Here is a 56790-nt window from a genome sequence, read left to right on the forward strand (position 1 = left end):
GGGCCGGGGTCGACGGCGGCCTTCAGGATCTGCTCGGCGGCCTCGTCGCCGGCCCTGTCGGCGTCGTGGAGGACCACGATGCGGTCGTCACCGAAGAGCGACGGGGAGAGCACCCCGAGCAGCTCGGCGGCGGTGACGTCCCCGGCGCGCATGTCGGTGACCGTGATCCCCTCGCGCCCGCCGCGGATCTGCCCGATGATCGCCTCCCGCGCGCGTTCGGCCAGGAACGTCTCCGGTCCCAGGATCAGGTGCACCTGCTCGTCCATGGCCACCATCGTGCCACACCCCCTCCGCGGCGCCGGGTCAGGAGTACGAAGACGACCCACCCGTAGCAGACGACCACCCACAGGGGGCCTGCGGCAACGGTGGCCAGGGGCAGCTCGGCCAGCGCCACGGCGACGCGGTGGATCCACCAGGTGCACGGCTCGAGCAGGACAAGCGGGACGGCCTCGAGGCCGCCGGGCAGGACGGCGAGCCCGGCGGCGATAAGCCCGAGGACGGTCACCGGGGCCACGGCGGGGGCGACGAGCACGTTGGCGACCACGGAGACCAGCGAGACGCGCCCGGCCATCCCGGCGATCAGCGGCATGGTCACCACGTCGGCGGCCAGCGCCACGCACGCCGCGCGGGTCAGGGCGTCGGGCAGCCAGGGGCGGGCCAGCGCGCGGTAGAGGGCGGGGAAGACGGCGACGATGCCGGCGGTGGCGGCCACCGAGAGCGCGAAGCCCCACTGCGCGGCCAGCCCCGGGTCGACGAGCAGCAGGACGAGGACGGCCAGGCAGAGCCCGTGGGCGGGCTCCAGGCGCGCGGAGCCGATGACGGCGAGGAGGCCGACCGAGCCGGTGACCGCGGCACGCAGGACGGACGGTTCGGTGCCGACGAGGGCCACGAAGACGACGAGCGCGGCCAAGGCGGCGCCGACCTGCACACGCGGGCCCAGGCCGACAAGGCGCACGACGAGGAAGGCCGCGGCGGTGACGACGGTGACGTTGGCCCCGGAGACGGCGGTCAGGTGGGTCAGGCCGGTGTCGATGTAAGCCTGCTCCTCGGCCGGGGTCATCAGCGAGGTGTCGCCTAAGACCATGCCGGGCACCAGCCCGCGGGAGGACTCGCCCACGTGGGCATCGGAGGCGGCGCGCAGCGCCGCGCGGACCCCGGCGACCCAGCCGGCGTGGCCGGTGGGCTCGCCGGTCTCGAGGGAGCCTGCGGTGCCGGTGTAGCCGGCCAGGCCGGGCGACTCGTCGGCCCGCCAGCGCACGTCCGCGGTGACCGGGGTGCCGGCGGGCAGGTGGGAAAGCTCCTCGTCGCGCAGGAAGACCGGTAGCGGGGCGGGGCGGTCGGGCACCCGGATGCGCAGCAGCCAGAGCCCGGCGTCAATCTGGCGGGCCGGGGCGGCCAGCGTGCCGGTGACCTCGGCGGGCGGGCGCACCGCGGCGCGCGCGGCGCTCACGGCGGTGACCACGGTCTGCGCGGCACCGGCGGCGGCCACGAGTATCGCCTGGCCCGGCGCGCGCAGGTACCAGGCGGCACCGGCGGTCAGGGCGGTGATGAGGAGGGCGGGCCACCAGGTGGCCGTGAGGATGGCGAGGGCGACCGCCCAGGCCAGGAGGGCCGCCGGGGCCAGGCGCAGCTCGCTCACAGCGTGACCTGGTCGCGCAGCGCCTCGAGCTTGGCCGGGCCGATGCCGCGGACCTCGGTGAGCTGGTCGATGGAGGTGAACCCGCCGATGGACTCGCGGTGCTCGACGATGGCGGCGGCGGTGACCTCGCCGACGCCCTGGAGGGTGGTCAGCTCGGCGGCGTCCGCGGAGTTGAGCGAGACGGCACCTCCGCCGCCCGAGCCGCCACCCGACCCACCGGAGGGACCGGGCGCCGGCGCCGGCTCCGGGACCGGCTCGCCCGGGGCGGGGACGACGAGCTGCTCGCCGTCGGTCAGGCGCTGGGCGAGGTTGACCGCCCGGGGATCCACGCCCTCGAGCGCGCCGGCGGCCTCGAGCGCGTCGGCGGCACGTGCCCCGGGCGGCAGGGTGACGAGACCCGGGCGGGGCACGTGGCCGACCACGGAGACCACCAGTTCGCCGCTGCTCCCGGCTTCGCCGGGGGCAGCCGTGGCGGAGAGGGGTGGGACGGGCACACCGGAGGCGGGCGCGGCGTCGGAAATCTCTTTCTCGGGGCCGGAGGAGACGATCAACCAGACGACGACGGCTACGGCGAGGACGGCGGCGACGAGCGCGCCCTGGCGGGCGGTGACGCGTAGGCGCGGGGCCGGGTAGGCGACGCGCATCAGGTCTTCCTCGCCGGTGGGCCGGGCCAGCTCGCCGAGGCGGTCTGCGACGGACTTCATGGCCGTGACGCTAGGCGGCCGGACGGTCCCGCGGCGTGCGGGCGGAGCGCGGCTGTGGATGGTGCGGGTCCATCCACAAGCTCACAGGCCGAGGTCGAGATCCTTCAGGTGGTTGGAGTAGACGACGCTGACGCCCAGCGAGCCGGGGCCGGCGTGGACGGCGAGGACGTCGCTGAGCTCGACCATCATCACCGTGGAACCCTCGGGGAGGACCTCCTCGAGCATCTCGGAGAGGCGACGGCCGGACTCGCGGGCCTCGTTCTCCTGGATGGCGACGAAGACGGGCTCGCCCTCGGCGCCCTCGAGGATGAGCTCGACGAGCCTGCTGAAGGCCTTGGTCTGGGTGCGCGTCTTGGCTGCCAGCTCGATCTTGCCGTCCTCGATGCGCATGATCGGCTTGCTGGCCAGCGCCGTGGAGAGCACCGCCGTGGCCGTCGAGATGCGGCCCGAACGGCGCAGCTCGTCGAGGCGGTGCAGGTAGACCCACGTCGCCGAACGGTCGAGGATGTCGACGGCCAGCGCGTAGCACTCGTCGAGGCCCGCGCCGTCCTGGGCGAGGCGGGCGGCGGCCATCGCCGCGGCGCCGACGGCCATGCCGACCGCGCCGGTGTCGACCACGCGCACCGCGTCGTCGAAGATGGCCGCGGCGGCCACCGCCGAGGACCACGTGGAGCTGAGCTCCTTGGACAGGTGCAGAGCCACCACGCCGTCGTCGCCGCCGCGCTCGAGCTGGCGGGCGTAGGCCGCGCACAGCTCCAGCGAGGACAGGCCCGCGGTGGAGGCGCCCTCGTCGGTGCTCATCACGTGCAGGTCGATGACGGTGATGCCGAGCTCCTCGGCCACGCCCGGGGGCAGTCCGGCCGAGGAGTCGGTGACGATGCGCACGCTCACCGGGCGCTCCCCTCCCCCATGTCGACGTTGCCCTCGACCGCGCCGGTGGAACCGAGGTTCCAGCCGTCGAGGTACCACTGGGCGTCCCCGACGGTCTCCGGGGTGAATGCGGCGCCGGCGGCGGGTTCCTCCGGGCGGTAGCGCGGGCGGGCGGTCAGCTGCACCCAGCAGCCGTTGCCCAGGCCCGAAAGCAGCGGGTACTGGTCCACCGCGAAGCCGAGCAGGTCCGAGGTCAGCGCGGAGATCGCCCCGCCGTGCGCGACGACGAGCAGCGCGGAATCCTCCCACTCCGGCCAGGCGGCCATCTCCTCGTCGATGACGGGGCGGGCGCGGCGGGCGACGTCCAGGCGCGACTCGCCGCCGGGCGGGGCCCAGGAGGCGTCGTGGCGCCAGTGGGCGCGCGCGCCGGGCAGCTCGGCGTCGACCTCGGCGCCGGTGCGGCCCTGCCACTCGCCCAGGTGGGTCTCGCGCAGGCGGGCGTCGCGGCGCACCTCGAGGCCGAGCACCTCGCCGATCGCCTCGGCCGTGGTGGCCGCGCGCTCCAGGTCGGAGGAGAGGATCCGCCTGATGCCCGCGCCGCGTAGCAGCTCGGCGGCCCGGCGCGCCTGCCCGCGGCCGGTCTCGGAGAGCTCGGTGTCGATATGGCCCTGCATCCGCCGGGTCGCGTTGTAGGTGGTCTGCCCGTGGCGGACCATGATCAGTCGCCTGCCCATGGAAGGCTTCCGGCTAGAAGCCCACGCCGGGGGCCTCGGCGGCCAGCGGCAGGTCCTCGACGGACTCGGCGTCCTTCGGGTCGACCTCGTCGGCCCAGCGGCCGGGGCGCTCGGGCGGCTCGAGGCCCTCGACCTCGATGAGCGGGCAGTCGCGGTAGAGGCGGTCCAGGCCGTAGAACTCGCGCTCCGCGGTGCGCTGGACGTGCACGACGACTCCGCCGTAGTCGAGGAGGACCCAGAGGTACTCGCGGTTTCCCTCGCGGCGCAGCGGCTCGGCGCCGGCCTCGGACATCGCGTCCTCGACGGCCTCGACGATCGCGCGCACCTGGGGCTCATTGCCGGCGGAGGCGATCACGAAGGCGTCGCTGATGGCCAGGACGTCGGAGACGTCGATGACGGCGGTGTTCTCGGCCTGCTTGTCGTCGGCGGCCAGTGCCGCCACGGACGCGAGCCGACGGGATTCCTCGGAGACAGTCACTCAGTTCCTCTTGTCTAGGGATAGGGTTGTTCACCCCGATCTTTGCACGTCGTCACTGGCGCCGCGAATGCGGGCTGGTCAGACGGTCCTCGCCGGCGGTCGAATAGAGCCGGCGCTTGGCGATGTACTGCACCACCCCGTCGGGCACCAGGTACCAGACCGGGGCACCCGCGGCGGCGCGCTCGCGGCAGTCGGTCGAGGAGATCGCCAGGGCCGGCACGTCGACCAGGGAGACGTGCTCGCGGTGCACCTCGGGCACGACGGCCTCGTCGAGCTCGTAGCCGGGGCGGGTGACTCCGATGAAGTGGGCGAGGTCGAGCATGGACTCCCAGTCGTGCCAGGTGACGATCGAGCGCATGGCGTCCGCGCCGGTGATGAAGAACAGCTCGGCGTCCGGGAACTGAGCGCGCAGGTCCGTCAGGGTGTCCACGGTGTAGGTGGGCCCGCCGCGGTCGATGTCGACGCGGCTGACGGAGAACCGCGGGTTCGAGGCGGTGGCGATGACCGTCATCAGGTAGCGGTCCTCGGCGTCGGAGACCTGACGGTCCGCCTTCTGCCACGGATTGCCCGTGGGCACGAAGATGACCTTGTCCAGCGCGAAGCGGTGGGCGACCTCGCTGGCGGCGACGAGGTGGCCGTGGTGGATCGGGTCGAAGGTGCCGCCCATGATGCCGACACGCTGGCGCGCTGCGCCGTTCGGGCTAGTCATGGAACGGAACTATACGTTTCCGTCGACCATGCGTGCCAGGGCGTCGGCGACCTCCGCCTCGCGCGGGGCGTGCTCCGGGCGGCCGGTGAAGTAGGTGTCGTGCGGGCCGCCGCCGTCGCCCAGGGCGAGCGCGGCGGCCTCCGCGGAGAAGTCGCAGCTGAAGTCCTTGGGCAGGCAGTACTCCACGCGCTCGACCTCGCCGGCGGGCACGCGCGGGGTGCCCATGAGCTCCGGCAGCCCGCGCAGGGCTCCGCGGGGCGCGTGCGGGTCGCCGAGGTAGATCACCCCGCGCAACCGGCCCTGCGCGTGCAGGCGGGCCTCCAGGCCGGTGAGCACCGTCGCGCCCTGCGAGTAGCCGAGCAGCACGTAGTCGGGCCGGCAGCCGGTCTCGGCCTCGCGGCGCTCGAGGTGGCCGGGCAGCGCCTCGATCGTCGCGCGCGGGTCGGTGGCGTGGACCTGGCCGAGCTCCGGGATCACCTCGAGGGCGCGCCGTGCCGTGTCTGCGGGGCTGAGCTGCTCGCCCTCCTCGGCCAGCTGCGGCAGGCCCAGGGTGGCCGGGTAGACCTCGCGGTCGAGCGCAATGAGCTCGGCACGCGAGGAGAGTCCCGGGTGGCGGGCTTCGGCGAGGTCGAGCAGCCCGCGCAGGGTCTCCCCCTCGTCGCCGAAGTCGGGGTCGGTCTGGTCCGTGCCGCGGGCGGCGACGACCGCGACGTCGCGGCAGGTCTCGGGCGCGGGCGCAGCAGGCGTGGGCGCGGCGGCGTCGGCCACGGGAGCGACGGTCCCGGCGAGGACCAGCGCGCTGGCGGCGGCGAGGGCAGCTCTTCTGGCGGTGGCGGCGAGGTTCATCAGATCAGGGCCGGGTCTGGCCGTCCCCCTCGAGGATCCACTTGGTGCTGGTCAGCTCCGGCAGGGCCATGGGGCCGCGGGCGTGCAGCTTCTGGGTGGAGATGCCGATCTCGGCGCCCATGTCGTACTGCTCGCCGTCGGTGAAGGCCGTCGAGGCGTTGACCATGACGGCCGCGGCGTCGACCTCAGCGGTGAAGCGCTCGCAGACCCGGCGCGACTCGGCGCAGACGGCCTCGGTGTGCCCCGTGGTCCAGCGCGCGATGTGCGCGATGGCCCCGTCCACGCCGTCGACGACGGCGCAGGCGATGTCCATCGACAGGTACTCCTCGCCCCAGTCGTGCTCGTCGGCGGCGACGAGGTCGCGGGCGCCGAAGGCGGCGAGCTGGTCGACGTCGCCGTGCACGGTGACCCCCGCCTCCTGGAGGGCGCGCACCACGGCGAGCTGCGCGGCGTCATCAAGCGAGGAGTCGAGCAGGACGGTCTCGGTGGCGTTGCACACCGACGGCCGGCGCGTCTTGCCGTTGAGCACGATGGCGATGGCCTGCTCGAGGTCGGCGGAGGCGTCGACGTAGACGTGGCAGTTGCCGGTGCCGGTCTCGATGGCGGGCACCGTGGCACCCAGCACGACGGTCTCGATGAGCTTCGCGCCGCCGCGCGGGATGACGACGTCGACGAGCCCGCGGGCGGTGACCAGGTCGCGCACGGAGCCGTGGGACTCGCACGGCAGCAGGTGGACGGCCTCGCGGGGCAGGCCGGAGGCCTCGAGGGCGTCGCGCAGCACGGCGACCAGGGCCTCGTTGGAGCGCCGGGCCGAGCGCGAGCCGCGCAGGAGCGCGACGTTGCCGGCCTTGAGGGCGAGCCCGAAGGCGTCGACGGTGACGTTGGGGCGGGCCTCGTAGACCATGCCCATCACGCCAAGGGGCACGCGCACGCGGCGCATGCGGATGCCGTTGCCCATCACGTGCCCGCCGAGGACCTCGCCGACGGGATCGGTGAGCGCGGCGACCTGGCGGAGGCCGACGGCCATGCCGGAGACCCGGGCGGCGTCGAGGCTGAGGCGGTCGATCAGCGACTCGTTCATCCCGGCGGCACGGCCGGCCTCGACGTCGGCGGCGTTGGCGGCGAGGACCTCGTCGGTGCGCACCTCGAGGGCGTCGGCGGCGGCGTGCAGCGCGGCGTTCTTCTCGTCGCTGCTCAGCCGGGCGATCGCGGGGGCGACGGCGCGCGCGGCGCGGGCGGCGGCGAGCACCTCCTCGCGTTCGCGGCGGCGCTCGGGGGTCTCGTCGTGGGTCTGGTCGGCGGTCATGGCCCACGAGTGTAGTGCGGCGCGGCGCCGGGCGGGCTCAGTACTGGGCGGCGACGTCGACCTCGGTGGGCATGCGCTCGCCGGCCTCGAAGGCGGCGATGTTCTCCAGGGTGCGCGGGCCGGTGACCCGGTGCATGTTGGGCAGCGTGTTCGCGGTGTGCGGGGTGATCAGCACGTTGTCCATCGCCCACAGCGGATGGTCCTCGGGCAGCGGCTCCGGGTCGGTGACGTCCAGGCCCGCCCCACCCAGGTGACCGGAGGCGAGCGCGGCGACCAGGGCGTCGGTGTCGACGGTGCCGCCGCGGCCGGTGTTGACCACGATGCAGCCGGCCTTGAGGGCGGCCAGCAGGTCGGCGTCGACGACGCCGCGGGTGGCGTCCGTGAGCGGCAGCAGGTTGACCAGCACGTCGGTGCGGCCCCACACGGCGTCGCCGGCCTCAGAGAGCGCCACCGTCTCGTGGGCGTCGGGGACCTCGCGCCCGGAGGTGTTGACGGCGATGACGTGGGTGTGGAACGGCTCGAGCATCTCGATGAGGCGCTCGCCGATGCCGCCGGCGCCGAGGACGGTCACGGTCATCTCGTGGAAGAGGAAGCGGGAGCGGGCCTGGATGCGCGGCACGACGTCGAAGGAGCCGGCCTGGGTGGCCAGCTTGTGCTCGTGCAGCACGCCGAGGAGCAGGCCGAGGGTCGACTCGGCCACGCTGTCGGCGTACCAGCCGGCCGCGTTGGCCCAGCGCACCTTCGGGTCGAGCTGGCCGTTTCTCACCAGCGCGTCGAGGCCGGCGAAGGCGGTCTGGACGAACCTGATGTTGGCGGGCAGCTCCGGGAAGGCGTCCCAGTAGCCGGTGTAGAGCAGGAAGTCCGCCTGGTCGAGGTCCTCTACGCGCTCGTGACCGGCGGCGGCGAGGTCCGCCTCGGTCTCCTCCCAGGGCTCGGGCAGCATGACGTATTTCATGGCTCTCAGTATCCCGCCTCGACGTCGACCTCGGTAGGCATGGTCTCCCCGGCGGCGAAGGCGGCGGCGTTGGCCACGATCTGCGGGCCGATCAGGTGGCGCGCCACCCGGTCGGTGGCGGCGATGTGCGGGGAGATGGTGCAGTTGGGCAGCGCCCACAGCGGGTGGCCGTCCGGCAGCGGCTCCGGGTCGGTGACGTCGAGCCCGGCGCCGGCGATCTCGCCGTCGCGCAGGGCCGCGGCCAGGGCGTCGGTGTCCACGAGCGGGCCGCGGCCGACGTTGACCAGCACCGCGGAGTCCTTCATGCAGCGCAGCACGGCGGCGTCGACGAGGCCGCGGGTCGACCCGGTCAGGGGCGCGGAGAGCACGACGGCGTCGGCGCGCGACCAGAACTCTCCGTCGGTGTAGGCCTCGGCGGCCGCCAGCGTCTCGTCGGCGCCGGGCACCTCGCGCCCGGAGTTGTTGACGGCGATGATGCGGCAGCCGAAGGGCTCGAGTAGCTCCATCAGCGCCCGGGCGATGCCGCCGGCGCCGACGAGGGCGACGGTGGGCCCGCGGAAGAGCCAGCCCTGGGCGGCGTCGAGGTCCCAGCGCGCGTCGAAGGAGGCCGCGAGTGCGGCGGCCTTGTGCTGGTGCAGCTGGGAGAGCAGCAGCGCCAGGGCGGTCTCGGCGACGGGGCGGGCGTAGACGCCGCCGGCGTTGGCCCAGCGCACCGAGCCGTCGATCACACCGGCGCCGATGAGGTGCTCCACGCCGGCGAAGACGTACTGGACGAAGCCGACCGACTCGGGCAGGCGCGGGAAGCCGTTTGCGCCGCCGGACCAGACGAGGAACTCGGCCTCGTCGAGGTCGCGGGCGTATTCGTGGCCGGCCGCCTCGAGTTCGGCGACGGGTTCGGGCCAGACGGCGGGCAGCATGGTGAACTTCATGCCGCCCAGACTAACTAGAGCCGGGAGGCGAAGTTGGACAGGTAGTCGGCGTGCACGACGGGCCGGCGGCGGGCGGGCGGCAGCTCGCCGCCGTGCAGGCCGAGCATGCCGCGCAGCACGGGGGCGTCGTAGTTGACCTCGCCGCGGCCGACGACCTGGCCGTCGGGGCCGAGGATGTCGACGATGTCGCCGCGGGAGAACTCGCCCTCGGCGGCCGTGATGCCCACCGGCAAGAGCGAGGTGCCGCCGGCGGTGACGGCGTCGACGGCGCCGCGATCGAGCACGAGGGTGCCCTCGGCGTCGGCCGCGTAGAGGGCCCAGAACTTCCAGGCGGACAGCGCGCGCTCGGGGCGCGGGTGGAAGACGGTACCCACGCCCGCGGCGCCCAGGGCGTCCGCGATGTTTCCCGCCGAGGTCAGCAGCACCGGCACGCCGCCGCGGGTGGCCAGGCGCGCGGCGGAGACCTTGGAGGCCATCCCGCCGGTGCCCACCGCTCCCCCGGCGCCGGCGACGACGCCGTTGAGGTCGTGGCCGGTGCGCACCTCGGGCACGAAGCGCGCGCCCGGGTCGGCGGGGTTGCGGTCGTAGAGGCCGTCGACGTCGCTGAGCAGGATCAGCGCGTCGGCCTTGGTGAGATTGGCGACGATCGCGGCCAGCCGGTCGTTGTCGCCGAAGCGGAACTCGCTGGTGGCCACCGTGTCATTTTCATTGATGACGGGCACCGTGCCGAGCCGGCGCAGCCGGCCCAGCGTGCGCTGGGCGTTGCGGGCGCGGTCGCGCCGCCCCGCGTCGCCGGAGGTGAGCAGCACCTGCGCGGCGGTGCCCCCGTAGCGGGCGAAGCTGGCGGACCAGGCATTGACCAGGTGGACCTGGCCGACGGCGGCGACGGCCTGCTTGGTCGCCAGGTCGGCCGGCCGGGTGTCGAGGCCCAGCGGGCCCATGCCGGCGGCCACGGCACCCGAGGAGACGACGGTGACGTCGCCGCCGCGGGCCATGCGGTCGTGCAGGGCGTCGACGAAGCGGTCGATGCGGGCGGTGTCGACCAGGTGGTCGGGCCCGGTGAGCGAGGAGGAGCCGAACTTGACCACCACGTGGCGCGCCGCGGCGATGCGGGCGCGCACATCCGACGTTTCACTCATGGGTGAACATGCTAGTTAGCCCTGCCAGCGCTCGCGGTCGGCGGTCTCGTTCTCGTCGTACTGGTACTCGTCGATCAGGCCGCGGCGGGCCTGGGAGGCGCGCTTGCGCTCGGCGGCCGAGCGGCGCGTGGTGCGGCTCAGGCGGGCGTCGGTGCCGCGCGCGGAGTCCGTCGGGTCCACCCCGGCGCCGGTCAGCGGCTCCCAGTCGAAGCTGATGCCGCCGATGGTCACCGTCGCGCCCTCGACGGCGCCGGCCTCGCGCAGCGCGTCCTCCACGCCGGCGCGCGCCAGACGGTCGGCCAGGTAGCCGACGGCCTCGTCGTTCTCGAAGTCGGTCTGCATGATCCAGCGCTCCGGGCGGTCGCCGAGCACGAGGAAGGCACCCGGCTCCTCCGGGTCGGGCACGACCTCGTACTCGCCGCGGCCCTTCTTGTCGACGGCGCGCGGGCGCAGCACCTGCGCCTCCACGTGCGGGCGCGCGCTCTCGCGCGCCGCGCGCTCGGCGCGGGCGGCGTCGACAATTTCCAGCAGCTTGTACTTCAGCGGCTCCAGGCCGCGGTGCGCCACGGCCGAGATGATGAAGACGGGCCAGCCGAAGCGCTCCTGAAGCTCCGGCAGGACGAACTCGGCGAGCTCCTCGGCCTCGGGGGCGTCGGCCTTGTTGAGTACGATCACGCGCGGGCGCTCGGCCAGGTCGCCCAGGCCGGAGTCGGCGGCCAGCGCCGAGTGGTAGTTGGCCAGCTCGTTCTCGAGGGCCTCGATGTCGCTGACCGGGTCGCGGCCGGGCTCGAGGGTGGCGGTGTCGACGACGTGGACGAGCACGGCGGTGCGCTCGATGTGGCGCAGGAAGTCCAGGCCGAGGCCCTTGCCCTCGCTCGCACCCGGGATCAGGCCGGGCACGTCGGCGACGGTGAAGGTGTCGTGGTCGACGTTGACCACGCCGAGGTTCGGCTGCAGCGTGGTGAAGGGGTAGTCGCCGATCTTGGGCCGGGCCGCGGAGAGCACGGAGATCAGCGAGGACTTGCCCGAGGAGGGGAAGCCGATCAGGCCGACGTCGGCGACGGACTTCAGCTCCAGGACGAGGTCGCGCTGCTCGCCGGGCTCGCCCTTGAGCGCGAAGCCGGGGGCCTTGCGCTTGGCGGAGGCCAGCGCCGCGTTGCCCAGGCCGCCGTAGCCGCCCTCGGCGGCCATGAAGCGGGTGCCCGGCTCGGTCAGGTCCGCCAGCTGCTCGCCGTCCTCGGTGGTCACGACGGTGCCCACCGGCACCAGGAGGACGAGGTCCTCGCCGCGGGCACCGTTGCGGTGGTCGCCAGCGCCGTTGGCGCCGCGCTCGGCCTTGATGTGCGGGCGGAAGTGGAAGTCGAGCAGCGTGTGCACGCGCTCGGAGACCTCCAGCAGGATGTCGCCGCCGTGGCCGCCGTTGCCGCCGTCGGGGCCGCCGAGCGGCTTGAACTTCTCGCGGTGGGTCGACGCCGCCCCGTGGCCGCCGTCGCCGGCGGTCAGGTGCAGCACGACGCGGTCGACGAAACGGGCCATGGTGGGACTCTCCTGGTTCTCTCGGGCGACTCGCCTGCAGGTGACGCACGCGAGCCTACAGAAGAGCGCGGGCCCGCCCGGTGAAGGCGGACCCGCGCTCTGCGGTGTAGGTGGACCGGGTGTTACGCGGTCGCGGCCTCAGTGGCCTCGGCCTCCGGGGCGGCCTCGAGGGACACCTCGTCGACGTTGACCACGCGACGGTTGCGCTTGGTGGAGAAGCGCACCTCGCCGGCCTTCAGGGCGAAGAGCGTGTCGTCGCCGCCGCGGCCGACGTTCTCACCGGGGTGGAACTTGGTGCCGCGCTGGCGGACGAGGATCTCGCCGGTGTTGACGAGCTGGCCGCCGAAACGCTTGACGCCGAGGCGCTTGGCGTTGGAGTCACGGCCGTTGCTGGAGCTGGAAGCACCCTTCTTGTGTGCCATGTGGAATTCCCTCCTTCGCGGGAAAGTTTGCGCGCTCTGGGCGTCTTACTTGATGGAGTTGATCTTGAGGACGGTCAGCTTCTGGCGGTGACCGACGCGGCGCTTGTAACCGGTCTTGTTCTTGTACTTCATGGTCTTGACCTTCGGGCCCTTGGTCTGCTCGACGATCTCGGCGTCAACGCTGACACCCTCGAGCTCGGAGGCCTTGGCCTTGACGTCGGCGCCGTCGACGAGCAGAACCGGGGAGAGAGCCACGGCCGCGCCCGGCTCACCCTCGATCTTCTCGACCTTGACGAGGTCACCTTCAGCGACCTTGTACTGCTTGCCGCCGGTCTTGACGATCGCGTACATAGGCGGGCTACCCCTTTAAAAATCTCGAATCTCGGTTCAGGATCCCGTCGACGGGCCTGACTGGTACATGATGTGGTTCTGGTGCGCCGGACCCTCCCGTGCGAAGGGCGCGGAAAACCCGCGCGGGGCCGAAAAGCCCGTCCGGAGCAGCGACTGTCAAAGGCTACCCCAGGCACACGCGAAAAGACAAACCACGTTCCGCCCGGGATACGCCCCGGCTAGCCGCGTCGACGCGTCGCGCGCCGGCGCCCGCGGCGCCGTCCGTGCTGCGCGCCGGAGTCCCGGCGGGCCTCCCCGCGGGCCGGTTCGGCCTTCCGCTTCGGCTCGGTCTTGTGCTCCGGCTCGCGCCCGGTGCGGCGCGTGGTGCGGCGCACGGCCCGGCGACTGCGGCGGCCACGACGCCCGCGGACGACCGTCGTCTCCGTGGACTTCGCGGTCTCCGCGGCGGAGTCCCCGGCGTCGGAGTCGGCATCCGAGTCGCGCCCGGCGTCGTACTCGGGCTCGCGGTGCTCCGGCTCGGTCTTCTTCTCGAAGTCCTCCCGGCGCGGCCGGTGGTCCGAACGCGAGTTGCCGCGGGTGCGGCGCTTGCGGCGCGGGGACTTCTCGAACTCCTCGAGGGCGGATTCGTAGTCCGCGCCCGAGGGCTCGTCCGGGTCCTCGGCGTCGGCCTGGCTCAGGGCGTGGTCGACGATGCGGGTGATCTCCTCGACGCCCGCGTCACCGCGCTCCTCGTTCCGGTCCTCGCCGGAACGCTCGCGGCCCCGGCCCCGGCCCCGACCGCGCCCACGGCGGCCGCGCCGGCCGCGACGGGCCCGCGAACCGCGGCCCTCGCGCTCCTCGTGCGAATCCCGCGAGTCCTCCTCGGGGGCCTCGTCGCCGCCGGCCACGACGCTGGCGGCCAGCTTCTCGAGCTCCTCGTCGGAGGCACGCCCCGCGCCGCGCCCACGGCGCCGGCGCGACGGTCGTCCCTCGTGCGCGGCGTCGTCAATCTCCTTGGAGTCCTTCTCCTTGGAGTCCTTACGGTGCGAGTCGCCGGAGCCCTGGCCCTTGTCGCGGTCGTGGCGGCGGCGACGGTCGCGCTCCTCGTGGCGGCGCGCCTTCTCGTCCTCCTCGACCGGGTCCTCGTGCAGGATGATGCCGCGGCCGTCGCAGCACTCGCAGCGCGTGGAGAAGGTCTCCAGCAGGCCGGTGCCCAGGCGCTTGCGGGTCAGCTGGACCAGGCCCAGCGAGGTGACCTCGGAGACCTGGTGGCGCGTGCGGTCGCGGCCGAGCGCCTCGGTCAGGCGGCGCAGCACCAGGTCGCGGTTCTCCGGCAGCACCATGTCGATGAAGTCGACGACGATCATGCCGCCGATGTCGCGCAGGCGCAGCTGGCGGACGATCTCCTCGGCGGCCTCGAGGTTGTTGCGGGTGACCGTCTCCTCGAGGTTGCCGCCGGAGCCGGTGAAGCGGCCGGTGTTGACGTCGATGACGGTCATCGCCTCGGTGCGGTCGATGACCAGCGAGCCGCCGGAGGGCAGGAAGACCACGCGGCCGAGCGCCTTCTGCAGCTGCTCGTCGATGCGGTGCACCTCGAAGGCGTCGCGGTTGCCGTGCTCGCGGCGGTCGAAGCGCTCGAGGCGGTCCTCGAGGTCCGGGGCCACCGAGTGCACGTAGTTCTGCACGGTGTTCCAGGAGCGCTCGCCGTCGACGATCAGACGGGTGAAGTCCTCGTTGAAGAGGTCGCGGACCACCTTGACCAGCATGTCCGGCTCCTCGTAGAGGGTCACCGGGCGTGAGCCCTTCGAATTCTTCTCCCGCTTGGCGGCCTCCTGGATGTCCTCCCACTGACGGTGCAGGCGGCGCACGTCGGCGGCGATGGCCTCCTCGGGCACGTTCTCCGCGGCGGTGCGGATGATCGCGCCGCCGTGCTCGGGCATGACGTGGCGCAGAATCTGCTTGAGGCGCTTGCGCTCGGGCACGGGCAGCTTGCGGGAGATGCCCGCGCTGCGCCCGCCCGGCACGTAGACCAGGAAGCGGCCGGCCAGCGAGATCTGGGTGGTCAGGCGCGCGCCCTTGTGGCCGACCGGGTCCTTGGTGACCTGGACGACGATCTGGTCGCCGGACTTCAGCGCCTGCTCGATGCGGCGCGAACGCCCGCCGAGGCCCGCGGAGCGCCAGTCGACCTCGCTGGCGTAGAGCACGCCGTTGCGGCCCTGTCCGATGTCGATGAAGGCGGCCTCCATGCTCGGCAGCACGTTCTGCACACGGCCCAGGTAGAGGTTGCCGATGATCGTCGACTGCGTCTCCGAGGTCACGAAGTGCTCGACGAGCATCTCGTCCTCGAGCACGCCGACCTGCACCACGGTGCCCGGGTGGTCGCTGCGGGTGCGCTCGCGCACGACCATCTCGCGCTTGACGGACTCGCGCCGGGCCAGGAACTCCTCCTCGGTGAGCACGTGGCGGCGCTGGCGGGCCTCCTCGCGGCGCTCGCTGCGGCGGCGGCGCTTCGCCTCCAGCCGGGTGGATCCCTTCAGCGCCACCGGCTCGTCGGGCAGCTCGCCCTCGGACTCGTCGAGCGCGTGCTCGACGGCGCTCTCCGCGTGCGGGGCGTGGGCGTCCGCGTCCGTGACGGCGTCGTCGTGGCCGTCGTCGCTTGCCGACGTCGCACGGCGCCCGCGACCGCGGCCGGTGCCGCGGCGGCCGCGGCGACGGCGCGAGGAGCGGCGGGAACGCGGGGCGTCGTCGTCCTGGCCGGCGTTGTCCTCGGTGTTGTCCTCGGAGTCCGAGTCGGGGTCGTTGTCGGCGGAGTTGTTGTCCGAGTCGTCGGAGATGTCCGCCTCCTCGCCCGGGGAGAGGAAGACCGGCGAGTCCGCGTCGCGGGCGGTGGCCTTGTCCTTGAGCTCGTCGTCGACCTTGCGCTCGATCTGGTTGATCTCGTTGGCGACGTTGTTCTCCACCTGGACGCGGATGTTCGCCAGCTCGGCGTCGTCCCGGCCGTCGGTGCTCTCGGCGTCGGAGGCGGCGGAAGTGTCTGCGGCATCGGCGGCGGCCTCGGTCTTCCCGGAGTCGGCAGCCTGGTCCTCGGCCTTCTCCTCGGCGGCCTCAGGCTTGCCGGCCTTCCTGGTCCGCTTGGTCCTCCGGGTCCGCTTGGCCTTCTTGGGCTCCTCGGTCTTTTCAGCCTTTTCAGCCTTCTCGTCCTTCGCGGACTCCTCGGCTGCGGGCGCAGCGGCGGCGACCGCGTCGAGGACGCGGTCGGCCTCCTCGCGGAAGAGCGAGGACTGGGCGACCTTCTTCAGACCCAGCTCGGCCAGGGCGGCGACGAGCTCACGCGAGGAGAGCCCGATCATCTTGGCCAGGGCGTGGACGCGGGTCTTTTCCCCCAGCTGCGAGCGGTCCAGGCGCGCGGCCAGCGTCGCGTTGGCCTCCGGGACCGACACGGTCTCGGCGGCCTTCTTCGACGACTTCCTCGCGCCCTTCTTCGGGACGTCCTTCCCGGCCTTCGACTTCGAGGCCTTCTTCGTGGTCGTGCGGGTGGCCTTGCGTCGGGTCTTCTTCGCCGGCTTCTCGGCCTCCGCGGTTCCCGCGGCCTCCTCGGTGGTGGGCGCGGACTCGGCGGCGGTCGTCTCGGCGGCCTCGCCGGCGGGGCGCTTCACGGAGCGCTTGCGGGTGCGCTTGGTCGCACCGCGACGGGTGCCGGCCGACTTCTTCTCCCCGGTCTGCTCCGGGGCCTGGTTTTCCGCGGTGTCCACGGCTTCTTCAGTTTTCTTCTTCGGGCTCTTGGCCACGGGAATGTCTCCTTGTGCTCTGACGGTCGCTCGGCGCGCGGGTCCGCGGGGCCCCGCCCCGGGCGCAGACGGTCCACCTGGACCGCCGCCGCCGCTCGGGACGCGGGACCCCGGCCCGGGCGTCTCCTCTGCAGGGGAGGGCCGACCGTGGGCGGGTTGTTTATGAGTCTGTGTGGCGGGGCCGTGCCCCGCGTGCGGCGGGGCACACCCGCCTCGCCCACCATTCTGACACACGCCCCGGCGTTTGGCCGCGGGGCGCGGCCCGGTGCGCGCCGTGATCCCCGGCGCTACCCTGGCGACGATGAACAACGAGCCCGCCCACCGCACACCCGGCACTCCCCCGGCCCTGCCGCAGGCGCTCGCCCCCTCGGCTGCGGTGACCTCGATCTTCGCCGTCGGCGCCGGGGTGTCCACGGCCGCGATGCACCTCGGGGCCTCGGTGGTGGCGTTCAGCGTGCTCGCCGTGATGCTCATCGCCGTCTACCTGACCGAGCCGAAGGCCCTCGCCGACGGCGAGGGCTACGACGTCAAGACGCTGGCCCCCACCGACTTCAACGGCAAGGCGTTCCTGCTGCCCGCCGCGGTCACCCTGCTCGGCCCCGCCGTCGGCCAGCTGGTGCCCGTCGGCGCGCTCGACCTGCCGCTGTGGGTACCCGCCGCGGGCCTGGGCGTGGCCTCCGGGGCGGCCGCCGCCCTCGCGCTGCGCACCGGCTACCGCCGCAAGAGCCGGGCGGGGAAGCGCCGGCTGCAGGCCATCGTCGCCGCCAGCGACATCGCCGACGTCACCGACGCCCGCCTGCGCGCGGCCGAGGCGCACCTCGACGTGCTCGGCACCCTGGTGCGCCTCGGCGCGGTCGACGGCATCCGCGTGCGCACCTGGCTGCTCGGCCGGGCCCTCGGGATCGCCGAGGAGGACTCCGCGGAGGCGCTGGCCCCCGCCCTGCGGGCGCTGCGCGGCGAGGGGCTCGTCGCGACGTCGGACATCGACGCCGGCGACCGGCGCGCCGAGGTGTTCGTCGAGCTGACGCGCACCGGCGCGCACACGCTGCACGCGCTGCACGAGGGGCGCTGACGCGCCGACGTCGACCACCGGGGCGTCGGAAATTGTGGGCGAAAGCACACATGGACCTGTTTGCGCCCCATAGGCTCGGGGCATGGCAGACGAATCGTTCTTCGTGCGCACCGGCGCGCGCACCTTCGAGCCGACCGCGCACGCCGGTGGCGCCTGGTCCGACGAGGACCACCACTTCGCCCCGCTGGCCGGGCTGCTCGTCCACGAGATGGAGAACGCGCGGCGCGACGGCGCGCCGGACCAGCTCGCGCGGGTGAGCTTCGACATCCTCGGGCGCCTGCCGTTCACCGGCTTCGGGGTCGACGTCGAGGTTCTCCGCCCCGGGCGCACCATCGAGCTGGTGCAGGCGACGATGACCAGCGGGGGCCGGCCGGTGCTCACCGCACGGGCCTGGTACCTGGCGGCCTTCGACTCGAGCACGGGCGCCGGGGTCGAGGAGGCGGCGATCGAGCCGCCGCACGTGGGAGAGGAACGCGACATGACGGCGACCTGGCCGGGCGGGTTCATCGCCCAGATCGTCTCCCGGCAGGTCTCCACGCCGCGCCCCGGGGCCTCGACGACGTGGATCACCTCCCCGAACACGCTGGTTGCCGGGGAGAAAAGCCACGACGTCGCCGAGTTCATCGCCCGCGTCGACGCGGCCAACGGTGTCGCGCCGCGCGGTGAGCCCGGCGAGTGGGCCTTCCCGAACGTGGACCTGACCGTGCACCTCTTCCGCCGCCCGGACCCGGAGTGGACGGGGCTGGACACGACGGTCTCCTGGGCCCAGACGGGGTGGGGCTGACCAGCTCGGTGCTGCACGACGTCCACGGCCCGGTCGGCCGGGCCAACCAGTGCCTGACGGTGCGCAGGGCGTGACGGCGCAGCAGACATGACGGCGTGCAGGGCATGAAAAACGCCCCCGCGTCAGGCGGGGGCGGTTCAGGTGCGGATCAGAGGTTCGGGAACCAGATGCCGATCTCGCGCTCGGCGGACTCCGGGGAGTCCGAGCCGTGGACGACGTTCTCGGCCACGGACAGGCCGAAGTCGCCGCGGATGGTGCCCGGGGCGGCCTTGGAGACCGGGTCGGTGCCGCCGGCCAGCTGACGCCACGCCTCGATGGCGCGCTCGCCCTCGACCACGCCGGCGATCAGCGGCGCGGAGGTGATGAAGTCGACCAGCTCGCCGAAGAACGGCTTGTCCTTGTGCTCCTCGTAGTGCTTCTCGGCCGTCTCGCGGTCGGTCACGCGCAGGTCGAGGGCGGCCAGCTTGAGGCCCTTGGCCTCGATACGGGAGATGATCTCGCCGACGAGGCCGCGCTGGACGCCGTCGGGCTTGATGAGGATGAGGGTGCGTTCAGTCATGGCCGACACCCTACCGGAGCACCCCCTGACCCGCCGCACCCGGAGGCGCGCCCGGACCCGTGCGGTCCCCCGGATTGGTGGGAACCTCACAGGTGCCTCACAAGAATTCGTCGGGGCTTAACCCTGCGGTAACCCCGGCGTGATCTCCTGCTGAACATGACTCTCATTTCTTCCCCGAAGCGCCACGCGACCGCCGGCGTCACCGCCCTCGCCCTCGCCCTCGGCCTCGCCGTCGTCCCCGCCGACGCCCAGGAGCGCGCCGGCGGGATCACCCACCGCGCCGCGGACCTGATGATCACCCCCGGCCCCGACGAGACCAGCCTGAACCTGTCCTGGCGCAGCTCCGCCACGGGCACCGAGTACGTCCAGATCGCCCCGGCCGGCGAGGACCTCGAGTCCGCCGAGCAGGTCCCCGCCGAGCAGAAGCTGAACTCGCGCGTGGGCCAGTCGCGCACGGCCACCGTCACCGGCCTGAAGCCCGACACCGCCTACACCTACCGCGTCGGCAGCGAGGCCTCCGGCTGGAGCGAGCCGGCCGAATACACAACCGAGTCCTTCGACGGCGCCTGGAACTTCCTCTACGTCGGCGACCCGCAGATCGGCGCGAGCGGCGACGCCGCCGCCGACGGCGAGCAGTGGCGCACCACCGTGGACACGATGACCTCCGCGCACCCGGACGCCTCCTGGCTGCTCTCCGGCGGCGACCAGGTCAACGTGTTCAGCTTCGACGAGTACGACGAGTTCCACAGCCCGGAGCAGCTGCGCAGCCTGCCGTCCGCGACGATCATGGGCAACCACGAGGTCTTCGCCCCGCAGCTCTTCGACGAGCAGTTCAACATGCCCAACCGGGCCCCGGGCTCGGCGCGCAACTACTACTTCGAGCACAACAACGCGCTCGTCGTCGCCCTCGATTCGAACGTGACGGGCGCCCAGCAGATCCAGAACAACGTCAACTACCTGCGCGAGACCGTCACCGAGCACGGCGCCGACAAGGACTGGGTCATCGTGACCTACCACCACGCGCCGTTCAGCCAGGCCTACCACTACTTCGACTCGGACGTCACCGCCCAGCGCGAGGCCTACGCGCCGGTGCTCTCCGAGCTCGGGGTGGACCTGGTGCTCAGCGGGCACGACCACATCCACACCCGCACCCACCTGATGGAGGGTTTGGAGCCGGTCGTCCCGGAGGAGGCCGCCGGCCCTGGTGACAGGCTGCACCCCGAGGAGGGCCAGACGCTCTACCTGACCGGCAGCTCCTCGAGCGGCTCGAAGTTCTACGACCTGGCCGGCCCGACCCGCTCCGACCGCCACAAGGGCATCACCCGCGAGGAGGCCGCCGAGCAGGGCCTGCCGCACGAGTCGACCGCCTGGTGGGACCAGGACTACACCCCCGACTACACCAACATCGAGGTCGACGACGACACGCTGAAGGTGACCACCCGCAACGTCGAGGACAGCTCGCTCGTCGACGAGTTCACCCTCGACCACTCGGACGAGCCCGAGGAGCCGGGTGAGCCCGGCGACAACGGCGACGGGGGCGACGGGGGCGACCAGGGTGGCGACGACAAGCCGGGCAAGCCCGGTGAGCCGGGCGCCGACGGCTCCTCCGGTTCCTCGGGTTCCTCCGAGGGCGGCATCATCGCCGCCGGCGTGCTCGGCGGGATCACCCTGTTCGGCCTGATCGGCGCGATCGCCGCCGTGCTCGGCCACCCCGGCACCCTGGCCGACATCGACGCGCGCACCCGCGAGTTCCTCGCCCGCCTGGGCCTGGTCTAGCGCGCCCTCCGGCCGGGCAGGTGGTCAGCGCCCGCCCTGCTCGCCGGAGTAGGTGCCGTCGGAGTAGAACTCGGTGCCGTCCTCGAAGCCGATGTGCACCGTGGAGTCCAGCGGCTCGCGCGCCAGAAAACGCTGCTCGAGTTCGTCGATCTCCTCACGCTTCTCCCCCACCTTCTCCCGGACCTCCTCGAGGCTCGACCCCTCGATGTCCCAGAAGTACCTGGCGCTGTGTTTGTCCGTGAGCAGGTAGTAGAACGCCCGGTTGTAGGTCTCGTCGACGGTCTGCCCGTCGGGGCGTAGAGCCACAGCTCCCCGGAGGCCGCCAGCGCCCGGTAGTGCTCCCACTTGTCGTCGAGGTACTGCAGCTCCGCGTCGTACTCGGGCAGGTCCTGCGCGTGGAGCGTCGTGGTCGGTGCCGTGGTCTCGGTCGTGCGCTCCGGCGAGAACGTCGCCGTCGCCGAGGTCGACGTCGTCGAAGACAGCGCCGAAGACGGCGAGACCCAGATCAGCGGCGAGCTGGTGGGCGCCGTGGTCTCGGGGGCGCCGACGTTGAAGCGGCTCCAGCTGACCCAGCCGAGGACCCCGACGATCGCGAGCACCGCGACGACGCCGACCGCCAGCACGGCGATGACGCCGGCGCCGGGCCCGCCGGGCTGCCCCTCAGTGGCCGGGGCCCCGCCGTCGGGTCCGCGGAATTCGTTCTCGGCCGACATGGTCCCGCCGTCCTCTCGCCGTGGTCTCTGATGCGGGCGGCTGACGGAGGAGACTGTCGCCCGGCAAAAGAATAACTCCCGGTTGGTGACCGGGGGTACAGTTCCGCGTGCGGGACCTCGGCGCGGGTGCCGCGTCTACATGTGCTGGGTGGTCAACAGCCCCCGCCGCATGCGCTCGATGAGGTTGGAGCGCAGGTAGAGGATGTAGGCCCACACGGCGATGAACAGCAGCGCGACGATGCCCATCGACGGGTGGATGAGGAAGCCCGCCAGGGCGACGACCTGCAGCACCACGACCGCCGTCGTCGCCCAGCTGTAGCGCTGCAGGAAGGCCAGCACCAGGAAGGCCAGCGAGAGCACCGTCACCGAGACCCAGTTGACGGTGGTCCAGTAGGCGCCCCCGTCGACGCGCAGGATGACGGTGAGCACCAGCGCGAAGCTGATCGCCTCCATGACCAGGGTGCCGGCCATCACGCCGCGCAGGCCCTTGAGCGGGTCCTTCTCCGGGGCGTGTCCGGGCCCCAGCGGGCCGTACTCGACCCCGGCGGTCTCGTTCGCGGGCCTGTCGCTCACGCGGGTTCCTTTCCGAAGAGGGTGCGGGCCTCACCGGCGGTGACCACCGAGCCGGTGACGATGACGCCGGAGCCGGACTGCATGTCGGCGTCCTCGGCCAGTTCGAAGGCCAACTCTACCGCCCCGGGAAGGGCGGCGGCGACGTGCACGCGCTCCTCGCCGAAGATCTCGCGGGCGATCTCCGCCAGCGACTCGGCGTTCAGCGCGCGCGGCGAGGTGTTGGCCGTGCACACGATCTCGCTGAGGTGCGGCTCGAGCTCGGTGAGGATCCCGCGGACGTCCTTGTCCGCCAGGATGCCGACCACGCCGATGAGGCGACGGAAGTCGAAGTCGCGCTCGAGCGCCGCGCCCAGGGCACGCGCACCGTGCGGGTTGTGGGCGGCGTCGATGAAGGTCGTCGGCGTCGAGCGCACCCGCTCGAGGCGGCCCGGCGAGGTGACCGGGGCGAAGCCGCGACGCACCGTGTCCTGGTCGAGCTGGCGGCCGGCCCCGGCGCCGAAGAACGCCTCGACGGCGGCCAGGGCGACCGCGGCGTTGCGGGTCTGGTGCTCGCCCGAGAGCGGCAGGAAGATGTCGGTGTACTCGCCGGCCAGGCCCCGGATGGTCAGGGTCTGCCCGCCGACGGCCACGCCGGCGGACTCCACGCCGAACTCCACGCCCGCGCGGGCCACGGCGGCGTCGACCTCCACGGTGCGGCGCAGCAGCACCTCCATCGCCTCGGGCTCCTGCTCGGCGAGGATCGCGATGTTGTCCGGCGGGGTCAGCAGGTCGTCGGTGTCCCAGCGGGACTTGATGATCCCAGCCTTCTCCCCGGCGATCTCGCCGACGGTGTCGCCGAGGTACTCGGTGTGGTCCAGGCCGACGGGCATGACGACGGCGACCTGGGCGGAGACGACGTTGGTGGCGTCCCAGCGCCCGCCCATGCCGACCTCGACGACGCCGACGTCCACCGGCGCGTCCGCGAAGGCGGCGTAGGCCATGGCGGTGAGCACCTCGAACTTGCTCATCGGCACGCCGAAGCGCTCGTCGACCATCTCGACGTAGGGCCGGATCTCCCGCCAGGTCTCGACGTAGCGGCGCGGGTGCACGGGCACACCGTCGATGGCGATGCGCTCGGTGACCTGCTGCAGGTGCGGGCTGGTGGTGCGCCCGGTGCGCCGGTGGAAGGCGCGCAGCAGCGACTCGACCATGCGCACCACGGAGGTCTTGCCGTTGGTGCCGGCGACGAGGATGACCGGGTAGGCGTTCTGGGGCGAGCCCAGCAGATCCATCAGGGCCTCGACGCGCTCGAGGGTCGGGTCGATCTTGGTCTCGGGCCAGCGCTGGTTCAGCTCGGCCTCGACCTCGGCCAGGGCGGCGAGGTCCTCCTCGGTGACGGGTTCCTCGATGGCGACGTCCTCGGCGGGACCGGCCTCCTCGGCCATGTCGATCGGCAGGCTCAGGCCCGTCTCGTCGAGGTGCACGCCGGCCGAGGCGTCGGCCCCGGCGCCGAGGTTCTCCTCGGCCTTCTCCAGGCGGTGCAGCTCCTCGGCGGTCAGCGCCTCGCCGGCGAGCATCGCCTCGGCGAGCTCGGCGTCGCTGCGCTCACGGGCGCCCGCGGCGCCGGGCGTCGAGCCCGACGCGGCGTCGTCAATCGAACCGTCGTCTGCCATCAGTTCATCGCCTCCAGACGCTGACGGATGCGGGCGACCTCCTCCTCGGCGATCACGCGGCGCTCGCGGATGCCGTTGACCACCTTCTCGGGGGCCTTGTCCACGAAGTTGGGGTTGTTGAGCTTCTTGGCCGTGGTCTCGAGCTCCTTCTCGGCCTTGGCCAGCTCCTTCTCCAGGCGCTTGCGCTCGGCGGCCTTGTCGACGGTGCCGGAGGTGTCCAGCGCAACCTCGACGGTGGCCTGGTTGAGGCGCACCTCAACCGAGGCGGAGGCGTCGAAGTCCTCGCCCGGGGCCTCGACGCGGGCCAGGGAGCGGATCAGGTCCTCCTGGTCGACCAGGTCGGCCGCCGCGAAGTCGAGGCGGGCGGGCACCTTCTGGGAGGGCTTGACACCTTGGTCGGAGCGGAAGCGGCGGATCTCGGTGATCAGGGTCTGCGCGTCGGCGATGCGGCGGGCGGCGACCTCGTCGGTGGTCGCACCGCCGTTGGTGTCGGCCACGCCCGGCCAGGAGGCCTTCATCAGCGACTCCTCGCCGGTCAGCGCGGTCCAGAGCACCTCGGTGACGAACGGCATGGCCGGGTGCAGCAGGCGCAGCAGCACGTCGAGGACGCGGCCCAGGACGATCTTGGTGTTCTCGCCGACGACGTTGGCGCCGTCGCGCGGGATCTGGGTCTTGGCGATCTCGAGGTACCAGTCGCAGAACTCGTCCCAGGCGAAGTGGTAGAGCTCCTCGTTGGCCTTGGCGAACTGGTAGTCGTCGAAGTAGGCGTCGACGCGGCCGCGGACCTCCTCGAGGCGGTCGAGGATCCAGCGGTCGGCGTCGGTGAGCACGTCGCGGTCCGGCAGCAGGTCGACGTGCGCGCCGTTCATCAGGGCGAAGCGCGCGGCGTTGAAGAGCTTGGTGGCGAAGTTGCGCGAGCTCTGCGCGTGGTCCTCGCCCACCGGCAGGTCGACGCCGGGGTTGGCGCCGCGGGCCAGGGTGAAGCGCAGGGCGTCGGCGCCGTAGCGCTCGACCCAGTCCATCGGGTCGATGCCGTTGCCCAGCGACTTCGACATCTTGCGGCCCTTCTCGTCACGGACCAGGCCGTGCAGGAAGAGGTCGGTGAACGGGATCTGCGGGCGCCCCTCGGTGCCCTCGCCGAGGATCTCCGGGGTGATCTTGGCGGCGAAGGTGCCGAACATCATCATGCGCGCCACCCAGAAGAACAGGATGTCGTAGGCGGTGACCAGCACGGAGGTCGGGTAGAACTTGGCCAGCTCCGGGGTGGAGTCCGGCCAGCCCATCGTGGAGAACGGCCACAGCGCGGAGGAGAACCAGGTGTCCAGGACGTCCGGGTCCTGCTCCCAGCCCTCCGGCGGGGTGTCGTCGGGGCCGCAGCAGACCATCTCGCGGTTGCCCTCGGCGTCGGCCGGGCCGTACCAGATCGGGATGCGGTGGCCCCACCACAGCTGGCGCGAGATCGTCCAGTCGTGCATGTCGTCGACCCAGTCGAAGTAGCGCGGCTCGAGGTTCTTCGGGTGGATGGTGGTGTCGCCGGAGCGCACCGCGTCGCCGGCCATCTTGGCCAACTCGTCGACCTTGACGAACCACTGCAGCGACAGGCGCGGCTCGATCGGCTCGCCGGAGCGCTCGGAGTGGCCGACGGAGTGGACGTAGGGGCGGACCTCCTTGACGATGCGCCCCTGCTCGCGCAGCGCCTCACGGATCGCGTCGCGGGCCTCCTCGCGGGCCAGCCCGTCGAAGCGGGTGCCGGTGCCGTTGATCTTGCCGTCCTCGTCGATGACCTGCGGCATGGGCAGGTCGTGGCGCAGGCCCATCGCGTAGTCGTTCGGGTCGTGGGCCGGGGTGATCTTTACGGCGCCGGTGCCGAACTCGGGGTCGACGTAGTCGTCGGCGATGACGGTCAGCGTCAGGTCGTCGCGGAAGGGGTGCGGGAAGGTCTGGCCGACCATGTCGGTGTAGCGCTCGTCGTCGGGGTGGACCGCGACGGCGACGTCGCCGAGCATCGTCTCGATACGCGTGGTGGCGACGATGATGTGCGGCTCGGCGTCGTTGAGCGAACCGTAGCGGAAGCTGACCAGCTCGCCCTCGACGTCCTTGTAGGTGACCTCGATGTCGCTGACGGCGGTGCGCAGCTCCGGCGACCAGTTGACCAGGCGGTTGGCCCGGTAGATCATGCCGCGGTCGTAGAGCTCCTTGAAGATGGTCTGCACGGCGCGCGACAGGCCGTCGTCGAGGGTGAAGCGCTCGCGCTCCCAGTCGACGGAGTCGCCGATGGCGCGCATCTGCCTGAGGATGCGCCCGCCGTACTGCTCCTTCCACTCCCAGACCTTCTCCACGAACTCCTCGCGGGTGTAGTCGTGGCGGGTCTTGCCCTCGGTCTCGGCGAGCATTCCCTCGACCTTGGACTGGGTGGCGATGCCGGCGTGGTCCATGCCGGGCAGCCAGAGCACCTCAAAGCCCTGCATGCGCTTGCGGCGGGCCAGACCGTCCATGAGGGTGTGGTCCAGCGCGTGGCCCATGTGCAGCTGGCCGGTGACGTTCGGCGGCGGCAGCACGATGGAGAACGCCGGCTTGTCGCTGGCTGGGTCGGCGTGGAAGTAACCGCGGTCCTGCCAGCGCTGGTAGAGCTCGCCCTCGTGCTCCTTGGGGTCCCAGCTCTTGGGCAGCAGGTCGGCGCGGTTGTCGGTGTGTGCGGCGTTCTGGTCAGTCACAGCGACCCATCATAGCGGCCGGGTGCGCGCGTTAACGCGCCGGTCGGCGCCGCCGCGCGTGTGCGTGTGGCCCGTGATTGACGACGCTCGCGCATGACCCCTGCCACTGCGCACGTGCGGCGCGGGCGGGGTCACGTAAATACCACAGGTGACTTCACCACGCGCGGCGCCCACCCGTAACGGGGGTAGGGTGGCTCCTCGTGACTGAATCGTCGATGAAGAGGGAAGAAAACAAGGCACAGAACCCGGGTGCTCATCTGCCGGCGGTGGCCAAGCACGACCCGAAGTGGGTCAGCGTGGTGGGCACATCGCGGCGGTACAACCGCAACCTCATGCTCGTGGTGCCGCTGATCGCGCTGGCGATGTCGCTGATCCAGGTCAGCTCCGTCAACGTCGCACTCAGCTCGATCGCCACGGCCACGGGGGCGACCTCCACGGAGCTGCAGTGGATCCTGTCCGGCTACGCGCTGGCCATCGGTGTCGCGCTCGTGCCGTCGGGGCGCCTGGGCGACCTGATCGGGCGCGCGGAGCTGTTCACGGTGGGCATGGTGTTGTTCACCCTGGCCTCCACCGCCTGCGGCCTGGTCAGCCACGCCGGCGTGCTCAACGTGCTGCGCGTGCTGCAGGGGCTGGCCGCGGGCGTCTTCTCCCCGCAGATCACCGGCATCATCCAGCAGTACTTCCGCGGCCAGGCCCGCGCGAAGGCCTTCGCGCTCTTCGGCTTCGTCATCTCGGTCTCCGTGGCGCTCGGCCCGGTGATGTCCGGCGTGCTCATCCAGCTGCTCGGCGGCCAGACCGGCTGGCGCTCGACGTTCCTGATCAACCTGCCGCTGGGCGTCGCCGGCGTGGTCGCGGCGCTGCTGTGGCTGCCCTTCGGCGCGGAGCGGCGCCGCCGCGACGCGGGCAAGGGCTCGCACCTGGTGGCCCGCCGCATCGACCTGGACCCGGTGGGCACCGTGCTGCTCGTGCTCACGGTCGTGATGATCATGCTGCCCTTCGTAACCCGCAACCACCCGATGATATGGCTGCTGCTGCCGACGGCCCTGTTCACCGGCGTCTGCTGGGTCCTCTGGGAGCGCCGCTACGCCGCGCGCGGCGGGGACCCGATGGTGGACCTGCGGCTGTTCACGCTGAGCTCCTTCAGCTACTGCAACGCCGTGGCCGCCCTGCAGTTTCTGGGCATCACCTCGGTCTTCGCGCTGGTGGCGATCTACCTGCAGCAGGGCCTGGGCCGCTCGGCGCTGCTGGCCGGCGTCATCGGCCTGCCCAACGCGGCGGCCTCGGCGGTCTCCTCGCTGTGGTCCGGAAAGTACGCCATCAACTACGGTCGCGGCCTGCAGGTCTTCGCCGTGGGCATGATGGCCCTCGGCGTCAGCCTCGCCGCCGGCGCGGCCCTCATGGTCCCGCAGGGCTGGTCCGTGTGGTGGATGGCCGTCGGGTTCGGCGTGCAGGGCATCGGCCAGGGCATGATGGCCTCGGTCAACCAGACCCAGGCGATGCTCGACGTCCCGCCGGCCCAGGGCGGCGTGGCCGGCGGGGTGACCCAGACGGTGCAGCGCATCACCACCGCCATCGGCAACGCGATGATGACGGGCATCTTCTTCGCCCTGGCCGCCGGCGCGGACGGCGCCGCGGCGGGCGCGGCCGAGTCCGTGCGCGCCTGGTCGGACGCGATCGCGGTGGCCTACCTGACCATCGGCGCGATCATGGTGGTCTGCCTGGGCGTGGCCGTGGCCTATTGGCGCACCGGCCGCCGCGGCGGCAACCACCGGGCCGTGACCGCCCGAGCGGAGTAGCCGGCTCCGGGAGCGGGGCCCGGGGCTAGCGGCCGACGGTCGCCTCGACCACGCCGTCGACGCCCTCGACGGCGATGCGCACCGTGGCGATGCCGTCGGGGTCGACGGTGACCGTCTCCTCGACCAGGGGGCCGGGGCCGTCCGCACGCCGTTCGACGCGCACCTGGGCGAGCTGCGCGGTGTCGGCACCCGAGAGCGCCGGGTCGAAGGGGACGGTGACCTCGGCCAGGAGGCTCAGGTCGCCGGGGGCGCCGTGCTCGGCGTCGAGGGCGGAGTACTCCACGTAGCGGAAGACGCCGACGTTGTGGGCGGCGCGGTAGCGGCGGGTCACGCGCACGAAGCCGTCCTCGTCGGCCTCCAGGCCGGGGGCGACCAGCGGGTCGAAGCTGACCGCGCGGCCGGCGTCGGTCTCGCGGAAGACGCCGATGCCGCGGGCCATGCGGTCGCGCAGGGCGTAGTCGGAGTCAGGGTCGGCGGCGATGCCCAGGCCGACCGCGGTCGAGGCCGTCGGTAGCGGGGAGCGGTGCACACGCCGGCCGAAGCGCTCGCGCAGCATGCGCGGCACCAGGGGCAGCGCGCTGGCGCCGCCGACGAGGTAGACGCCGGCGATGTCGGTGTCCGTGAGCGTCTCGTCGGTGCCGACGATCGGGGCGAGTACCTCGAGGGTGCGCTCCACCAGCGGGGTGGCCCGGGCGTAGAAGTCCTTGACGGGCACCACCGCGACGTCCTCGTCGTCGCCCTCCCCCAGGTCGAGCACGATGCGGCGGGTCTGCGGCTTGATCTGCTCCTTGGCGGTGCGCGCCTCCTCGAGCAGGCGGGTGCGCACGCGGCGGCCCATCGCGTCGCCGTCGCGGCCGGCGATCTCGAGGGCGCGCCCGAGCAGCGCCTCGTCGAAGTCGTCGCCGCCGAGGCGGTTGACGCCGAGGGAGTGCTCGACGTGGTGGACGCGGCCGTCGATACGCAGCAGGGTGGCGTCGAAGGTGCCGCCGCCGAGGTCGTAGACGATCACGGAGCTGCGCCGGCTGTTGAGCGTGGTGCCGTGGCGGTGGGTGTACTCGAAGGCGGCCGCCGAGGGCTCGTTGACCAGGCCGATGACCTCGGCGCCGGCGCGGGCGAAGGCGTCGATGGTCAGCAGCCGCTGCGCGCTGCCGGCGTGGGCGGGCACGCCGAGCATGATCTCGGGCGCGGCATCCTCCGGCTCGCCGGCGAAGCGCTGGTGGGCGCGCAGCGTGGCGACGACGTCCGCGGCGAAGGCGGCGAGCACCTCGCCGAGCGGGCGGGTGGTCGAGCCGATGCGCACCGGGGTCTGCTCGGTGGTGTGCTCCCCGCCGAGCAGGCGCTTGAAGGAGCGGGCCTGGGCCGTCGACTCCGAGAAGACGGCCTCCCAGCCGGTGAGCAGCCCGCCGGCGCCGTCGAGGGCGACCACCGACGGCAGGTAGTCGTGCGAGTCTCCCGCCGGGTCCACGACGGGGACGACGGGATAGTTGCCGCGGTCCACGACGGCGGCGACGGTGCGGGTGGTTCCGAAATCAACCCCGAATCTCATGGCCCAAAGGCTATCCCGCGTCGTCGGCCCTGACCCGCCGACGCGCCCGGGGCGCGGGGGTCCAGATACGCCACACCCCCCGCGGGATGTGCCTGCGGGGGCGTGTGCGGGACCGGCGGTGAGACCGGTCACGGCCTCGGGGCGGCTGTGCCGCGCCCGGACTAGAGCAGGTCGGCGACGGCCTCGCGCTCGGACTTGAGCTCCTCGACGCCGGCGGCGATGCGCTCGCGCTGGAAGTCGTTGAGCTCCAGGCCCTCGACGAGCTTGAACTCGCCGTTCTCGGAGGTGACGGGCTGGCCGAAGACCAGGCCCTCCTCGATGCCGTAGGAGCCGTCGGACGGGAAGGCGGAGGTGACCCACTTCTGGGTGCCCTGGATCCAGTCGCGCATGTGGTCCACGGCGGCGGAAGCGGCCGAGGCGGCCGAGGACTTGCCACGCACCTGGATGATCTCGCCGCCGCGCTTGGCCACGCGCGGGATGAACTCGTTGAGGTACCAGTCCCGGTCGACCAGCTCGGAGACCGGCTTGCCGTCGACGGTGGCGTAGGTGATGTCCGGGAACTGCGTGGAGGAGTGGTTGCCCCACACCACGACGTTCTCGATCTCCTCGGTGCCGCAGCCGATCTTCTCGGCCAGCTGGGACAGGGAGCGGTTGTGGTCGAGGCGCATCATGGCGGTGAAGCGCTCGGCCGGCACGTCCGGGGCGGCGTGCTGGGCGATCAGGGCGTTGGTGTTGGCCGGGTTGCCGACGACCAGGACGCGGATGTCGTCCGCGGCGCCGGCGTTGATGGCCTTGCCCTGCGGGCCGAAGATCTTGCCGTTGGCGGCCAGCAGGTCGGAGCGCTCCATGCCCTTGCCGCGCGGCTGCGCGCCGACGAGGAAGGCGGCGTTGGCGCCGTCGAAGGCCTTCGTGGCGTCGTCGGTGATGTCGATGGACTTCACCAGGGGGAAGGCGGAGTCGTTGAGCTCCATGGCCACACCCTGGGTGGCCTCCACGGCCTGCGGGATCTCGAGCAGGGACAGGGCGACCGGCTGGTCGGGCCCGTAGACGTCACCGTTGGCGATGCGCCACAGCAGCGAGTAGGCGATGTTGCCGGCGGCGCCGGTGACTACGATCTTCTTCGGCTGGTTGGTCATGAGTGTGTGGATTCCTTTCGGTAGGCGTCCGGTACCGGGCACGCCCGTCTGTTTCTGGTTCTCAGTCTTCTTCCGTGGGATGTGCCGGTACTCCCCAACAACAATAGCCTGAGACCACACATCCGGACACCGCCGACGACCACCCCCGAATTGGTAGTGGGGAAGTCCATTCTGTCCCGTTTTCCTAGTATGAGGCTTGGTTGACACCGTTGGTACTGCCCCCGCGCGTATTTCCGTTTCGGGCCTGACGTGGGCACAGTCGTGGCGGGTCAGACGAACCGCAGCACCCGAGGCCCGCACGAGCGGGCGGAATTGATCCCGGCCCGGAAGGAAGTGGACTGCCCCGATGGCATCAGACGCATTCCGCGACACAGACAGCCCCGAGCCGCGTACCGATAAGCCCGTCGACGGGGAGACGGCCGGCCACGGGGACAACCAGTCCACCGGCCGGGTCATCGAGGTCGCGCTCGAGCGTTTCTCCCGCCTGCCCTTCTCCGAGGCCAAGCTGGACACCATCGCGCGCAACGCGGGGATGTCCAAGCGCATGATCCACTACTACTTCGGTGACAAGCGCGGCCTCTACCAGGCGGCGCTGACGGAGGCGGTGCGCCTGCTGCAGCCCGCCGAGGAGGCGATGCACGTCGACTCCGCCATCCCCGTCGAGGGAGTGAGCACCATCATCGACGCCCTCCACGAGCAGTTCCTGGCCCACCCCGAGGCCGTGAAGATGATCCAGATGGAGAACGTCCAGCGCGTGCTGAACCTCTCGGAGCTCTCTCCCCTGGTCGACCACACCCCGGTCCTGCTCAACCTGGACCGCCTGCTGCTGCTCGGCCAGGACTCGGGCGCCTTCCGCCCGGGCATCTCGGCCTTCGACGTCTACTTCCTCGTCTTCGCGCTGCTCGCCCGCCGGGTCACCGACCAGGCCACGGCGCTGAACCTCTACGGCGCGGACCTGTCCACCGAGCGCAACATCACCGGCACCCACCGCATGGCGGTCGATGTGGTGCTGGCCTTCCTCACCGCGAACATCCCCGACGACGGCCACGAGTCCTACCTCGACTCCTCGGCCTCGCCGGCCGGCGGCGAGCAGGACGCGGGCCCGACCCCGTCCATCTACGGCGAGGACGACTCCTCCTCGTCGGTCATCTACGGGTGACGCTCCAGCTGCCGTCAGCGGGAGAGCCGGAAAGCCGGTCGCACGGGGGTAGCGGTCAGGCAAAGACATTTACACATGAATGAATGAGACGGCCGTCGCGGGTGCGACGGCCGTCTCATTCTTTCGGGGGTCTGTGCGGCGGCGACCCGCTAGGCGGAGCGCTCCTCGGCGGTGGTCTCGACCTCGAGGCCGACCTCGCCGCGTACCATCTCGGCGGTGACGGTCACGCGCCCGGCGTCGGCGCGGTCCGGGATCTCGAACATCACCGGGACCAGCAGCTCCTCCATGATCGCGCGCAGGCCGCGGGCTCCGGTGCCGCGCTCGAGGGCCTTGTCCGCGATCGCCTCGAGGGCCTCGTCGGTGAACTCGAGCGCGACGTCGTCCATCGCCAGCAGCCGCTGGTACTGCTTGACCAGCGCGTTCTTCGGGCGGGTGAGCACGGCGACCAGCGACTCGCGGTCGAGGTTGCGCACGGTGGCTACGACGGGCAGGCGGCCGATGAACTCGGGGATCAGGCCGAACTTGACCAGGTCCTCGGGCCGGACCTCGGCGAAGATGTCCTTGGACTCGCGCTCGGAGGCGGTCTCGATCTCGGCGCCGAAGCCGAGGCCCTTCTTGCCCACGCGGTCCTGGATCACCTTGTCCAGGCCGGCGAAGGCGCCGGCGACGATGAACAGGATGTTCGAGGTGTCCAGCTGGATGAACTCCTGGTTGGGGTGCTTGCGCCCGCCCTGCGGCGGGATCGAGGCCACGGTGCCCTCGAGGATCTTCAGCAGCGCCTGCTGCACGCCCTCGCCGGAGACGTCGCGGGTGATAGAGGGGTTCTCCGACTTCCGCGAGATCTTGTCCACCTCGTCGATGTAGATGATCCCGCGCTGGGCGCGCTGGACGTCGAAGTCCGCGGCCTGCAGCAGCTTGAGCAGGATGTTCTCCACGTCCTCGCCCACGTAGCCGGCCTCGGTGAGGCTGGTCGCGTCGGCGATGGCGAACGGGACGTCGAGAAGCCGCGCCAGGGTCTGGGCGAGGTAGGTCTTGCCCGAGCCGGTGGGCCCGAGCATGAGGATGTTGGACTTCGCGATCTCGACGTCGTCGTCATCGTCGCGCAGGGAGCGCCCGGCCTTGGCGGCCTTGTCGGCCTCGCGGATGCGCTTGTAGTGGTTGTAGACGGCCACCGCGAGGGTGCGCTTGGCCTCGTCCTGGCCGATGACGTACTCGTCGAGGAACTTCGCGATCTCGCTGGGGCGGGGCAGGCGCGGGGTCTTCTCCTCGTCGGCCGCGGCCTCGGCACCGATCTCCTCCTCGATGATCTCGTTGCACAGCTCAATGCACTCGTCGCAGATGTACACACCACCGCCGGCGATGAGCTTGCGCACCTGCTTCTGAGTCTTGCCGCAGAAGGAGCACTTGAGCAGGTCGGCGCTTTCTTGCATGCGTGCCATAAGCCGGTCTACGTCTCACTTCGTGTCGAGGAAAGGGGTCATCCGCGGCGCGGGGACACCGCCCCCACGCCGCGACTTCACCCCCACTTTAGCGGCACTTCGCCACCGGCCTCGAACGCGCAGCGCGTGGCGGTTCGACGGGGCGTGACGGCCCTCCCGAGCGGGGGTGGACGGCCTCAGGCGAGACCCTCGGCGACCTCGAAGGAGGCGTCGGTGAGCTCGCGGACCTCGTCTACGGTCACGCCGTCGGCGCACTCGACGAGGGTCAGGCCCTCGAGCGGGTCCACGGTGAAGACGGCGTGCGAGCTGATGATCATGTCGACGCAGCGCGAGCCGGTCAGCGGCAGCACGCAGCGCTCGAGGATCTTCGAGGTGCCCTTCTTGGTGACGTGGTCGGTGACGACGATGACCTTCTTGGCGCCGTGCACCAGGTCCATCGCCCCGCCCATGCCGCGGACCATCTTGCCGGGGACCATCCAGTTGGCCAGGTCGCCGTGGGCGGAGACCTCCATGGCACCGAGCACGGCGACGTCGATGGCCTTCGAGCGGATCATGCCGAAGGAGTCGGAGGAGGCGAAGAAGGAGCCGCCGGGGTTGACGGTGATCGTCTCCTTGCCGGCGTTGATCAGCTCGGGGTCGACCTCGTCCTCGGTCGGGTACGGGCCGACGCCGAGCACACCGTTCTCGGAGTGGATGACGACCTCCACCCCGGGCTCGATGAAGCCGGGGATCAGGGTGGGGATGCCGATGCCGAGGTTGACGTACTGGCCGTCCTCGAGCTCCCGGGCCGCACGCGCAGCCATCTGTTCGCGGTTCCAGGTCACTTGCGCACCGTCCTGTTCTCGATTCCGGTCTCCTGCGGGCCGACGACGACCACCCGGTCGACGTAGATGCCGGGCACGTGGACCTCGTCGGGCGCGACGGCGTCGACGAGCTCCTCGACCTGCACGATGGTCACCGCCGCGCAGCGGGCGGCGTCCGGGTTGAAGTTGCGGGCCGTCTCGTGGAAGACGAGGTTGCCGAAGCGGTCGGCCTTGGCCGCGTGCACGAGGGCGAAGTCGGCGGTGATCGCCTCCTCCAGCACGTAGAGCTCGCCGTTGAACTCGCGGGTCTCCTTCGGCCTGGAGGTCTCCGCGACCGCGCCGTCGGAGGCGTAGCGCACGGGCAACCCGCCGTCGGCGAGCTGGGTGCCCACGCCGGCCTTGGTGTAGAAGGCCGGGACGCCGGCACCGCCCGCGCGCATGCGCTCGGCCAGGGTGCCCTGCGGGGTGAACTCCACGGAGAGCTCGCCCTCGAGGTAGCGCCGGGCGTACTCGCGGTTGGAGCCGATGTAGCTGCCGATCGAGCGGGAGATGCGCCCGTCCTCGAGCAGCAGGCCCAGGCCGAAGCCGTCGGTGCCCAGGTTGTTGGAGATGACGGTCAGGTCACCGGCGCCGGTGTCGGCGAGGTGCTCGCGCAGCGCGTCGATGAGGCGGGCCGGGATGCCCACCAGACCGAAACCGCCGACGGCGATCGCCGCACCCGAGTCGATGTCGTGCACCGCGTCACGTGGTGAGGAAACTGTCTTGTCGATCATGCGGCGGAGTGTACACTCAAGTTCACGCAATGCACATGAGTTCGCATTGCGAACGCCGCGACACCCCCGCCGACACCCCGCGACGATCGGCAGACAGAGGAGGAAACCACCAATGACCAGCACTTCCGGCGAATCGGCGCCCCAGCCCGTGCAGTCACTGGTGCGGGGGCTGGCCGTCATCCGCACCTTCGACGCGACCCGGCCGCGGCAGACGCTCAGCCAGGTCGCCGAGGCCACCGGGCTGGCACGGGCCACGGCCCGTCGTTTCCTGCACACCCTCGTCGGCCTGGGCTACGCCGCCACCGACGGCACCGAGTTCTGGCTCACCCCCAAGATCCTCGAGCTCGGCTACAGCTACATGTCCGGCCTCGGGCTGCCGGCCATCGCGCAGCCGCACCTGGAGGCCTGCTCCCGGGACCTCGACGAGTCCTGCTCGATGGCCGTGCTCGACGGCGCGGAGATCGTCTACGTCAACCGCGTGCCGGTCCGCCGGATCATGACGGTCTCCATCACGGTGGGCACCCGTTTTCCTGCCCACGCCACCTCGATGGGCCGCGTGCTCCTCGGCGCGCTCGACGACGACGAGCTCTCCCGGCTCCTGGCCGCCGAGCCGCCGCACCGCATCACCGGCCGCACGACGGTCGACACCGACCGGCTCATCGCGGAGATCGGCCAGGCGCGGGCCCAGGGCTGGAGCCTGGTCAACCAGGAGCTCGAGGCCGGCCTGCGCTCCCTGGCAGCGCCCGTCACGGACGCCGATGGACGCGTGGTCGCCGCCGTCAACGCCTCGACGCAGACCGCCACCCGCGACCTCGACGAGCTGCACAACCGATTCCTCCCGAGGCTGCGCGAGGCAGCCCGCGCCATCAGTGCCGACGTCGCCGTGGCCGGGCGGAGCTGACCGAACCCGGCCGCGCGAAGCGCCCCCGGAAAAAGACCCAGCACGACCGAGAACCCCGAGATCCAGGAGAAGAGATGACCGACACCACCGCTTCCACCGCCACTCCCCGCCCCGACGACGTCGTCCTCTGCGCTCCGCTGCGCACCCCCGTGGGCCGCTACGGCGGCGCCTTCAGGAACGTGCCCGTCCAGGACCTCGCCGCGACCGTGGTCCGCGCGATCCTCGAGCGCACCGGGCTCACCCCGGAGGACATTGACGACCTGATCCTCGGCCAGTCCTCCCCCAACGGCTCCGCCCCCGCCCTCGGCCGCGTCGTCGCCCTCGACGCCGGCCTCGGCGAGAAGGTCCCCGGCATGCAGCTCGACCGGCGCTGCGGCTCCGGCCTGCAGGCGGTCGCCACCGCCGCGGCGCACGTGGCCACCGGCGCGGCCGACCTGATCATCGCCGGCGGCGCCGAGAGCATGTCGCGCACCGAATACACCGTCTCCCCCGACGTCCGGTGGGGCGTCAAGGGCGGCGACCTCGAGCTGCGCGACCGGCTCGCCGAGGCCCGCGAGGCCGCCGGCGGGCGCAACCACCCGATCCCGGGCGGGATGATCGAGACCGCGGAGAACCTCCGCGCCGAGCACTCCATCCCGCGCGAGTTGCAGGACGCGCTGGCCGCCGAGAGCCACCGCCGCGCCGTGGCCGCCCAGGAGGCCGGGACCTTCGACGCCGAGATCGTGCCGGTGACCGTCCCCCAGCGCAAGGGCGACCCCGTCGTCGTCGACCGCGACGAGCACCCACGCGCCGACAGCACCCCGGAGAAGCTGGCGAAGCTGCGCCCCGTGCGCGGCAAGGTCGACGAGGCCGCCACCGTCACGGCGGGCAACGCCTCCGGGCAGAACGACGGCGCCGCGGCCATGGTCGTCACCACCCGGGCCCGCGCCGAGGAGCTGGGGCTTGCCCCCGCGGCCGCGCTGCGCGGCTGGGCCGTGGCGGGCGTCGCCCCCGAGACGATGGGCATCGGCCCCGTCCCGGCCACCGCCAAGGTCCTCGACCGCCTCGGGCTGGCCCTGGACGACATCGACCTCATCGAGCTCAACGAGGCCTTCGCCGCCCAGGCCCTCGCGGTCCTGGACGAGTGGGGCGTGAGCGCCGACGACCCGAGGCTCAACCCGTTGGGCTCGGGCATCTCGCTCGGCCACCCGGTCGGCGCCACCGGCGCGCGCATGCTGGTCACCGCCTGCCACGAGATGGCGCGCACCGACGCCCACCGTGCGCTGGTGACCATGTGCATCGGCGGCGGGCAGGGCCTGGCCGCCGTGCTCGAGCACGAGACCGCCGACGCCGGGAACTGAACCGGCACCACCTGAAACCTGAAAAGCCCCACAGGAAGGAAGACACCATGGTGCTGCGACACCTCGAATACGGCCCGACCGCCGGCGAGACCGGGCGCGACGGAGCCACGGCCCCGGTCGTCCTGCTCGGCTCGATCGCCTCGGACCCGGACATGTGGCTCCCCCAGCTCGACGCGCTGGCCCGCGACCGCCGCGTCATCGCGCTGAACTACCACGGCCACGGCGGCACGCCCGTGCCCGCCGGCGCCCCGACCGACATGTCCGGGGTGACCGCCGAGGTGCTGGCCACCCTCGACGGACTCGGCGTCGAGGACTTCGACGTCGTCGGGCTCTCCCTGGGCGGGGCGATCGCCCAGGCGCTGGCCGCCGGCTCACCCCGGGTGCGCCGCGCGGCGTTCCTGTGCACGGCCACCTCCTTCGGCGGCGCCGAGAAGTGGAACGCCCGCGCCGAGCTCACCTCCGCCGAGGGCATGGCGCCCATGGTCGACGGCGTGCTGGACCTGTGGGTGACCCCCACCTTCCGCCGCGACCACGCCGCGACCACCGGCCGGCTGCGGGACATGATCGCCGCCACCGACGGCGCCGGCTACACCGCCTACGCCCGGGTGCTCGCCGACTTCGACTCGCGCGGCGTCCTGCCGGAGATCACCTGCCCCGTGCTCACCCTGGCCGGTTCCGACGACGTCTCGACCCCGCCCGCGGCCCTCGCGGAGATCGCGGGTCTGGTCTCCGGGCCGGTCGAGTCCGTGGAGGTGCCCGGCGCGCACGTGCCCACCGTCGAGTCCCCGGACGAGGTCACCGAGGCCCTGCGGAACTTCCTCGGCTGAATACCACCGAAATTCGCCACCGGCCCGACGCATCGTCGGACACAGCGACGATAAGGTAGCGGCAACAGCAATCACACTCAGCTTGAGGGCTCAGCCATGCACGTCACGATCTCAACCACCGGGTCGCCGCGGTGAACCGCCACCGCAGCGCGGTCGTGCAGCGCCTGGCCGAGCGCATCTCGAGGTCCGACGGGCCCGGGGCACCGCAGCACCACCGACCTGATGAGTCGGCTTACTCGGGGCTCTACTGCGTCTCCGGCCCCGGTGCGAAAGACGGAGCTCGCGCGGCGGCGACCGCGACCGGGTGGCGGGTCGCCGAGACCCGTGCACTCGGGGACGGTGATCTACTGCCCCGGATCGAGGACGCCACCCGGACCGACGGAGACCTGGTCGTCGTCGTCGAATCAATGGACCGGTGCCTGCCGGAGGAACTCTCCGACCTTGAGCGTGCGGTCTTCACACGCCATGCGGAGGGCGCCGGGGCCCTCGTCGTGATCGGCACCACCGAGTACCCCGACACGGTGCCCCCGATCGTCTCCCAGGAGGACAGGTTCCGGTTCCCCGCGCTCTCGACCGCGGAGGTCCACGACTACGTCGCCGCACGAACCGGCCGCTGCTCCGTCTCCCGCGCGCTGAGCATTCGCGCCGCGACCGGAGGCCACCCCGCCGAGGTGGACCGCTACATCGACTCCCACGACGCCGACTTCTGGCTCCGGGACGAGCCCGCCGCCACGGGGAAGGATGTCACGGACTCCGTCTCCCGCGGGGACCTCGGGATGGCCGTGCTCCAGCTTGGCGAGCTGACCGCCGCCCACCCCGACGCGGCGTTGATTCACACCTACACCGGTCGGCGGGTCGCGGCCGCCGACGCCCTGGCCACCGGAGTCGGCGAGCGACACCGGCAGCTTTTCGCGCTGGCCGACTGGGACATCCCCGGGCTGGTTGACGGTGCCGCCCCGGAGCTACGCGCTTTCGGCACAGCGGTCCTCAGCGGCACGCGCACGGACATCCCCGGCAACGGCGACCTTCACCATCTCTGCTCCGGATGGCTGGCACTCGCCCACGACGATCCCACCGAAGCTCGCGCCCTCCTGGAGCGCCCCTTCCAATCGCCCCTGCTCGGGTTGTGGGCCAAGGCGGTCCTCGCCCGGTGCCACTTCGTCCTCGGGGACTGGGACGAGGCCCTCCAGGTGGTCGACCAGGGCATCGCAGCCGGAAACCTGATGGGTACACGCCTTCTCACCCCGATGCTGACGTGGACAGGCGCTCAGATCGCCGCCATGCGCGGCAGACACCGACTCGCCCGCGGATACCTGGAGGAGGCGCGAAGCCCCGGGGAGTCCTTCCTGATCCAGAGTCTGCCCGGGGCGATGGCGAGGATGGCCGCCACGGAGGCGGTCGCCGATCTACCTGCGACCGTCCGTGCCGGCGAGCAGCTCAGGACCACACTGACCAACACGGCGAGCAACAAGCTCGGATTCTGGGCCTGGGAGGACATCTACGCTCTGTCCCTGGTTCGCGCCGGGCGCGTGACCGCAGCCGCACGGATCATGGACGAAGCACAGGAGGGAGACATCCCCTCACTGAGGGCGCGCAACATGGTCCCGCGCGCCGCGATCCTCATCCAGGAGGGCTCGCTCTCCGAGGGCACGGACCTACTGGAGTCCGCCGCGGATCTGGCCCGGTCGGCGGCCATCCCTGTCTACGAGGCACGTGTCGCCTTCCAGGCGGGGCTGCTCCTGCGGCGCAACGGAAAGCGCAATCTGGCGGAGAAGCATCTCGGCAGAGCCGCCGAGGTCTACTCCTCCGTAGGCGCGGTCGCGATGGTCGAGGCGTGCGCTTTGGGCAACCGTCGCGGCCTGCACTCCGGAGGCGGGATCGAATTCGACCTGTTGACGCCGCAGGAGAATCAGATCGTCGCGCTGGTCACCGCGGGGGCGACCAACCAGGAGGCCGCCCACCAGCTCTCGGTGTCCGTGAAGACCGTCGAGTACCACCTGACCCGCATCTACCGGAAGCTGGGCGTCGCCGGGAGGGCGGAGCTCAAGGGGGCGGCCCGGGAGGCGTGAGTACGCCTCAGACGGCCACCGGCTCCTGCTGGGCGACCGGACGCGAGCTGTTACGCAGCGTGTGCGAGGTGGAGAAGATCACCGCACCCAGCGCGCCGACGGCGGCGAAGCCGAAGAAGCCCCACGGGTAGGCGTGCCCGGTCGCCGCCAGGGTGCCGGCGAGCAACGGGCCCGAGATCGCACCGAGTCGGCCGATGCCCGCGGAGAAACCCATCGCGGTGGCACGGACCTTGGCCGGGTGATTGGCCGCAGTGAAGGCGTAGATCATGACCTGGGAGGAGAAGACGAAGACGCCGGTGATGAAGACCGCACCGTACAGGGCGACCATCGGCATACGCACCGCGAGCAGCGCGAGGAAGACCGCCGAGGCGGTGAACCAGATCAACGAGACCACGCGGGGCGAGGACCGGTCCGCGACGGCGCCGGCGATCCACAGTCCGACCACCGCGCCCACGTTGAGCACCAGCAGGAAGCCGATCGACGAGCCGATCGGGTAGTCGGCCGCGCGCATGATCTGCGGCAGCCAGGTGTTCAGGCCGTACACGAGGAGCAGCCCCATGAACGAGGCGCCCCAGATGGCGACGGTGTTGCGGCGCAGGGTCGGGGTGAAGAGGGCGGCCACGGAGTTGGTGTCCTTGGTCTCCTCGACGGCCCCGTGGTCGAAGTCGTCGCTCAGCGGCAGGTCGTAGAGGGCGGCGATGCGGCGGGCCTCGTCCTCGCGTCCCTTGGCCATGAGGTACTGGGGAGACTCCGGCAGGAGCCAGATCATGAACGGGACGAGCACCAGACCGGCGACGCCGCCGATGATGAACATGATCGGCCAGCCGTGGTCCTGCAGCATCCAGAGCCCGAGCAGAGCGGTGAGCACGGCGCCGACGTGGTAGCCGGTCATCAGGGTCGTGGAGGCCGAGCCGGCCTTCGCGCCGCCCCGGAACTCGGTGAGCAGCGCCATGCCGATGGGCAGGCAGCCGCCCAGTCCCGCACCGGCGATGAAACGCAGCACGATGAAGACCGTGACGGACGGGTGGAATCCCAGCGGCACGGTCAGCGCCGAGAAGCTGGCCACCGCGAAGATCACGACCCACTTGCGTCCGAAGTGGTCGGTCAGCCAGCCTGCGGTCATCGCACCGAACATCATGCCGACCAGGCCGGCGGTGGTGATCTGGGTGGCCTGGCCCGCGGTGAGGTGCCACTCGGGGTCCTCGAGCATCGAGGGCAGCACCGTTCCGAGGATGACCAGGTCGAAACCGTCGAACATCGCGGCGATCCACAGCACGCCCACCACCGGGAAGATGGCGCGACGTGGGGTCTGGTCGGCGACCCGGCGCCGGGTGGTCGTTCCCATGTTTTCTCCTTGAGGGTCTGAGCCGCGGCACGCACGCGCCGCGGCGGGGGCTGAATCAGTCGAAGACGGGCAGGTCGGCGCCGACGTACTGCTCGGCGTGGTAGCGGCGGCCGGCCTCGGAGCGCAGGACGGCGTCCAGCTCAGCGACGCGGCGGTTCGCCTCGAACCGGGTCTCACCGGGGGCGGCGTGCAGCATGGTGGACATCCAGTAGGAGAAGTGCTGGGCACGCCAGATGCGGGGCAGCGCGATCGAGCTGTAGTCCGCGAGGAGACGCTCGTCCTTGTCCTTCACGGCGCGGGCGAGCGCCGGGGCGAGCACCGCGACGTCGGCAACCGCGAGGTTGAGGCCCTTCGCACCCGTCGGCGGCACAGTGTGGGCGGCGTCGCCGGCGAGGAAGAGGCGGCCGTGCTGCATGGGCTCGGTGACCGCGGAGCGGAAGCGCAGCACGGACTTGTCGAAGATCCGGCCCTCGGCGACCTGGAGGTCCTCGGAGTCGACGCGCAGGTGCAGCTGCTCCCAGATCCGGTCGTCCGACCAGTTCTCCGGGTCGTCGTTCGGGTCGCACTGCAGGTAGTAGCGCTGGATGTCGTCGGTGCGTGTCGAGATGAGCGCGAAGCCCTCCGGGTGGGTCGCGTAGATGAGCTCCTTCTGCGTCTTGGGCCCGTCGACGAGGATGCCGAACCACGCGTAGGGGTATTCGTGGCGGGAACGCGCGCCACCGGTGGCCTCGACCACGCGGGCGCGGTACGGGGACTTCGACCCGTCCGCCGCGACGACGTAATCGCAGGTGATCGTCTCCTGCGTACCGTCGGCGGTGGTGTAGCGCACCTGCGACGGGACTGAGTCGTCGTCCGTCCCGGTGACATCGTCGACGGTGGTCTCGAACAGGATGGTCCCGTCATCGGCCAGGCGCCGTGCGATGAAGTCCTTGAGGTACTCGTGCTGGGGGTAGACGGCCACGTTGTGCCCGGTCAGCTCGGTGAGCGCGATACGGGTCCGCTTGCCCTCGATCGAGATGTCGATGCCCTCGTCGATGTCGGCCTCGCGGTCCATCCGGTCGCCGACGCCGGTCTCGCGCATGAGGTTCATCGTGCCCTGCTCGAGGATCCCGGCGCGCACGGTGTTCTCGACGTCCTCCCGGGAACGGGACTCGATGACGACGGACTCCACCCCGCGGAGATGGAGGAGGTGGGACAGCGTCAGGCCGGCGGGACCGGCACCGATGATGACGACGGGAGTCTGAACGGGCACGATGCGCCCTCCTTTCATGAGGTTTTGCGACGGGGTCGCTCGGGAGTCAGTGCAGAGTTCGGCGGAGGCTCACTCGGCGTCGTTGACGGCGGCGTCGAGAAGCTTGAAGGCGTGGTTGGAGTTGGGCACACCCGCGTAGATGGCGGTGTGGAGGAGCAACTCGCCCAAGGTGTCGGCGGACACCCCCGCGCGCAGGGCTGCGCGCAGGTGCATGTCGAGTTCGCCGTCGTTGCCGACGGCGGTGAGAATCGCGATGGTCAGCAGCCGGCGCTGGGTCTCGTCGAGGGTGCCGCGGTTCCAGATGTCACCCCAGGCGGTGCGGGTGATGAAGTCCTGGAACTTCTCGGTCACGGGGCTCTGGCGGGTCAGTGCACGGTCGACGTGGGCGTCGCCGAGAACTTGGCGACGCATGCGCATGCCCGCCTCGTAGGCGGCCTCACGGCCGGTGCGGTACGCGTCGTCGTCCGGGATGTCGGTGCCTTCGGGGCTCATCAGAGCCTCCTTTCGTTGTCAGGTTCGTTCACGATCAGGTCCACCAGCTCGGCGGCGTGCCCGGGGTTCTGGTCCCCGGTGGGGCACGCCGCCAGGTTCTCCGCCATGCGGCCGGTGTCGACGGCCAGTCCGTCCACCGCTGCCCCGAGCCGGGCCAGGGCCGAGGCAGAGACGGCGGCCAGTTCGCGCACCGTCTGCCATTCGGCGTGCCAGGCCCCGTCAGCACGCTGGTGGCGCTGGTCCATGGACTGGAAGAGGGTGGCCGCGAGCCCGGGGGCCCGCAGGGCGTAGCCGCGGGCTGCGACGGAGGCTGCGGGGTTGGCCTTGTGCGGCATCGCCGAGGACCCGCCCGGGCTCGGTTCGCGGACCTCTCCGACCTCACCGGCGCTGAGCGCGACGATGTCGCCGGCGATCTTGGACACGGCACCGGTGAGCTGGACGAGTGCCGCGGCGATGCGCACCACCGGTGAACGGTCGGTGTGCCACACCAGCGGACGCGAGGCCAGGTCGGTCCGGGCGGCGAGCGCCTCGTGCACCGCGATGCCGTGGGGGAAGGCCGACGTGAGGTTTCCGGAGGCGCCGGCGTACTGCACCGGGAACTCCAGGTCGGACAGCGAGGTCCGGGCGGCGTCGATCCCCTGCCACCAGTTCGCGGCCACGCAACCGAAGGTGGTCGGCGTCGCCTGTTGTCCGAGGGTGCGCGCGATCATCGGCGTGTCCCGGTGGGCTCGTGCCAGGTCCGCGAGGTCCCCGGCGAGCCGGTCGACGTCGCCGAGGAGATCCGCGACGGCGTCACGGAGGCAGATCATGAGCGCCGTGTCAATGGCGTCCTGGCTCGTCGCACCGACGTGGATGCCGGTCGGGTCGACCGCCCGGAGAGCGGTCACCAGCGGGATGGCGGGATTCGCCCCGGCGACCGACTCCCTGCTCAGGGTGTCGAGGTCGAGTTCGACCCCGTCGATGGTCCGGATCCCCTGCTCCGCCTCAGCCGTGACGATCAAGCCCGCCTCCGCTGCCGCGTGAGCGAGCTCCCGCTCGAAGGTCACCAGGGCCGCGAGGAAGGCGGCGTCCGACAGCTTCCGGTGCGCGGCGGGCTCACCGGCGGCGAGGTCGGAATAGGTGTTCCTGCTCAGTTCCCGGACCACTGCGCACCCACGTCCTGCGGCTCTTCCCCTTCGAGTGCGAAGAACGGCGTCTCGCGGTCGGGGTTCTCCTCCTGCATCTGGATGCGCATGACGTAGGCGCCCTCGGACTTCTCGGCGACGAGCAGTCCGCGTCGGCTCTCCGGGACGATGCCGAGCACCGGGTCCTTCGCGTTGGCCTCGTCGAACTGAGGGAAGTAGAGGCGGGTGTAGAGGCGCTCGAGCATGCCGCGGGCGAAGACGCCGACGTTGAGGTGCGGGGCCTCATCGCCGCGGGCACCCGGGAGGATGGTCCGGAACGTGACCGTGCCGGTCTCGTCGACCATTCCGCGTCCGAGGCCGCGGAAGCCCTCCGCGCTGGGGCGCTCGCACTCGGGGTCGAGCGGGGAGTTGTAGATACCGCGTTCGTCGGCCTGCCAGACCTCGATCATCGCGTCGGCGATGGGGTCGCCGGCGCCGTCGGTGACCTGGAAGGTCACGTCGACGGCACCGTCGGTGCCGGCCTCCACCATCTCCTCAGAGCCGGGGAGCGTGAGCCCGATGTGGACGTACGGTCCGACGGTCTGCGAGGGGGTGATGCCGAAGGTCGTCTCGTTCTGGTCGCGGATGTCCGACTGCTCGTAGCGGAGTTCGCCGTTCTTTCCGGTGTCGATGTGCATGGGTCGCCTGTCTCCTAGATTGCGTGTGTCCGTGGGTGGGGCGGGCCGGACCGCCCCGGGCCTGCCGGGCTAGATCACCCGGTTCTCGAAGGGGGTGGCACCGCGGCCGCGGAGGACGATGTCGAACTTGAAGCCGAGCGCGTAGTTGTCTCGCGTCTCGTCGTAGTCGAAGACCGAGATCATCCGCTCCCGGGCGCCCTTGGGCACGGAGTTGTAGATCGGGTCCTGGAAGAACATCGGGTCATCCGGGAAGTACATCTGGGTGACCAGCCGCTCGGCGAACTGCCGTCCGTAGAGCGAGAAGTGGATGTGCGCCGGACGCCAGGCATTGTGGTGGTTACCCCACGGGTAGTTGCCCGGCTTGACGGTCCAGAAGTGGTAGTGCCCGTCGGCGTCGGTGATGGTGCGCGCGACGCCGTTGAAGTGGGGATCCAACGGGGCGGGCCAGGAGTCGTTCTTGTGCCGGTACCGGCCGGCGGCGTTGGCCTGCCATGCCTCGACGATCGTGTCGGGCACGGGCTTTCCGTCGAAGCCCAGGACTCGACCGTGGACGTAGATGCGCTGGCCGATGGCTTCGCCGCCGTTCGCCCGCGTCATGTCGTTGTCGATCTCCCCGAAGTCGCGCTCGCCGAAGAGCGGGCCGGTCATCTCCCCCATCCGCTCCGGGATGATCAGGAGATCGTTGTTGGGGTTACGGCGGATGGTGGTCCGGTACTCGCTGAACCGCAACGGAGCGTAGAGACCGGAGGTAGTGCTGAGGTAGGGCTGGTCCATGACCTCCACCTTTCTTCACGTTCAGCATTCTTAGTGATCCACACCTCACCCTAACTATTGTGCACTCAGCGTCCGAATGTTCACAATGCGAACATGATGACCTGCACAAAAGCCTTTTCACCTGCACTTTCCCGCCCGACCCCGCCCCCTAGGGGGTAGTTAGGGGTGGCCGCTAGGGCCACGAATTCCGTGGCGCCAGTCACTCTCGCCTGAGGCTTCGGCCCCCGACACCCGGGCACCGAGCGTGCCGTTCAGCCCGACCCGGAGATGCGTCGAGGCCGGGATACGGCGGGTGTCACCCCTGCCCGCATCCCGGCCTGAAGCTCCGGAAGTGAGTGTCGCTACTGGTAGAAGCGCGAGAGGAACACCGCGACGACTCCGGGGCGCTCCTCCCCCTCGATCTCGATGGTGCCGTCGGTGACCAGGTGCAGGCCGCCTCCCTTGACCTCCTGAACCTCCCGGACCACGGCATGGAGACGCACGCGGCTGCCCACCTTGACCGGCGAGGTGAAGCGGACCTTGTCGAGGCCGTAGTTGACCTTGGTGCCCACGCCTTCGACGTCAAAGAGCTCGGACCACATCGGAATGATCAGCGACAGGGTCAGGAAGCCGTGCGCGATCGGCGCGCCGAACGGCCCGTCCTTCGCCTTCTCCGGGTCGACGTGGATCCACTGGTGGTCCTCGGTGGCGTCGGCGAAGGTGTTGACGCGCTCCTGGGTGATCTCGATCCACTCGGAGTAGCCGAGGTCCCGGCCGGCCAGCTCCTTGGCCTCCTCGAAGGAAACGACGGTCTTCGGGTCAGTCATCTTCTTGTCCTCTCAGTTTCGGTTGTTGTGGTTCTCGGTTGTTCTGGCCCCGGGCACCTAGACGAAGGCTCCGGTGCCGGTGATGTGTCGTCCGACGATCAGAGCGTTGATCTCGTGTGTGCCCTCGTAGGAGTAGACCGCCTCCGCGTCGGCGTGGAACCGGGCGACGTCGGTGTCCAGGGTGATGCCGTTGCCGCCGCAGACCTCCCTCGCCAGCGCGACCGCCTCCCGCAGGTTGGCCGCGGTCACCATCTTGGCCAGCGAGGAGTTCTCATCGCGGTACTCGCCCTCGTCCTGCTGTTGCGCGAGGCGGGTGCAGATCGCCAGCGAGGAGGTCAGCAGCCCGAGGGTGCGCGCCAGCTTCTCCTGGATGAGCTGGAAGCTGCCGATCGGCCGCCCGAACTGTTCCCGCTGCCGGACGTAGCGGACCGCGGCCTCGTAGGCGCCGGCCGTCGCCCCGCAGGCGATCCAGGAGACGTCGGCCCGCATGCGCCGCAACAGCCCGGCGACGTCCTTGAACGAGTTGACGTTGCGGAGCCGGGCGTCGTCGTCGACGACGACGCCGGTGTAGGCGATCTCCGCGTTCTGCATGATGCGCAGGGAGGCCTTGCGCTTGATCTTGGTCAGCGTCACCCCGTCGGCCTCACGCGGCACCAGGAACGCCTTGACCTGGCCGTCGGCCTCGTCCCGGGCGAAGGTGCAGAGCACGTCCGCCAGGAAGGCGCCGCCGATCCAGCGCTTCGCGCCGTTGATCTCCCAGCGTCCGTCATCGAGACGGCGCGCCGAGGTGGCCAGCCCGCCCGCTACATCGGATCCGTGGTCCGGCTCGGTCAGGGCGAAGACACCGTGCAGCTCGTAGTCGGCCACCTGGCGACCGAGTTTTTCGGCCTGTTCCTCGCCCCCGCCGTAGAGACATGCCGTCCGGAAGAGTCCGGCCTGGGCGTTGAAGAACGTGGCGACGTTGACATCGCACCGGGCCAGCTCGAAGCTGCGGAACCCGGTGAACAGCTCCCGCTGCCGGCCTTCGCCCGTCAGTTCCTCCGGTTCGATCAGACGCAACCCCTCCAGCGGTTCGATGATCTCCCCGGGAAAGCGGTCCTCGTCCCAGGCGTCGTTGAGCCAGGGCTTGACGTCGTCACGCAGGGTCTCGCGCAGACGGGTCAACGCAGCCTGCTCGGCGTCGGTGAGGTGGGCCGCGAAGCCGAGGACGTCCGAGTCGAGCACGAACTCACTCATGGTCGTTCCTCTCTCCCGCCGAGTCCCGCTCACCGAGGATCCGCACGGCGTTCGCCTTCATGATCAGGGGGCGCACCGCGTCGTCGATGGGCAGCGAATCGAACGCCTTGAGCCACTTGTCCGGGGTGATCAGCGGGAAGTCCGTGCCGAAGACGAGCTTCCGCTTGAGTACGCTGGAGGCCTGCTTGACCAGGGACTCCGGGAAGTACTTCGGCGACCAGCCGGACAGGTCGATGTAGACGTTGGCTTTGTGGGTCGCCATGGAGTTCGCCTCGTCCTGCCAAGGCACGGACGGGTGCGCGAGGATGATGGTCAGTCCGGGGAAATCCGCCGCGACGTCGTCGAGGAGCAGCGGGTTCGAGTAGCGCAGCTTGATGCCCCGGCCGCCGGGGAGCCCGGCGCCCATCCCGTTCTGGCCGGTGTGCGAGACGATCGGCAGCCCGATCTCCTCCAGCTCGCGCCACAGCGGGTAGAACTCCCGGTCGGAGGGGTCGAAGCCCTGGACCGAGGGGTGGAACTTGAAGCCGCGGACCCCCAGCTCCTCCGCCTGTCGGCGCGCCTCCTTCAGAGCTGCGGCACCGGTGCGGGGGTCGACCGACCCGAACGGGATCAGCACGTCGCTGTGCCGGGCGCAGCCCTCGACGAGGTCGTCGATCGAGTTCGGCTCGTGGTCGAACTGTGTTCGTGCGTCGATGGTGAACACCACCGCCGCCATGTTGCGCTCGCGGTAGATCTCGGCGATCGCGTCGATCGACGGAGTGCGCTCACCGGTCTTGAAGTACTTGGCGGAGGCCTCGAAGAAGTCCTCGGGCAGCGCCTTGTGCCCGCACGAGTCGACCTCGAGGTGGACGTGCATGTCGATGGCGTCGATCGACCCGAAGTCCACCGACGACCGGTACACGACGCCGTCGCCTTCGTTCGTACGCGTCATGATCTTCAGTCCTTCGGCTTCAGCTCGTCAGGCAGCTCCGGGAACTTCTCCCCCACGTCCTGGAGGTTCTCCTTGACGATGGCATTGCCGCGGTCCGACGTGGTCGAGAAGTCCCAGCCACCGTCGTGGTACTCCTCGGCGACGGGCTGCGGGTGGCTCCACACCTGCAGACGGTCACCGCCGGCGCCGAGGACCTGGCCGGTGATGCCGTCCGCCTCCGAGGACGCCAGGAAGGCGACGACGCCGGCGACGTCGTCCGCGGGCCCGAAACCGAGGTCCTTGCGGAAGAAGTCCGGCATCGGCTCGCCGCGCTCGTCCGCCTCGACGGCGGCACGGAAGTAGGGGACCGTCTTGGTCATGGCGGTCGCCGCGACGGGGATCACGGCGTTGACGGTGACCCCCGCCTTCTTCATCTCGAGCGCCCAGGTGCGGACCATGCCGACGATTCCGGCCTTGGCGGCCGCATAGTTGGTCTGCCCGAAGTTGCCCCGCTGCCCCGTCGGCGAGCCGATGCAGACGATGTGCCCGGCGACACCGTTCTCCTTGAAGTACTTGTAGGCGGCGCGCACGCAGGTGAAGGTGCCGCGCAGGTGCACGTGGATGACCGCATCGAAGTCCTCGTCGGTCATCTTCAGCAGGGACTTGTCCCGCAGGATGCCGGCGTTGGTCACCAGCGCGTCCAGTCGCCCGAAGCTGTCGACGGCCGTCTGGACGAGCTGATCGGCGGCGGCGGAGTCGCCCACGGGGACCACCGCCGCGACCGCCTCCCCGCCGGCAGAGCTGATCTCGTCGACCACCGCGCCGGCGGCGTCCTCGCTGACGTCGTTCACAACGACCTTGGCGCCCTGGCGGGCGAGCTCGAGCGCGTAGGCCCTACCGAGACCCGCACCGGCACCGGTGACGATGACACTGGATCCGGAGAGAGACATGACTGGGTCCTCCTTCATATTCTGGGGTTCGTGTTGCTCACATCACATGCAAACAAAAACCGTTAAGATTGTCAACCGTTTTGGGAAAGTTTCTCCCGGATCGGGACGACCCTCACAAGGGACGTTCCCCCGCCTCCACACCACCCGCCCGCCGGTAGGATCGAGACAGATCCCGCCTGCACCAGGAAAGGCCCCGCCACAGATGCGCACGCACACCCAGACCCGCCGCCCCGGCCCCGAACGCTTCCTCGGAACCGAGCTCGCACACGAGATCCAGTTCCTCCTCGCCCGCACCAGCGCCCGGGGATCCGCACGGGCGAACGCCATGCTCAAACCTCTCAAGCTCAAGGTGCGGCAGTACTCGGCCCTGTCCATCGCCGCCTCGGGACTGCGCCCCACCCAGCGAGAAATGGCCTTTTTCCTGCAGCTCGACCCCAGCCAGGTGGTGCCGATCCTGGATCAGCTCGAGGACCGCGGACTGATCAACCGGGAGACGGACCCCAACGACCGGCGCTCGAGACTCATCGTCGCCACCGAGGCCGGCATGGACCTCTACCGACGCGCGCACGAGACAACGCTCGCCTCAGAGGACATCACCCTCGACACGCTGACGCCCCGCGAGCGCGAGCAGCTGCGAACCCTCCTGATGAAGATCGTCATCTAGCCCCCCTCCGAACCGAATCACGACAATGTTCCAGGAGAAAATTGCACTTCGATAACCGTTGACAACTTCAACGCTTTATGGTTTCTTAGGCAATGTGATCTAGCACATACCTAAGGACCTGAGATGACTCCAACCACTCCCCGGGGCAGTGTCGACTCCGCCGTCACCGCCACCGTCGAGCACCGCTCCGGTGCCGGAAACCGACGTGACCCCGACAGCGTCAAGCACGACAGGGAGGCTCGGCGCGTAATCCTGTCGAGCTACCTCGGATCAACCATCGAGTTCTACGACTTCCTGCTCTACGCCTCGGCGTCCGCGCTGGTTTTCCCGCACATCTTCTTCACCAATCTCGACCCTATCGCCGGCACCATCGCCTCCTACGGGACATTCGCCGCCGGCTACATCGCCCGCCCCCTCGGCGGGATGATCTTCGGGCACTTCGGCGACCGGGTCGGCCGCAAGAAGATGCTCATGATCTCGATGTTCATCATGGGCATCGCCTCCACCCTCATCGGCCTCGTCCCACCCGCCTCCGCCATCGGCCCGATGGGAGCGGTGATCCTGGTGATCCTCCGTTTCTCGCAGGGTATCGCCGTCGGCGGCGAGTGGGGCGGCGCCGCTCTGATGGCGCTCGAGCACTCCCGCAGCGGACGCAGGGGTTTCGCGGCCGCCTTCACCAACGCGGGAGCGCCCTCCGGAGCCGCTCTCGGCACGTTCGTGCTCGGGACCTTCGCCGCGGTCCTCCCCCCGGAGGAGTTCCTCGCCTGGGGCTGGCGTATCCCGTTCCTACTCTCGTTCGTTCTGCTGATCCTGGGCCTCGTCGTCCGCCGTGCGGTCTCGGAGTCGCCGGTGTTCCAGGCGGCCGTAGCCAAGGCCGAGACCGGCGAACAGTCCCGTCCGAAGATCCCGCTGTTCGAGGTCCTCCGACGCCCCCGCGCCCTGGTGCTGACCATGCTCGGCGCCGCCTCCGGATTCGCACTGCAGGTGCTGCTGTCGACATTCTCGGTCAGTTTCGCCGCGGAGCAGGGCGCCGAGCGCTCCCACGTGCTCTACGCGTTCGCAGTCGCCTCCGTCCTGCAGATCCCCGCGGTCGTCTTCTTCGGCCACCTCTCGGACCGGTTCGGCCGCCGGCCCGTCATCCTCCTCGGGCTCGTCGTCTTCGTCCTGTACCTGTTCCCGTTCTTCAACCTTCTGGGCACGCAGAACATCTGGCTGATCCTGGTCGCCTTCACGCTGGCCCTCGGGATCCACGCCGCCGTCTACGGGCCGCTGGCGGCCTTCATCTCGGAGCAGTTCGGCACCTCCGCCCGCTACACCGGTGCCTCGCTGGGCTACCAGTTCGCCACGCTGATCGGCGCCGGCTTCACGCCCACCATCCTCGCCTCTCTCTACGGGAGTACCGGCGGCACCTCGCTGACCCCGGTGATCGGATTCCTCGCCGGCATGGCGATCATCTCCGCAGTCGCCATCTACCTCACCGGTGAGAGCAGGGACGTGAACCTGCACACCCACAGCCACTGACCCACCGCACGACCCAGACCCCACTACCCGTCTAGGAGCATCATGATCAACCACGGAATCGGAGACTGGATCCGGCGCCGCGCCGCCAAGTCCCCCGACAACATCGCCCTCGTCCACGGCGACGCCACGTTGACTTACACGCAGCTCGAGGAGCGTATCAACCGGTTGGCGGACTCGCTCTCCCGTCAGGGTGTGCACCAGGGCGACCGGGTAGCCTTCCTCGGCGAAAACCACCCGGCGTTCATGGAGACCCTCTTCGCGTGCGGCGCCGTCGGCGCGGTATTCGTCCCGCTGAACACTCGGCTTGCCGCACCAGAGCTGGAGTTCCAGCTCGTGGACTCCCGGTCGAGGACCTTCGTGGCCACCGAGGGCCTGGCCGACCTCGCTGTCGACGCGGCACGCGACTCCGACGTCGAGCGCATCTTCATCGTCGGCGACGACCCCTCCGTCGACGCGCAGGGCCTGGAGTCCTCCGTCTCCGGGTACGAACAGCTCATCTGCGACGGCGGGAACGTCCGGCAGACCACAAAGGTCAGCCTAGAGGACGCCGCGATCATCCTGTACACCTCGGGCACGACGGGCAATCCCAAGGGTGCGATCATCACGCACGGCAACATCACCTGGAACGCGATCAACGTCATCATCGAGTTCGACTACGGCGCGAGCGACGTCGCCCTGATGGTCTCCCCTATCTTCCACGTGGCCTCCCTCGGAATGGGCGTCATGCCCACCCTGCTCAAGGGCGGTGCGGTCGTCCTCGAGGAGAAGTTCGAGCCGGGCAGCGCGCTCAAGCTCGTCGAAAAGTGGAAGGCGACCACACTCTCCGGGGTGCCCACCACCTTCCAGATGCTGGCCGACCACCCCGACTGGCACAACACGGATCTGAGCTCACTGCGCAACCTCACCGTCGGCGGCTCGGCCGTGCCGGACCGCATTCTCTCCGCGTTCGAGCAGCGGGGGCTCCGGTTCACCATGGGCTACGGCATGACGGAGTCCGGCCCCGCCGCCACCTCGCTGCCGGCCCAGTTCTCCCTGGACAAGAAGGGATCGAGCGGACTGCCTGTCTTCCACACCCAGGTTAGGATCGTCGACCCGGTCGGCAACCCCGTCCCCGCCGGCACCGCGGGTGAGATCCAGCTCCAGGGCCCGAACGTCATCTCGGCCTACTGGAACCGGCCGGAGGCTAACCGGTCCTCCTTCCAGCAGACCAACGACGGCACCTGGTTCTCGACCGGGGACATGGGCTACTTCGACGAAGACGGCTTCATCTACATCTCCGACCGCATCAAGGACATGATCATCTCCGGCGGCGAGAACGTCTATCCGGCGCAGGTGGAGCGGGAGATCGCGCTACTGGACTCGGTCTCCTCCGTCGCCGTCTTCGGTGTCCCCGACGACCGCTGGGGCGAGGTCCCGTGGGCGGTGGTCACGGTCCGCCACGGCCACCAGGTGGAACCCGACGAGATCATCGAGCACCTCCGGACCCGGCTGGCCAAGTACAAGATCCCGAAGCGGATCATCTTCAGCGACCACCTGCCGCGGACCGCCTCCGGCAAGATCCGCAAGAACCAGCTGCGGGACCGCTACTCGCATGCCGAGGAATCGAAAACCCCGGCGTAATCTGGGGGCTCGTGACCGAGTCCCTCCCCCACCTCGTCCTGGGCCCCCTGAGCGCCGCGGACGCCGACCTCCCGGCCGTCACCGACACCACCGACGGGCGCACCGTCACCTTCGGCGAACTGCGCGCGCTCGTCGACGCCGCGGCCACCGAGATCACCGCCCGCCTCGCCGAAACCGACACCGGTACAGGCACCGATACACGAACCCGCCCCGTCGTCGGGCTCAACGCCCCGAACGGCCTGCCCTTCATCGTCGGTTTCTTCGCCTCGCTGGCCGCCGGCGCCGCAGTCACCCCGCTCGGCGCCCAGGCCTCGCGCGCCGAGATCGCCGGCCAACTGAACCGCGTCGACGCCCGCCTGCTGCTGACCACCACAGACGCCGGGCGCGCCGCCGCCGGGGACCTGCACATAGCCGCACTCGACCCGGCACAGCTCACGGCGGCCACCGCAGCCAGCCAGCCCACCGCAACCACCGCCCACGGCGCGGAGACCGCCACGGGGTGCGACGAGGCGTCGGCAATCGAGGGCGCGGCCTGCCTGCCGTTCTCCTCGGGGACGACGGGCACGCCGAAACCGGTGGTGCTCACCCACGCCAACTTGGTGGCGAACGTGCGGCAGATGTCGGCCGCGCTCGACGCGTGCGGGATGCGGCGCGACTGGCCGATCGCCGCGCCGCTGCCGTTCGCGCACGTCTACGGGCTCACGGTGCTGATGTGCACCACGCTGTACCGCCGCAACCACCTCGTCGTCCTCGACGGCTTCGACCCCGCGACCTTCCTGAGGCTGCACCAGCAGCACAACGTCGCCTGGAGCTACGTCGCACCCGCGATCCTGGCGCGCCTGGCCGCCGACGGCGTGCCCGAAGGCGTCGACCTCTCCGCGCTGCGCGTCGTGCTCTCGGGCGCGGACACGCTCAGCGCCGAGCTGGCCGCGCGCGCCGCCGGGGTGCTCGGCTGCGAGGTCATCCAGGGCTACGGGCTCACCGAGGCCGCGCCCGTCACCCACGTCAACGTGCGCGGCGTCGACGACCCCGCCACGCTGGGCACGCCCGTGGAAGACACGGACGTGCGCGTCATGCGCGCGGGCCACGAGGTGCTCTCCCCCGGCGAGGCCGGCGAGATGTGGGTGCGCGGGCCCCAGGTGACCTGCGGCTACCTCGGCATGCCCGAGGCGACGGCGGAGGCGCTCGTCGACGGCTGGCTGCGCACCGGCGACGTCGTCCGCCTCGGCGCGGGGTCCGTGCGCGCCGGCCGCATGACCGGCCGGGACCTCACCGTGATCGGCCGGGCCAAGGAGATCATCAACCACAACGGCTTCTCCGTCTCCCCCGCCGAGGTCGAGGAGCGCCTGCGCGCGCACCCGATGCTTGCCGACGCCGCCGTCGCCGCGTGGCGTCGCCCCGGGCGCGGCGAGGCGCCGCGGGCGGTGGTGGTGCTTGCCGACGCCGCGTCGCACCCGGCAGGCGCGGAGCTTTCGGCGCGGCTGCGTGACTGGGTGGGCGCGGAGCTGGCGGACTACAAGGTGCCGGTGCGCTTCGACGTCGCCGACGCCGTGCCGCGCACGGCCACCGGGAAGGTGGCGCGCACGCGGCTGAGCGAGGGCTGGGACAGCGAGGGCTAGTCCGGGTCTAGGCCGCCGGGACGGCCGCGCCGACCTGGCGCAGCGCGGCGGTGGCGTAGAGCTCGGCGAGGTCCTCGGCCGGGTGGCGCCCGGCGGGGTCGAACCAGAGGGCCACGCCGATGCCCATGTCGATCAGCGCGTAGACGGTGATCTTGAGGTCCTCGACGTGGAACTCGCCGCGCTCGATGCCGGCGGCGACGATCTTCTCCCAGCGCACCACGTAGTCGCGGCGCAGGCCGGTCACGGTGTCGCGGTCGGCCTTCTCGAGGCTGTTGATCTCGTTGTTGACCACCTTGACCGCCCGGGCGTTGTGCGCGTGGAAGACCACGTGCGAGCGCATCGCGGCGGCCAGCGCCTCGGCCGGGTCCCCGATGCCGGCGACGGCGGCGTCGTGGACCTCGAGCAGCCGGCCCATCCAGTGGACGCACAGATCCGCGAGCACCTGCTGTTTGGAGTCGACGTGGTTGTAGAGGCTGGAGGCGCGCATCCCGCACTCGCGGGCGATGTCCTCCATGCCGGTGCCGTGGTAACCGCGCTCGGCGAAGAGCTTCATCGCCGCCTGCGCGATCTGGTCCCTGCGCCGCGTGTTTGCCATGGTGTTCCAGACTAGTTCGCGGTGGCGCCGACGCGGTCGGCACCACCGGGGACGGGGGTGACGGCGGACCTCGCCGCCGCCACCGGGGTGGTCGGGGTGGGCCGGTCAGTTCTTGAGCGGCCGACGGGTCTTGGCCATGTGCGCGGCGCGCTCCGCGTTGGCGGGCAGCACGAGCACGGCCGCGGCCTCGGCGGTCTCCCGCGTGGTCAGCTCGTCGGCGGGGATGGTCGTCGGGTCGCCCTCGCGGGCGGTGTAGACGGCGGCGACGGCCTGGCCGATGCGCGCGTCCGTCTCCGATCCCTCGGTCCACTCCAGCGCCGGGGCGTCCGCCGGGCGCAGCGGTAGGTCGCGCACGCCCGGCTCGGAGTAGTCCTGGCCGGCCAGCTCGCGGGCGAGCTCGAGGGCCTCGGCGATGACGTGGTCGGAGGAGAGCACGATCCGGTCGGCCGGGCGCAACACGCCCTTGGCGCGTGCCGGGAAGGCGCCCGGGATCTTCTTGGCGGACATGATCAGCTCGAAGGCCGCGGCGTGCGGGTCCTCGGCGCCGGAGTCGATGGCCCGCTCGAGGGTGCGGGCGGTGCCGCCCCAGGCCGGGAAGAGGCCGACCTCGCGCTCGGGGAAGCCCAGGCGGGTCTCGGCGTGCACGGCCGAGGCGTCGGTGTGCAGCAGCAGCTCGAGCCCGCCGCCGAGGGCGACGCCGCGCACCGCACCGACGACGGGGAAGGGCGCGCGGCGCAGGGCCTCCAGGGAGCGCACGCCGTCGCGCATGAGGTCGGCGCAGGCCTCCTCCTCGCCGGCGGCGGCCAGCCCGGAGAGCACGCCGAGGTCCGCGCCGGCGGAGAAGACGCGCTCGTCGTCGCCGGCGATGACCAGGGCGCGCACCCCGTCGAGCCCGGCGACCTCGCGGAAGACGGCGAGCACGTCCGGGTGGCAGGAGCTCATCGGGGTGTTGATGGTCAAAACGGCCACGCCCTCGTTCTCGCCGGTCAGGGCGGAGACCTCGGCCTTGTCGTTGCCGGCGATCCGCTCGGCGTCGGCGGTCAGCGCGGCGACGGTGACCACCCCGGCGCGCTCGAGACGCGCGGCGGTCTTCCCGGAGCCGTCGAGGACGGTCTCGCCGGTGGGGCCCGCCGGGTAGAAGCCGCCGGCGGCGACGGCCTTGCTCAGCAGCTCAGGGACGGTCTCGAA

The 56790-nt window shown here is 71.2% G+C and carries 52 protein-coding genes (2 of these 52 running past the window's edge); 14 read left to right on the forward strand and 38 right to left on the reverse strand.

The genetic code is table 11. From position 1 onward, the window contains the following. The 16 genes from holA to QP119_RS02725 form a co-directional block, all read right to left on the reverse strand. A protein-coding gene (holA, locus tag QP119_RS02650) for a DNA polymerase III subunit delta (RefSeq protein WP_284773502.1) crosses the window boundary here: on the reverse strand, positions 1 to 266 show its beginning. Its footprint begins 679 nt before the window's first position; only the first 266 of its 945 coding nucleotides appear in the window; its start codon is at positions 264 to 266; its stop codon lies off the left edge, out of view. After that, positions 245 to 1639 carry a ComEC/Rec2 family competence protein gene (locus tag QP119_RS02655; RefSeq protein ID WP_284773503.1) on the reverse strand — a complete coding sequence of 465 codons (1395 nt, stop codon included), beginning with the start codon at positions 1637 to 1639 and terminating at the stop codon, positions 245 to 247. Before QP119_RS02655 ends, holA begins: the two co-directional genes overlap by 22 nt. Beyond that, positions 1636 to 2343, reverse strand: a complete 708-nt coding sequence (locus tag QP119_RS02660) for a ComEA family DNA-binding protein (protein WP_284773504.1) — start codon at positions 2341 to 2343, stop codon at positions 1636 to 1638. Before QP119_RS02660 ends, QP119_RS02655 begins: the two co-directional genes overlap by 4 nt. Before the next feature lie 81 nt (positions 2344 to 2424). Continuing rightward, the gene (locus QP119_RS02665) at positions 2425 to 3234 is read right to left on the reverse strand and encodes a DegV family protein (RefSeq protein ID WP_284773506.1); all 810 of its coding nucleotides are present in this window, start codon (positions 3232 to 3234) and stop codon (positions 2425 to 2427) included. Next, on the reverse strand, positions 3231 to 3947 hold the full coding sequence (locus QP119_RS02670; protein ID WP_284773507.1) for a histidine phosphatase family protein: 717 nt from the start codon (positions 3945 to 3947) through the stop codon (positions 3231 to 3233). Before QP119_RS02670 ends, QP119_RS02665 begins: the two co-directional genes overlap by 4 nt. 13 nt (positions 3948 to 3960) lie before the next feature. Next, on the reverse strand, positions 3961 to 4425 hold the full coding sequence (rsfS, locus tag QP119_RS02675) for a ribosome silencing factor (RefSeq protein ID WP_284773508.1): 465 nt from the start codon (positions 4423 to 4425) through the stop codon (positions 3961 to 3963). Positions 4426 to 4477: 52 nt separating this feature from the next. Further along, the gene (gene nadD, locus QP119_RS02680; protein ID WP_284773509.1) at positions 4478 to 5134 is read right to left on the reverse strand and encodes a nicotinate-nucleotide adenylyltransferase; all 657 of its coding nucleotides are present in this window, start codon (positions 5132 to 5134) and stop codon (positions 4478 to 4480) included. 9 nt (positions 5135 to 5143) lie between these two features. Further along, positions 5144 to 5980 (reverse strand): hypothetical protein, encoded by an 837-nt coding sequence (locus tag QP119_RS02685; protein ID WP_284773511.1) that lies wholly within the window; start codon positions 5978 to 5980, stop codon positions 5144 to 5146. Between the two features lie 4 nt (positions 5981 to 5984). Next, positions 5985 to 7286, reverse strand: coding sequence for a glutamate-5-semialdehyde dehydrogenase (locus QP119_RS02690; protein ID WP_284773512.1), 1302 nt, complete (start codon positions 7284 to 7286; stop codon positions 5985 to 5987). A 37-nt stretch (positions 7287 to 7323) separates the two neighbouring features. After that, complete coding sequence (locus QP119_RS02695; RefSeq protein WP_284773514.1) at positions 7324 to 8241, reverse strand: D-isomer specific 2-hydroxyacid dehydrogenase family protein; 918 nt, start codon at positions 8239 to 8241, stop codon at positions 7324 to 7326. Positions 8242 to 8246: 5 nt separating this feature from the next. Beyond that, entirely contained in the window at positions 8247 to 9170 is a 924-nt protein-coding gene (locus QP119_RS02700) for a D-isomer specific 2-hydroxyacid dehydrogenase family protein (RefSeq protein ID WP_284773515.1), read from the reverse strand. A 14-nt stretch (positions 9171 to 9184) separates the two neighbouring features. Then, a complete protein-coding gene (gene proB / locus QP119_RS02705; protein WP_284773516.1) occupies positions 9185 to 10309 on the reverse strand; it encodes a glutamate 5-kinase in 1125 nt (374 codons plus the stop codon). 15 nt (positions 10310 to 10324) lie between these two features. Further along, on the reverse strand, positions 10325 to 11845 hold the full coding sequence (gene obgE / locus QP119_RS02710; RefSeq protein ID WP_284773517.1) for a GTPase ObgE: 1521 nt from the start codon (positions 11843 to 11845) through the stop codon (positions 10325 to 10327). Positions 11846 to 11967: 122 nt separating this feature from the next. Beyond that, positions 11968 to 12267 (reverse strand): 50S ribosomal protein L27, encoded by a 300-nt coding sequence (rpmA, locus tag QP119_RS02715; protein ID WP_075664361.1) that lies wholly within the window; start codon positions 12265 to 12267, stop codon positions 11968 to 11970. Positions 12268 to 12312: 45 nt separating this feature from the next. Continuing rightward, entirely contained in the window at positions 12313 to 12618 is a 306-nt protein-coding gene (gene rplU / locus QP119_RS02720) for a 50S ribosomal protein L21 (protein ID WP_284773518.1), read from the reverse strand. Positions 12619 to 12836: 218 nt separating this feature from the next. Next, positions 12837 to 15947, reverse strand: coding sequence for an Rne/Rng family ribonuclease (locus QP119_RS02725; protein WP_423777746.1), 3111 nt, complete (start codon positions 15945 to 15947; stop codon positions 12837 to 12839). A 739-nt stretch (positions 15948 to 16686) separates the two neighbouring features. On the opposite strand from QP119_RS02725, the gene QP119_RS02730 reads away from it, so the two are divergent. Together QP119_RS02730 and QP119_RS02735 are read left to right on the forward strand one after the other, a co-directional pair. Beyond that, positions 16687 to 17457 carry a hypothetical protein gene (locus QP119_RS02730; RefSeq protein ID WP_284773519.1) on the forward strand — a complete coding sequence of 257 codons (771 nt, stop codon included), beginning with the start codon at positions 16687 to 16689 and terminating at the stop codon, positions 17455 to 17457. 82 nt (positions 17458 to 17539) lie between these two features. Beyond that, positions 17540 to 18241 carry a thioesterase family protein gene (locus QP119_RS02735; protein ID WP_284773522.1) on the forward strand — a complete coding sequence of 234 codons (702 nt, stop codon included), beginning with the start codon at positions 17540 to 17542 and terminating at the stop codon, positions 18239 to 18241. 148 nt (positions 18242 to 18389) lie between these two features. Here QP119_RS02735 and ndk read toward each other — a convergent pair whose 3' ends face one another. Then, entirely contained in the window at positions 18390 to 18800 is a 411-nt protein-coding gene (gene ndk / locus QP119_RS02740; protein WP_284773523.1) for a nucleoside-diphosphate kinase, read from the reverse strand. Between the two features lie 156 nt (positions 18801 to 18956). Here ndk and QP119_RS02745 point away from each other — a divergent pair, with 156 nt between their 5' ends. Continuing rightward, positions 18957 to 20576, forward strand: a complete 1620-nt coding sequence (locus QP119_RS02745; RefSeq protein ID WP_284773525.1) for a fibronectin type III domain-containing protein — start codon at positions 18957 to 18959, stop codon at positions 20574 to 20576. A gap of 24 nt (positions 20577 to 20600) precedes the next feature. On the opposite strand, the gene QP119_RS02750 is transcribed toward QP119_RS02745, so the two are convergent. Further along, complete coding sequence (locus tag QP119_RS02750; protein ID WP_284773527.1) at positions 20601 to 20882, reverse strand: hypothetical protein; 282 nt, start codon at positions 20880 to 20882, stop codon at positions 20601 to 20603. Between the two features lie 99 nt (positions 20883 to 20981). Here QP119_RS02750 and QP119_RS02755 point away from each other — a divergent pair, with 99 nt between their 5' ends. After that, positions 20982 to 21320, forward strand: a complete 339-nt coding sequence (locus tag QP119_RS02755; RefSeq protein WP_284773528.1) for a hypothetical protein — start codon at positions 20982 to 20984, stop codon at positions 21318 to 21320. A 104-nt stretch (positions 21321 to 21424) separates the two neighbouring features. Here QP119_RS02755 and QP119_RS02760 read toward each other — a convergent pair whose 3' ends face one another. From QP119_RS02760 to QP119_RS02770, 3 genes are all read right to left on the reverse strand, one after another. Further along, complete coding sequence (locus QP119_RS02760; protein WP_284773530.1) at positions 21425 to 21862, reverse strand: DUF4233 domain-containing protein; 438 nt, start codon at positions 21860 to 21862, stop codon at positions 21425 to 21427. Beyond that, positions 21859 to 23418 carry a bifunctional tetrahydrofolate synthase/dihydrofolate synthase gene (gene folC / locus QP119_RS02765; protein ID WP_423777747.1) on the reverse strand — a complete coding sequence of 520 codons (1560 nt, stop codon included), beginning with the start codon at positions 23416 to 23418 and terminating at the stop codon, positions 21859 to 21861. The genes QP119_RS02760 and folC overlap by 4 nt, the downstream gene beginning before the upstream one ends. Positions 23419 to 23513: 95 nt before the next feature. Continuing rightward, positions 23514 to 26228: a valine--tRNA ligase gene (locus QP119_RS02770; RefSeq protein WP_284773532.1), complete on the reverse strand. Its 2715-nt coding sequence runs from the start codon at positions 26226 to 26228 to the stop codon at positions 23514 to 23516. Between the two features lie 200 nt (positions 26229 to 26428). Between QP119_RS02770 and QP119_RS02775 the strand changes: the two genes are divergently transcribed. After that, positions 26429 to 28024 carry an MFS transporter gene (locus QP119_RS02775; RefSeq protein ID WP_284773533.1) on the forward strand — a complete coding sequence of 532 codons (1596 nt, stop codon included), beginning with the start codon at positions 26429 to 26431 and terminating at the stop codon, positions 28022 to 28024. Positions 28025 to 28049: 25 nt separating this feature from the next. On the opposite strand, the gene QP119_RS02780 is transcribed toward QP119_RS02775, so the two are convergent. Together QP119_RS02780 and QP119_RS02785 are read right to left on the reverse strand one after the other, a co-directional pair. Next, on the reverse strand, positions 28050 to 29570 hold the full coding sequence (locus QP119_RS02780; RefSeq protein ID WP_284773534.1) for an Hsp70 family protein: 1521 nt from the start codon (positions 29568 to 29570) through the stop codon (positions 28050 to 28052). A 161-nt stretch (positions 29571 to 29731) separates the two neighbouring features. Continuing rightward, a complete protein-coding gene (locus QP119_RS02785) occupies positions 29732 to 30706 on the reverse strand; it encodes a malate dehydrogenase (protein WP_284773535.1) in 975 nt (324 codons plus the stop codon). Positions 30707 to 31052: 346 nt separating this feature from the next. Here QP119_RS02785 and QP119_RS02790 point away from each other — a divergent pair, with 346 nt between their 5' ends. Then, a complete protein-coding gene (locus tag QP119_RS02790; protein ID WP_284773537.1) occupies positions 31053 to 31865 on the forward strand; it encodes a TetR/AcrR family transcriptional regulator in 813 nt (270 codons plus the stop codon). Between the two features lie 149 nt (positions 31866 to 32014). Here the strand turns inward: QP119_RS02790 and clpX are convergent, their stop codons facing one another. From clpX to QP119_RS02805, 3 genes are all read right to left on the reverse strand, one after another. Continuing rightward, a complete protein-coding gene (gene clpX, locus QP119_RS02795) occupies positions 32015 to 33304 on the reverse strand; it encodes an ATP-dependent Clp protease ATP-binding subunit ClpX (protein WP_284773539.1) in 1290 nt (429 codons plus the stop codon). Between the two features lie 176 nt (positions 33305 to 33480). Beyond that, positions 33481 to 34128 (reverse strand): 3-oxoacid CoA-transferase subunit B, encoded by a 648-nt coding sequence (locus QP119_RS02800; protein ID WP_284773541.1) that lies wholly within the window; start codon positions 34126 to 34128, stop codon positions 33481 to 33483. Next, positions 34125 to 34880, reverse strand: coding sequence for a CoA transferase subunit A (locus tag QP119_RS02805; RefSeq protein ID WP_284773543.1), 756 nt, complete (start codon positions 34878 to 34880; stop codon positions 34125 to 34127). Before QP119_RS02805 ends, QP119_RS02800 begins: the two co-directional genes overlap by 4 nt. 112 nt (positions 34881 to 34992) lie before the next feature. On the opposite strand from QP119_RS02805, the gene QP119_RS02810 reads away from it, so the two are divergent. The 4 genes from QP119_RS02810 (at position 34993) to QP119_RS02825 (ending at position 40017) form a co-directional block, all read left to right on the forward strand. After that, positions 34993 to 35781 (forward strand): IclR family transcriptional regulator domain-containing protein, encoded by a 789-nt coding sequence (locus QP119_RS02810; protein ID WP_284773544.1) that lies wholly within the window; start codon positions 34993 to 34995, stop codon positions 35779 to 35781. A 74-nt stretch (positions 35782 to 35855) separates the two neighbouring features. Beyond that, positions 35856 to 37121 (forward strand): acetyl-CoA C-acetyltransferase, encoded by a 1266-nt coding sequence (locus QP119_RS02815; RefSeq protein ID WP_284773546.1) that lies wholly within the window; start codon positions 35856 to 35858, stop codon positions 37119 to 37121. A gap of 47 nt (positions 37122 to 37168) precedes the next feature. Beyond that, positions 37169 to 37948, forward strand: coding sequence for an alpha/beta fold hydrolase (locus QP119_RS02820; protein ID WP_284773549.1), 780 nt, complete (start codon positions 37169 to 37171; stop codon positions 37946 to 37948). A gap of 407 nt (positions 37949 to 38355) precedes the next feature. Beyond that, positions 38356 to 40017, forward strand: a complete 1662-nt coding sequence (locus tag QP119_RS02825) for a LuxR C-terminal-related transcriptional regulator (protein WP_284773551.1) — start codon at positions 38356 to 38358, stop codon at positions 40015 to 40017. 7 nt (positions 40018 to 40024) lie between these two features. Here QP119_RS02825 and QP119_RS02830 read toward each other — a convergent pair whose 3' ends face one another. The 10 genes from QP119_RS02830 to QP119_RS02875 all read right to left on the reverse strand — a co-directional run bounded on the left by QP119_RS02830 (position 40025) and on the right by QP119_RS02875 (position 49583). Then, complete coding sequence (locus QP119_RS02830; RefSeq protein WP_284773554.1) at positions 40025 to 41362, reverse strand: MFS transporter; 1338 nt, start codon at positions 41360 to 41362, stop codon at positions 40025 to 40027. A gap of 55 nt (positions 41363 to 41417) precedes the next feature. Further along, positions 41418 to 42614: a 4-hydroxybenzoate 3-monooxygenase gene (locus QP119_RS02835; protein ID WP_284773558.1), complete on the reverse strand. Its 1197-nt coding sequence runs from the start codon at positions 42612 to 42614 to the stop codon at positions 41418 to 41420. A gap of 69 nt (positions 42615 to 42683) precedes the next feature. Beyond that, on the reverse strand, positions 42684 to 43106 hold the full coding sequence (pcaC, locus tag QP119_RS02840) for a 4-carboxymuconolactone decarboxylase (protein WP_284773560.1): 423 nt from the start codon (positions 43104 to 43106) through the stop codon (positions 42684 to 42686). Next, a complete protein-coding gene (locus QP119_RS02845; RefSeq protein ID WP_284773562.1) occupies positions 43106 to 44251 on the reverse strand; it encodes a lyase family protein in 1146 nt (381 codons plus the stop codon). The genes pcaC and QP119_RS02845 overlap by 1 nt, the downstream gene beginning before the upstream one ends. Beyond that, a complete protein-coding gene (gene pcaG / locus QP119_RS02850; RefSeq protein WP_284773565.1) occupies positions 44236 to 44907 on the reverse strand; it encodes a protocatechuate 3,4-dioxygenase subunit alpha in 672 nt (223 codons plus the stop codon). Before pcaG ends, QP119_RS02845 begins: the two co-directional genes overlap by 16 nt. Before the next feature lie 69 nt (positions 44908 to 44976). Next, complete coding sequence (gene pcaH / locus QP119_RS02855; RefSeq protein WP_284773568.1) at positions 44977 to 45681, reverse strand: protocatechuate 3,4-dioxygenase subunit beta; 705 nt, start codon at positions 45679 to 45681, stop codon at positions 44977 to 44979. Between the two features lie 341 nt (positions 45682 to 46022). Continuing rightward, positions 46023 to 46487 (reverse strand): MaoC family dehydratase, encoded by a 465-nt coding sequence (locus QP119_RS02860; RefSeq protein ID WP_284773570.1) that lies wholly within the window; start codon positions 46485 to 46487, stop codon positions 46023 to 46025. Between the two features lie 57 nt (positions 46488 to 46544). Next, positions 46545 to 47723 carry an acyl-CoA dehydrogenase family protein gene (locus QP119_RS02865; RefSeq protein ID WP_284773571.1) on the reverse strand — a complete coding sequence of 393 codons (1179 nt, stop codon included), beginning with the start codon at positions 47721 to 47723 and terminating at the stop codon, positions 46545 to 46547. Beyond that, the gene (locus QP119_RS02870; protein WP_284773572.1) at positions 47716 to 48654 is read right to left on the reverse strand and encodes an amidohydrolase family protein; all 939 of its coding nucleotides are present in this window, start codon (positions 48652 to 48654) and stop codon (positions 47716 to 47718) included. Before QP119_RS02870 ends, QP119_RS02865 begins: the two co-directional genes overlap by 8 nt. A gap of 5 nt (positions 48655 to 48659) precedes the next feature. Beyond that, complete coding sequence (locus tag QP119_RS02875) at positions 48660 to 49583, reverse strand: SDR family oxidoreductase (protein ID WP_284773573.1); 924 nt, start codon at positions 49581 to 49583, stop codon at positions 48660 to 48662. Between the two features lie 202 nt (positions 49584 to 49785). Between QP119_RS02875 and QP119_RS02880 the strand changes: the two genes are divergently transcribed. The 4 genes from QP119_RS02880 to QP119_RS02895 all read left to right on the forward strand — a co-directional run bounded on the left by QP119_RS02880 (position 49786) and on the right by QP119_RS02895 (position 55007). Continuing rightward, entirely contained in the window at positions 49786 to 50247 is a 462-nt protein-coding gene (locus QP119_RS02880) for a MarR family winged helix-turn-helix transcriptional regulator (protein WP_284773574.1), read from the forward strand. Between the two features lie 123 nt (positions 50248 to 50370). After that, a complete protein-coding gene (locus QP119_RS02885) occupies positions 50371 to 51768 on the forward strand; it encodes an MFS transporter (protein WP_284773575.1) in 1398 nt (465 codons plus the stop codon). Positions 51769 to 51810: 42 nt separating this feature from the next. Beyond that, positions 51811 to 53388, forward strand: a complete 1578-nt coding sequence (locus tag QP119_RS02890; protein ID WP_284773576.1) for an acyl-CoA synthetase — start codon at positions 51811 to 51813, stop codon at positions 53386 to 53388. 11 nt (positions 53389 to 53399) lie between these two features. After that, positions 53400 to 55007 carry a class I adenylate-forming enzyme family protein gene (locus QP119_RS02895; RefSeq protein WP_284773577.1) on the forward strand — a complete coding sequence of 536 codons (1608 nt, stop codon included), beginning with the start codon at positions 53400 to 53402 and terminating at the stop codon, positions 55005 to 55007. 7 nt (positions 55008 to 55014) lie between these two features. On the opposite strand, the gene QP119_RS02900 is transcribed toward QP119_RS02895, so the two are convergent. Further along, positions 55015 to 55602, reverse strand: a complete 588-nt coding sequence (locus QP119_RS02900; protein ID WP_284773578.1) for a TetR/AcrR family transcriptional regulator — start codon at positions 55600 to 55602, stop codon at positions 55015 to 55017. Positions 55603 to 55707: 105 nt separating this feature from the next. Beyond that, positions 55708 to 56790, reverse strand: partial view of a 3-hydroxyacyl-CoA dehydrogenase/enoyl-CoA hydratase family protein gene (locus QP119_RS02905; RefSeq protein WP_284773579.1) — the 3' portion only. The gene runs 1206 nt beyond the window's last position; 1083 of the gene's 2289 nt are visible here — the last part of the coding sequence; the start codon falls outside the window, past its right edge; its stop codon occupies positions 55708 to 55710.

It is taken from the genome of Corynebacterium frankenforstense (assembly GCF_030211955.1).
Classification (GTDB): domain Bacteria; phylum Actinomycetota; class Actinomycetes; order Mycobacteriales; family Mycobacteriaceae; genus Corynebacterium; species Corynebacterium frankenforstense_A.

Excerpts from the sequence above, each read along its gene's own strand:
- QP119_RS02660 (WP_284773504.1), bottom strand. The coding sequence starts at position 2,343 with ATGAAGTCCGTCGCAGACCGCCTCGGCGAGCTGGCCCGGCCCACCGGC.
- QP119_RS02670 (WP_284773507.1), bottom strand. The coding sequence starts at position 3,947 with ATGGGCAGGCGACTGATCATGGTCCGCCACGGGCAGACCACCTACAAC.
- nadD (WP_284773509.1), bottom strand. The coding sequence starts at position 5,134 with ATGACTAGCCCGAACGGCGCAGCGCGCCAGCGTGTCGGCATCATGGGC.
- QP119_RS02685 (WP_284773511.1), bottom strand. The coding sequence starts at position 5,980 with ATGAACCTCGCCGCCACCGCCAGAAGAGCTGCCCTCGCCGCCGCCAGC.
- QP119_RS02690 (WP_284773512.1), bottom strand. The coding sequence starts at position 7,286 with ATGACCGCCGACCAGACCCACGACGAGACCCCCGAGCGCCGCCGCGAA.
- QP119_RS02695 (WP_284773514.1), bottom strand. The coding sequence starts at position 8,241 with ATGAAATACGTCATGCTGCCCGAGCCCTGGGAGGAGACCGAGGCGGAC.
- QP119_RS02700 (WP_284773515.1), bottom strand. The coding sequence starts at position 9,170 with ATGAAGTTCACCATGCTGCCCGCCGTCTGGCCCGAACCCGTCGCCGAA.
- proB (WP_284773516.1), bottom strand. The coding sequence starts at position 10,309 with ATGAGTGAAACGTCGGATGTGCGCGCCCGCATCGCCGCGGCGCGCCAC.
- obgE (WP_284773517.1), bottom strand. The coding sequence starts at position 11,845 with ATGGCCCGTTTCGTCGACCGCGTCGTGCTGCACCTGACCGCCGGCGAC.
- rpmA (WP_075664361.1), bottom strand. The coding sequence starts at position 12,267 with ATGGCACACAAGAAGGGTGCTTCCAGCTCCAGCAACGGCCGTGACTCC.
- rplU (WP_284773518.1), bottom strand. The coding sequence starts at position 12,618 with ATGTACGCGATCGTCAAGACCGGCGGCAAGCAGTACAAGGTCGCTGAA.
- QP119_RS02725 (WP_423777746.1), bottom strand. The coding sequence starts at position 15,947 with ATGATCGGGCTCTCCTCGCGTGAGCTCGTCGCCGCCCTGGCCGAGCTG.
- QP119_RS02730 (WP_284773519.1), top strand. The coding sequence starts at position 16,687 with ATGAACAACGAGCCCGCCCACCGCACACCCGGCACTCCCCCGGCCCTG.
- QP119_RS02735 (WP_284773522.1), top strand. The coding sequence starts at position 17,540 with ATGGCAGACGAATCGTTCTTCGTGCGCACCGGCGCGCGCACCTTCGAG.
- ndk (WP_284773523.1), bottom strand. The coding sequence starts at position 18,800 with ATGACTGAACGCACCCTCATCCTCATCAAGCCCGACGGCGTCCAGCGC.
- QP119_RS02745 (WP_284773525.1), top strand. The coding sequence starts at position 18,957 with ATGACTCTCATTTCTTCCCCGAAGCGCCACGCGACCGCCGGCGTCACC.
- folC (WP_423777747.1), bottom strand. The coding sequence starts at position 23,418 with ATGCTCGCCGGCGAGGCGCTGACCGCCGAGGAGCTGCACCGCCTGGAG.
- QP119_RS02780 (WP_284773534.1), bottom strand. The coding sequence starts at position 29,570 with ATGAGATTCGGGGTTGATTTCGGAACCACCCGCACCGTCGCCGCCGTC.
- QP119_RS02785 (WP_284773535.1), bottom strand. The coding sequence starts at position 30,706 with ATGACCAACCAGCCGAAGAAGATCGTAGTCACCGGCGCCGCCGGCAAC.
- QP119_RS02790 (WP_284773537.1), top strand. The coding sequence starts at position 31,053 with ATGGCATCAGACGCATTCCGCGACACAGACAGCCCCGAGCCGCGTACC.
- clpX (WP_284773539.1), bottom strand. The coding sequence starts at position 33,304 with ATGGCACGCATGCAAGAAAGCGCCGACCTGCTCAAGTGCTCCTTCTGC.
- QP119_RS02805 (WP_284773543.1), bottom strand. The coding sequence starts at position 34,880 with ATGATCGACAAGACAGTTTCCTCACCACGTGACGCGGTGCACGACATC.
- QP119_RS02810 (WP_284773544.1), top strand. The coding sequence starts at position 34,993 with ATGACCAGCACTTCCGGCGAATCGGCGCCCCAGCCCGTGCAGTCACTG.
- QP119_RS02815 (WP_284773546.1), top strand. The coding sequence starts at position 35,856 with ATGACCGACACCACCGCTTCCACCGCCACTCCCCGCCCCGACGACGTC.
- QP119_RS02820 (WP_284773549.1), top strand. The coding sequence starts at position 37,169 with ATGGTGCTGCGACACCTCGAATACGGCCCGACCGCCGGCGAGACCGGG.
- QP119_RS02825 (WP_284773551.1), top strand. The coding sequence starts at position 38,356 with ATGGACCGGTGCCTGCCGGAGGAACTCTCCGACCTTGAGCGTGCGGTC.
- QP119_RS02830 (WP_284773554.1), bottom strand. The coding sequence starts at position 41,362 with ATGGGAACGACCACCCGGCGCCGGGTCGCCGACCAGACCCCACGTCGC.
- pcaC (WP_284773560.1), bottom strand. The coding sequence starts at position 43,106 with ATGAGCCCCGAAGGCACCGACATCCCGGACGACGACGCGTACCGCACC.
- pcaG (WP_284773565.1), bottom strand. The coding sequence starts at position 44,907 with ATGCACATCGACACCGGAAAGAACGGCGAACTCCGCTACGAGCAGTCG.
- pcaH (WP_284773568.1), bottom strand. The coding sequence starts at position 45,681 with ATGGACCAGCCCTACCTCAGCACTACCTCCGGTCTCTACGCTCCGTTG.
- QP119_RS02860 (WP_284773570.1), bottom strand. The coding sequence starts at position 46,487 with ATGACTGACCCGAAGACCGTCGTTTCCTTCGAGGAGGCCAAGGAGCTG.
- QP119_RS02865 (WP_284773571.1), bottom strand. The coding sequence starts at position 47,723 with ATGAGTGAGTTCGTGCTCGACTCGGACGTCCTCGGCTTCGCGGCCCAC.
- QP119_RS02870 (WP_284773572.1), bottom strand. The coding sequence starts at position 48,654 with ATGACGCGTACGAACGAAGGCGACGGCGTCGTGTACCGGTCGTCGGTG.
- QP119_RS02875 (WP_284773573.1), bottom strand. The coding sequence starts at position 49,583 with ATGTCTCTCTCCGGATCCAGTGTCATCGTCACCGGTGCCGGTGCGGGT.
- QP119_RS02880 (WP_284773574.1), top strand. The coding sequence starts at position 49,786 with ATGCGCACGCACACCCAGACCCGCCGCCCCGGCCCCGAACGCTTCCTC.
- QP119_RS02885 (WP_284773575.1), top strand. The coding sequence starts at position 50,371 with ATGACTCCAACCACTCCCCGGGGCAGTGTCGACTCCGCCGTCACCGCC.
- QP119_RS02890 (WP_284773576.1), top strand. The coding sequence starts at position 51,811 with ATGATCAACCACGGAATCGGAGACTGGATCCGGCGCCGCGCCGCCAAG.
- QP119_RS02900 (WP_284773578.1), bottom strand. The coding sequence starts at position 55,602 with ATGGCAAACACGCGGCGCAGGGACCAGATCGCGCAGGCGGCGATGAAG.